The 57,671-nt window shown below is 69.4% G+C and carries 40 protein-coding genes (1 of these 40 running past the window's edge); 20 read left to right on the top strand and 20 right to left on the bottom strand.

Features of this window, described 5'->3' with window-relative positions; genetic code table 11:
• Positions 1-66: 66 nt before the first annotated feature.
• Positions 67-990: an IS110 family RNA-guided transposase gene (locus AC1G9L_RS21235; protein ID WP_481069900.1), complete on the bottom strand. Its 924-nt coding sequence runs from the start codon at positions 988-990 to the stop codon at positions 67-69.
• A 377-nt stretch (positions 991-1,367) separates the two neighbouring features.
• Positions 1,368-2,177, bottom strand: a complete 810-nt coding sequence (locus AC1G9L_RS21230) for a substrate-binding domain-containing protein (protein ID WP_019800341.1) — start codon at positions 2,175-2,177, stop codon at positions 1,368-1,370.
• 245 nt (positions 2,178-2,422) lie between these two features.
• On the opposite strand from AC1G9L_RS21230, the gene AC1G9L_RS21225 reads away from it, so the two are divergent.
• Together AC1G9L_RS21225 and AC1G9L_RS21220 are read left to right on the top strand one after the other, a co-directional pair.
• The gene (locus AC1G9L_RS21225) at positions 2,423-3,193 is read left to right on the top strand and encodes a glutamine amidotransferase (protein ID WP_019800342.1); all 771 of its coding nucleotides are present in this window, start codon (positions 2,423-2,425) and stop codon (positions 3,191-3,193) included.
• 47 nt (positions 3,194-3,240) lie between these two features.
• Positions 3,241-4,134, top strand: coding sequence for a BPSS1780 family membrane protein (locus AC1G9L_RS21220; protein ID WP_019800343.1), 894 nt, complete (start codon positions 3,241-3,243; stop codon positions 4,132-4,134).
• An 11-nt stretch (positions 4,135-4,145) separates the two neighbouring features.
• Here the strand turns inward: AC1G9L_RS21220 and AC1G9L_RS21215 are convergent, their stop codons facing one another.
• From AC1G9L_RS21215 to AC1G9L_RS21190, 6 genes are all read right to left on the bottom strand, one after another.
• A complete protein-coding gene (locus AC1G9L_RS21215; RefSeq protein ID WP_481069899.1) occupies positions 4,146-4,445 on the bottom strand; it encodes a hypothetical protein in 300 nt (99 codons plus the stop codon).
• A gap of 97 nt (positions 4,446-4,542) precedes the next feature.
• Positions 4,543-5,535: a trypsin-like serine peptidase gene (locus tag AC1G9L_RS21210; protein WP_481069898.1), complete on the bottom strand. Its 993-nt coding sequence runs from the start codon at positions 5,533-5,535 to the stop codon at positions 4,543-4,545.
• A gap of 637 nt (positions 5,536-6,172) precedes the next feature.
• Positions 6,173-6,907: a twin-arginine translocase subunit TatC gene (tatC, locus tag AC1G9L_RS21205; RefSeq protein WP_019800347.1), complete on the bottom strand. Its 735-nt coding sequence runs from the start codon at positions 6,905-6,907 to the stop codon at positions 6,173-6,175.
• Positions 6,904-7,446, bottom strand: a complete 543-nt coding sequence (tatB, locus tag AC1G9L_RS21200) for a Sec-independent protein translocase protein TatB (protein WP_481069897.1) — start codon at positions 7,444-7,446, stop codon at positions 6,904-6,906. The genes tatC and tatB overlap by 4 nt, the downstream gene beginning before the upstream one ends.
• Positions 7,447-7,461: 15 nt before the next feature.
• Positions 7,462-7,692: a Sec-independent protein translocase subunit TatA gene (gene tatA, locus AC1G9L_RS21195; RefSeq protein WP_010340619.1), complete on the bottom strand. Its 231-nt coding sequence runs from the start codon at positions 7,690-7,692 to the stop codon at positions 7,462-7,464.
• 125 nt (positions 7,693-7,817) lie between these two features.
• On the bottom strand, positions 7,818-8,714 hold the full coding sequence (locus tag AC1G9L_RS21190) for a lipid-binding SYLF domain-containing protein (protein ID WP_481069896.1): 897 nt from the start codon (positions 8,712-8,714) through the stop codon (positions 7,818-7,820).
• A gap of 167 nt (positions 8,715-8,881) precedes the next feature.
• Here AC1G9L_RS21190 and hemH point away from each other — a divergent pair, with 167 nt between their 5' ends.
• The 3 genes from hemH to AC1G9L_RS21175 all read left to right on the top strand — a co-directional run bounded on the left by hemH (position 8,882) and on the right by AC1G9L_RS21175 (position 13,110).
• Positions 8,882-9,841, top strand: a complete 960-nt coding sequence (gene hemH / locus AC1G9L_RS21185) for a ferrochelatase (protein WP_481069895.1) — start codon at positions 8,882-8,884, stop codon at positions 9,839-9,841.
• Positions 9,838-10,680 (top strand): alpha/beta fold hydrolase, encoded by an 843-nt coding sequence (locus AC1G9L_RS21180; protein ID WP_481069894.1) that lies wholly within the window; start codon positions 9,838-9,840, stop codon positions 10,678-10,680. Before hemH ends, AC1G9L_RS21180 begins: the two co-directional genes overlap by 4 nt.
• 234 nt (positions 10,681-10,914) lie before the next feature.
• The gene (locus tag AC1G9L_RS21175; protein WP_019801632.1) at positions 10,915-13,110 is read left to right on the top strand and encodes a methyl-accepting chemotaxis protein; all 2,196 of its coding nucleotides are present in this window, start codon (positions 10,915-10,917) and stop codon (positions 13,108-13,110) included.
• A 718-nt stretch (positions 13,111-13,828) separates the two neighbouring features.
• Here the strand turns inward: AC1G9L_RS21175 and AC1G9L_RS21170 are convergent.
• From AC1G9L_RS21170 to AC1G9L_RS21150, 5 genes are all read right to left on the bottom strand, one after another.
• On the bottom strand, positions 13,829-14,620 hold the full coding sequence (locus AC1G9L_RS21170; protein WP_481069893.1) for a YgjP family zinc-dependent metalloprotease: 792 nt from the start codon (positions 14,618-14,620) through the stop codon (positions 13,829-13,831).
• Between the two features lie 67 nt (positions 14,621-14,687).
• Positions 14,688-15,593, bottom strand: coding sequence for a recombination-associated protein RdgC (locus tag AC1G9L_RS21165; protein WP_010340613.1), 906 nt, complete (start codon positions 15,591-15,593; stop codon positions 14,688-14,690).
• Between the two features lie 112 nt (positions 15,594-15,705).
• Positions 15,706-16,581 carry a tRNA 2-thiocytidine(32) synthetase TtcA gene (gene ttcA / locus AC1G9L_RS21160; RefSeq protein ID WP_019799310.1) on the bottom strand — a complete coding sequence of 292 codons (876 nt, stop codon included), beginning with the start codon at positions 16,579-16,581 and terminating at the stop codon, positions 15,706-15,708.
• Positions 16,582-16,636: 55 nt separating this feature from the next.
• Entirely contained in the window at positions 16,637-16,909 is a 273-nt protein-coding gene (locus AC1G9L_RS21155) for a hypothetical protein (protein ID WP_481069892.1), read from the bottom strand.
• A 278-nt stretch (positions 16,910-17,187) separates the two neighbouring features.
• The gene (locus AC1G9L_RS21150; RefSeq protein WP_019799312.1) at positions 17,188-17,709 is read right to left on the bottom strand and encodes a DUF2199 domain-containing protein; all 522 of its coding nucleotides are present in this window, start codon (positions 17,707-17,709) and stop codon (positions 17,188-17,190) included.
• Between the two features lie 198 nt (positions 17,710-17,907).
• Between AC1G9L_RS21150 and AC1G9L_RS21145 the strand changes: the two genes are divergently transcribed.
• Genes AC1G9L_RS21145 through AC1G9L_RS21135 form a run of 3 tightly spaced genes read left to right on the top strand, consistent with a single transcriptional unit; the run spans position 17,908 to position 20,027 of the window.
• Complete coding sequence (locus AC1G9L_RS21145; RefSeq protein WP_019799313.1) at positions 17,908-18,231, top strand: hypothetical protein; 324 nt, start codon at positions 17,908-17,910, stop codon at positions 18,229-18,231.
• A 34-nt stretch (positions 18,232-18,265) separates the two neighbouring features.
• Positions 18,266-18,424 (top strand): DUF2256 domain-containing protein, encoded by a 159-nt coding sequence (locus tag AC1G9L_RS21140; RefSeq protein ID WP_017912123.1) that lies wholly within the window; start codon positions 18,266-18,268, stop codon positions 18,422-18,424.
• Positions 18,425-18,476: 52 nt separating this feature from the next.
• Positions 18,477-20,027, top strand: coding sequence for a cryptochrome/photolyase family protein (locus AC1G9L_RS21135; RefSeq protein WP_019799314.1), 1,551 nt, complete (start codon positions 18,477-18,479; stop codon positions 20,025-20,027).
• Positions 20,028-20,306: 279 nt separating this feature from the next.
• Here the strand turns inward: AC1G9L_RS21135 and AC1G9L_RS21130 are convergent, their stop codons facing one another.
• Complete coding sequence (locus tag AC1G9L_RS21130; protein ID WP_019799315.1) at positions 20,307-20,933, bottom strand: hypothetical protein; 627 nt, start codon at positions 20,931-20,933, stop codon at positions 20,307-20,309.
• 234 nt (positions 20,934-21,167) lie between these two features.
• Here AC1G9L_RS21130 and AC1G9L_RS21125 point away from each other — a divergent pair, with 234 nt between their 5' ends.
• The 3 genes from AC1G9L_RS21125 (at position 21,168) to AC1G9L_RS21115 (ending at position 23,855) form a co-directional block, all read left to right on the top strand.
• On the top strand, positions 21,168-21,731 hold the full coding sequence (locus tag AC1G9L_RS21125; RefSeq protein WP_019799316.1) for a DUF6891 domain-containing protein: 564 nt from the start codon (positions 21,168-21,170) through the stop codon (positions 21,729-21,731).
• A gap of 271 nt (positions 21,732-22,002) precedes the next feature.
• Positions 22,003-22,476: a hypothetical protein gene (locus tag AC1G9L_RS21120; protein ID WP_481069891.1), complete on the top strand. Its 474-nt coding sequence runs from the start codon at positions 22,003-22,005 to the stop codon at positions 22,474-22,476.
• Positions 22,477-22,487: 11 nt separating this feature from the next.
• Positions 22,488-23,855 (top strand): XVIPCD domain-containing protein, encoded by a 1,368-nt coding sequence (locus tag AC1G9L_RS21115; RefSeq protein ID WP_481069890.1) that lies wholly within the window; start codon positions 22,488-22,490, stop codon positions 23,853-23,855.
• 133 nt (positions 23,856-23,988) lie between these two features.
• Here AC1G9L_RS21115 and bamE read toward each other — a convergent pair whose 3' ends face one another.
• The gene (gene bamE / locus AC1G9L_RS21110; RefSeq protein ID WP_019801246.1) at positions 23,989-24,567 is read right to left on the bottom strand and encodes an outer membrane protein assembly factor BamE domain-containing protein; all 579 of its coding nucleotides are present in this window, start codon (positions 24,565-24,567) and stop codon (positions 23,989-23,991) included.
• A 165-nt stretch (positions 24,568-24,732) separates the two neighbouring features.
• On the opposite strand from bamE, the gene AC1G9L_RS21105 reads away from it, so the two are divergent.
• Both AC1G9L_RS21105 and AC1G9L_RS21100 read left to right on the top strand, forming a co-directional pair.
• Positions 24,733-24,936, top strand: coding sequence for a YdcH family protein (locus AC1G9L_RS21105; RefSeq protein ID WP_010342388.1), 204 nt, complete (start codon positions 24,733-24,735; stop codon positions 24,934-24,936).
• Positions 24,933-25,511, top strand: coding sequence for a DUF488 family protein (locus AC1G9L_RS21100; RefSeq protein WP_019801247.1), 579 nt, complete (start codon positions 24,933-24,935; stop codon positions 25,509-25,511). The genes AC1G9L_RS21105 and AC1G9L_RS21100 overlap by 4 nt, the downstream gene beginning before the upstream one ends.
• 67 nt (positions 25,512-25,578) lie before the next feature.
• On the opposite strand, the gene AC1G9L_RS21095 is transcribed toward AC1G9L_RS21100, so the two are convergent.
• The 3 genes from AC1G9L_RS21095 to AC1G9L_RS21085 all read right to left on the bottom strand — a co-directional run bounded on the left by AC1G9L_RS21095 (position 25,579) and on the right by AC1G9L_RS21085 (position 30,298).
• Positions 25,579-26,421, bottom strand: a complete 843-nt coding sequence (locus AC1G9L_RS21095; protein WP_019801248.1) for a DUF2884 family protein — start codon at positions 26,419-26,421, stop codon at positions 25,579-25,581.
• A gap of 266 nt (positions 26,422-26,687) precedes the next feature.
• On the bottom strand, positions 26,688-29,360 hold the full coding sequence (gene plsB, locus AC1G9L_RS21090) for a glycerol-3-phosphate 1-O-acyltransferase PlsB (protein WP_481069889.1): 2,673 nt from the start codon (positions 29,358-29,360) through the stop codon (positions 26,688-26,690).
• Positions 29,360-30,298 (bottom strand): hypothetical protein, encoded by a 939-nt coding sequence (locus AC1G9L_RS21085; protein ID WP_481069888.1) that lies wholly within the window; start codon positions 30,296-30,298, stop codon positions 29,360-29,362. Before AC1G9L_RS21085 ends, plsB begins: the two co-directional genes overlap by 1 nt.
• A gap of 378 nt (positions 30,299-30,676) precedes the next feature.
• On the opposite strand from AC1G9L_RS21085, the gene AC1G9L_RS21080 reads away from it, so the two are divergent.
• The 4 genes from AC1G9L_RS21080 to AC1G9L_RS21065 all read left to right on the top strand — a co-directional run bounded on the left by AC1G9L_RS21080 (position 30,677) and on the right by AC1G9L_RS21065 (position 39,556).
• Positions 30,677-33,742: a galactose-binding domain-containing protein gene (locus AC1G9L_RS21080; protein WP_481069887.1), complete on the top strand. Its 3,066-nt coding sequence runs from the start codon at positions 30,677-30,679 to the stop codon at positions 33,740-33,742.
• A 14-nt stretch (positions 33,743-33,756) separates the two neighbouring features.
• On the top strand, positions 33,757-34,800 hold the full coding sequence (locus AC1G9L_RS21075) for a substrate-binding domain-containing protein (RefSeq protein WP_019799189.1): 1,044 nt from the start codon (positions 33,757-33,759) through the stop codon (positions 34,798-34,800).
• 90 nt (positions 34,801-34,890) lie between these two features.
• Positions 34,891-37,920: a TonB-dependent receptor domain-containing protein gene (locus tag AC1G9L_RS21070; RefSeq protein WP_019799188.1), complete on the top strand. Its 3,030-nt coding sequence runs from the start codon at positions 34,891-34,893 to the stop codon at positions 37,918-37,920.
• A gap of 118 nt (positions 37,921-38,038) precedes the next feature.
• Positions 38,039-39,556: a tryptophan 7-halogenase gene (locus tag AC1G9L_RS21065; protein ID WP_019799187.1), complete on the top strand. Its 1,518-nt coding sequence runs from the start codon at positions 38,039-38,041 to the stop codon at positions 39,554-39,556.
• A 178-nt stretch (positions 39,557-39,734) separates the two neighbouring features.
• Here AC1G9L_RS21065 and pyrF read toward each other — a convergent pair whose 3' ends face one another.
• Positions 39,735-40,469, bottom strand: coding sequence for an orotidine-5'-phosphate decarboxylase (pyrF, locus tag AC1G9L_RS21060; RefSeq protein WP_481069886.1), 735 nt, complete (start codon positions 40,467-40,469; stop codon positions 39,735-39,737).
• Positions 40,466-41,362 carry a 5'-nucleotidase, lipoprotein e(P4) family gene (locus AC1G9L_RS21055; protein WP_481069885.1) on the bottom strand — a complete coding sequence of 299 codons (897 nt, stop codon included), beginning with the start codon at positions 41,360-41,362 and terminating at the stop codon, positions 40,466-40,468. The genes pyrF and AC1G9L_RS21055 overlap by 4 nt, the downstream gene beginning before the upstream one ends.
• A 341-nt stretch (positions 41,363-41,703) precedes the next feature.
• On the opposite strand from AC1G9L_RS21055, the gene AC1G9L_RS21050 reads away from it, so the two are divergent.
• The 3 genes from AC1G9L_RS21050 to AC1G9L_RS21040 form a co-directional block, all read left to right on the top strand.
• On the top strand, positions 41,704-43,437 hold the full coding sequence (locus AC1G9L_RS21050) for a ShlB/FhaC/HecB family hemolysin secretion/activation protein (protein ID WP_481069884.1): 1,734 nt from the start codon (positions 41,704-41,706) through the stop codon (positions 43,435-43,437).
• A 79-nt stretch (positions 43,438-43,516) separates the two neighbouring features.
• On the top strand, positions 43,517-57,637 hold the full coding sequence (locus tag AC1G9L_RS21045) for a hemagglutinin repeat-containing protein (RefSeq protein ID WP_481069883.1): 14,121 nt from the start codon (positions 43,517-43,519) through the stop codon (positions 57,635-57,637).
• Between the two features lies 1 nt (position 57,638).
• A protein-coding gene (locus tag AC1G9L_RS21040) for a contact-dependent growth inhibition system immunity protein (protein WP_481069882.1) crosses the window boundary here: on the top strand, positions 57,639-57,671 show its 5' end (the start). Its footprint extends 498 nt past the window's final position; only the first 33 of its 531 coding nucleotides appear in the window; the start codon lies at positions 57,639-57,641; its stop codon lies off the right edge, out of view.

The raw sequence follows: 57,671 nt of genomic DNA, 5'->3' as shown, positions 1-57,671 counted from the left end.
CCGATCCCAGCGCTCCCATCCGGGCTCCATCATCGCGATCGCTGGCGCACTGGTAGGAGTCAACTGTCATGCACCTGCGATGACAGGAGGAGCGTACGGGGCCTGATCGCGCGCGATGGCATTGAGCCAGCGCAGGAACTTGTGCATGCAGGCGACGATGGCGACCTTGGCCGGCTTGCCCGCTGCGCGCAGACGTGCGTAGGTGTTGGCCAAGGGGGATTTGGCGCGGATGCTGGCCCAGGTGGCCATGTACAGCACGCGCCGCACGTCGGCACGTCCGCCTTTGATGCGGCGCTGGCCTTTCCAGCAGCCGCTGTCGTGATTGAACGGGGCCAGCCCGACCAGGGCAGCGAGCTTGCGTGGCGGCAGCGTGCCCAGCTCTGGCAGCCGCGCGGCCAGAACCGCGCGCAGGATCGTGCCGAGCCCAGGCACCTTGGGTAGGCTCGAGCAGGTCTTGCCCTGCTGCCCGATCTCCTGCGTCAACGTCTGGATCTGCTGGTTCAGCAGGGCGATCACCTCTCGGCAGCGGTGTTGCACCTTGGCGCTGGTGATGTGCTCCAGGCGCCGCCGATGGGCATCACGCTGGCTCACCAGGGTGGCACGCAGGTCCAGCAGTTCGCGAAGAGACTGCTGGTGCTCAGGTACCACGGGCGTGGGCATGGTCGGGATGTGCTGGGCGGCGATGGCCAGCAGGCGCGCGTCCAGGGCATCGGTCTTGGCATGCAGGCCCAAGGCCTGGGCGAGCTTGCGCGGACGATCGGCGGCCATCCGCACTGCCGGCAGGTTTGCCTCTCGGAGCACCTGCAGCACGGCATGTTCGTAGCCGCCACTGGCTTCCAGCACGATCCGCTCGCAGCCCAGCTCCGCCAGGCGTTGGGCCAGCGCGCGTTGCCCCTGTGGCGTATTGGGTTGGGTCCAGGCCTGCTCGTCCGGCAGGACATGAATGACCAGTTCGGCCTTGGATACATCGATCCCGACATGGCGCCGCATAGACGTTCTCCGCAGTAGACTCAGGGACGAGAGCGCTCCTGCCGATGCCCATGCTTGTGGAGTTCGAGCTCGTCACTCGGGCAACTGTTCGGGCTTATCAGGCAGGAGAACCGGAGTGCGGCGGCGCTGACTCCTACTCGTGCTTGCTGGCACTGCGGCTAAACGGCCTGCCGCACTCCGCTCTCACCTGCAACGATAGACCCTTATTTGACACAAGCGGCTTCAGCCGCGACCAGGCGTTCCCGGGAACGTCCCGTCGCGGCTGAAGCCGCTCCTACGTGGCCACGGCGCGTCCCGCCAGGCCGCACCACGGCACTGACGCGCGCCGCCTCGCGTCGGACGAGGATGCCGGTCGCGGCGCCATGATACGTGCCGGGCTAGTTCTTCCCGGCGAGCGGCGTGAGGCCGCTATCGGCGATCGCCTTGGCGGCGGCCGGGGACGCCAGGTAATCCAGCAGCGCTTGCGCCGCCTGCGGCTGGGTGCTGGCGGTGGCGACGGCGCCGGAATACAGCGTCATCTGCTGTGCCTGCTGCGGGATCAGGCCGACGATGGCGATGCCCCGGACCGGCTTGAGTTCGCTCAGCTGCTGGAAGCCGAGTTGCGCCTCGCCGCGCGCCACCACCGCGCCGACCGGCTCGGCGGGAATCATCCGCGCCTTGGCGGCGAAACCGTCGCCGAGCCGCATCCGCGGGAACAGCGTGCGCGACAGATAGACGCCGCTGGCGCTATCCGAATAGGCCACCGAGCGGCTATCCAGCAAGGTCTTGCGGAAGGCGTCCATGGTGGAGATGTCCGGCTTGGGCGCGCCCTGCTTGACCGCCATGGCGATGTAGGACTCGCCCAGGTCCACGCGGCTGGCGGGGCGCGCCTGGCCGCTGGCAACGAGCTTGTCGAGCGCCGCGCCGACCATCAGCAGCGCGTCCGCCGGCTCGTGGCGGGCGAGGCGATTGGGGATCGCCTGCGGGGTGTCGCCCATCGACGGCGCCGCTTCGATGTGCAGCCTTACCCCCGTGGCCCGCTCGTAGTCGGGCGCGACGGCGCGGATCGCGCCCATGATGCCGCCGGAACTGAGGACGGTCAGCGTCGTGGGCTGGGCGCGAGGGCTGGTCGGCAGCGGCGCCGCGTCCGAGGATACGGACGCGAGCAGCAGCGCGGCCAGGGTCAGTGGAATCAGGGAACGGCGCATCGCACACCTGCAGGGGGGAAAGAGCGACAGCCTGCGCGCTCGGCGCTGAAGCGTATGGGAAGCCGCCGCCGGCGTGCCGGAACCTGGTCGCATGCCGTGCCAGATCGCCCGCGCGTCACTGCGGTGGCGCCATCCCGCGGGCTTTAGGCACCGCGGCCGCATCCCCTTGCTCGCAGTTATATGCTTATGCCATCCGCAGCACCGGCGCTTGGAAAAAGCCGCGCGCTGCCGTCTAGAATCCCACCATGCCGTTCGCTTCTCCCGTCCGTCGCCGTGCTGCGCCCTTCCTGATCCTCGAAACCGGCGAACCGGTGGCGACGATGCGGCGCTACGGACGCTTCCCGCACTGGATCCGCGTCGCTGCCGGCCTGGCCGAGCACGACACGGTGGTGGCCAATGTCGCCGCCGGGGAGTCGTTGCCGGCGCGGGACGACTTCGCCGGGGTGATCGTCACCGGCTCGGCGGCGTTCGTCACCGACCGCGCCGACTGGAGCGAGCGCTCGGCCGACTGGTTGCGCGCGGCCGCCGAGGACGGCACGCCGCTGCTGGGCATCTGCTACGGCCACCAGCTGCTGGCGCAGGCGCTGGGCGGGGAGGTGGCCTACAACCCGGCCGGGCGCGAATCGGGCACGGTGCATATCGAACTGTATCCGCCGGCGGCCGAAGATCCGCTGTTCGCCGGTTTGCCGGCGCGCTTCCCCGCGCATGCCACGCATCTGCAGACGGTGCTGCGCGCACCGGCCGGCGCCACGGTGCTGGCCCGCTCGGCGCAGGACCAGTGCCACGCGTTCCGCTGGGGCGAGGCGACCTGGGGCCTGCAGTTCCATCCGGAGTTCGCCACCCACCACATGCGCGGCTACGTGCAGGCGCGCGCGGACTGTCTACGCAGCGCCGGACGCTGCGCCCGTACCATCGCCCGCGAGGTCAGCGCCGCACCGCTGGCACGCAAACTGTTGCGGCGCTTCGTTCAGCACGCACGCGGGCAGCACAGCAGCGGCCAGGCAAAACCGCGATAATCTGTGCAGTCGCCGCGCTGTACGGCGTCCCCCACTTCGGATTGGCAATGATCGAGATTCGCAAGCTGCCGGCCTCGGCTGGCGCGGAATGGCTGTTGGGCGGCGTGGCCCTGCTGCGACGGGCGCCGTGGGCGCTGGGCCGGCTGGGGGTGATCTGGGGCCTGGCGACACTGCTTGCGGTGTTCCTCAGCGCGCTCCATCCGACCCTGGGCATGCTGGCGCAACTGCTGATGGGCCTGGCTGGGCCGTTGCTGTTCGGCGGGCTGGTGTGGGCCGCGCGCGAGGTCGACCAGGGCCGCAGTGCCGAGCCGGCGCACCTGTTGCAGGGCCTGCATGGCAATCGCGCGCCGAACCTGCTGGTGGCGCTGCTGCCGCAGGTGGCGGTCGGGTTGGCGCTGGCGCTCCTGGCCGTGGTGGTGATCGGCCCAAGCGGACTGCAGCAGCTGAACACGGTGATCGACAAGTTCAACGAAATAGGCCAGTCCGGCGTGCAACCGGATCCACAGCAGGTGGAGCAACTCGTGGCCACCTTGCCGGCGCTGCGCATCCTGCTGTGGCTGATGCTGGTGGCGGTCGGCGTCGTGGCGGTGGCGCTGACCCTGTTCCTGTTCGCCCCCCAGGTGATGTTCGACGGTCGCAACGGCATCGTCGCGATCGGCCTGGGTCTGCGCGCCTGCCTGCACAATCTGCCGGCGCTGCTGGTGTTCTTCGTGCTCGCCTTCCTGGCCATGTTCGCGTTCTACTTCGCACTGACCGTGGTGATGCTGGTGCTGCAGCTGCTGGTCGGCACCACGATGGCGGCGCTGATCGCGCAGGTGCTGCTGATGGCGGTACTGCCCCCAGCGATCGCCGGCATCGTGTACGTGGCCTGGAAACAGATGTTCGTGCACGCCGGCGATGCCGCAGCCGTCGCGCCGCCAGCGAATGTCATCGAAGCCTGATCGCGGCTGACTCAGCGGCGGCCGCTGCCGTCGCTGGGCGTGCCCTGGGCCGCCCGCGGCATCGCCTGCAGTTCGTCGATCACCCGCCTGGGTGCGCGCAGGCGGATCTGCACGGGGAACGATTCGTACACCACGACGCCCTCCACCACGCCTTGTTCCTTCAGTTCCATGACCCGGGCCAGCACCGGGTCCGGGGATTGCGCGCTGCCGATGATCAGCGCGGATTCCAGCGGCTCGCGATTGGCGGCCGGCCCACTGCCCAGGCTGCAGCCCGCCAGCAGTAGCAGCGTCGCGGCAGGCACTCGTCTCATCTCCACCTCCTTCTGCTCGCGGGTTCGGCCAACACCGTGGTGCGCAGTCGCCCGCTGCACCACGGCGGTATCACGCAGGATCGTCACCGTGCGCGCGTCACGGGTTGTCGGCGATCCAGTTCTGCAGCGTGTTGAAGACGGTACTGGTCAGCCGCGTCCCGCAGTTCTGGCTCGACGAGCCGGTGGTGTGGACGCCGCGGACGACGTAGCCGCTGTCGTAGATGCCGCTCCCGCTGTTGCCGCCGCTGGTGTCGATGGTGTAGCAGAGCCGGTAGGAGCCGCTGGTGGAGACGCCCCCGGACGCACTCCACATCGTTCCGAACGGCTTGTCGCCCGGATATCCGGTGATGGTATGGGTGCCTCCCGAGTAGGTGCCCCAGCCCGCATTGCCGCCATGGGGCGCCGTGCTCAGGACAATCAGCGCGTAGTCGTAGTTGCTGTCGCCGTTGTTGAGCCACGCCGTCGTGGTGATGGCACGCGCCCACGTCGCCGTTCCCCACGGCTGGTAGCTGCCGTTCTGGGCCACGGTGAAGTCGAGGCTGGAGTACCAATTGCCGGCGCCGTCGGACACGCAGTGGCCGGCGGTCAGGACGTGCTTGGGTCCGATCAGCGTTCCGGTGCAGCCGATGCCGATGCGCCCGATGTGCCAGTACGGCGCGACGGTGGTGGTTGTCACCTGCACCCGCTCGTCGGTGCCGATCACCACGTTGGGGACGGCGCGGCCGTCACCGTGGTCGGTGGGACGCAGCGGCGGCGTGCCGGGCACGGAGTCCGGCAGGCGGCCGAGCAGTTCCATCGCCTTGATCGCCTCTTCGAACAGTGCCACGTCCTCCGCGCTTGCCGGCGACGCGTACTGGTCGCCATTGCGGGTGACCATCACCGCGCTCAGGCCGGCGGCCTTCCGTTGCGGGCTCTGCAGGCGCGTGTCCGTCGGGGGTGCGGTTTCCGCGGACACGCCGGTCACCAGATTGTCGCCGTTGATGAACTTCGCTTTCCCGCTCAGTTTCTGGAACGATGGCGTAGCCGCGACCGCCGCGGTCGCCGCTGTCGATACCAGCAAGGTAAATCCCAGTGCAGCCAGACGTTTCATGACGTGCTCCTTGGTCATTGGGATACTGCTTCATTGCGAGAGAAGCCGGGTCGACGCGACCTCCTGCGCGCGCCCGGCCTGCCCGTCCGCCAGGGACCGGGGGATGGCGGCGTGGACGTACGCACCGCCACGAATACGGTCTTCCATGACCGTGTCGGCAGGGCCGGGATGCGGCCTGGTGCCGATGCTCCTGTAATCCGATGTGGCTCCGACGCCGTGTACGCGGATCGCGCGATCCGGCGTCGGCCACAAGCCGACAACACACTTTGCTCTGACTCAGCTGCAGCGTTGGCGAAATGTCAGGGAGTGGCGCACCGCAACGAGGTCAGCGCCGCGCCGTGGAAGCGCATCGCACCGCTGAATCCGCAGATCACGTCGTCGCGCAAGCGACAGCACTCGCGCATGGGCGATCAGCATGCGCGCAAGGGAATGGTCTTGGTCGTGTGTCCCGGCAGTCAGTCGCACGCGTCACCTTCCTTGGCGTATTCGCGGCCCCCAGGGGGCATCCGTTGCGGTGTGTCCGGAACGACGGCGTTCAGTCGACCGTGGGAACTTTTATACGTCACGCGCCGGGGCGTTGCCGTAATTCGCATCCCAGATCACCGCAAGCGATCGCGCGGTCTACCGCCGCATTCGCTTACTGCGTCCGCGCCTGACTCGACACCAGCCAGCTCGACGCCAGAATGCCCAACTCGTACAGCAGGCACATCGGGATCGCCAGCATCAGTTGCGAGACCACGTCCGGCGGGGTCAGCACCGCGGCCAGCACGAAGATGCCGACCACCGCGTAGCCGCGGCCCTCGCGCAGTTGCTGCGGGGTCACCCAGCCGAGCAGGGCCAGGATCACCAGGGCGACCGGCAACTCGAAGCTGGCGCCGAAGGCGAAGAAGATCGCCAGGACGAAGTCCAGGTAGGCGCCGGCATCGGGGGTGAGCTGGATCACGTCCGGCTTGAACGTGGTCAGGAAGTGGAACACCGTCGGCAACACCAGGAAGTAGGCGAAGCCGCAGCCGAGGTAGAACAGCACCACCGCCGAGGCCAGCAGCGGCAGCGCCAGGCGCTTCTCGCGCTGGTACAGGCCGGGGGCGACGAAGGCCCAGGCCTGGTACAGCAGCCACGGTGCGGACACGAACAGCGCCAGGAAGAACGCCAGCTTCAGCGGGGCGACGACCGCGCCGGCCGGGTGCGTGGCGATCACGCTCTGGCCCACCGGCAACTGCGCCAGCATCGGCTCGGCCAGCCAGGAGTACAAGCGCTTGGAGAAGGGCAGCAGCGCCACCACCACCACGCCCAGGCCGATCAGCGCGCGCATCAGCCGCGCGCGCAGTTCGATCAGGTGTTCGATCAGGCTGCTTTCGGCTTCGACGTTCATCGCGGCGCCTCCGGGTCATCGGAGAGCGGCTGGCCGGGCTGCGCGGTCGCGGCCGTGGGCGTCGGATGCGGTGCGGCCGCACCGCGCGCGGCGGCTGGCACGGCGGACGCGGCGGGCGCGACCGCGGGTGGCGGCGTCGGCAGGGAGGTGGCCGTGTCGGCAGTGTGCGGCATCGAGAGATCGGCGGTGTCGGCGGCGGCTGCCGGCGCGACCGTCGACGCGGCGTCGGCAGGCGCCACCGGAGGATTCGGATCGATCTCGCGGCGCAGCGCCTCGGTCTGCCGCTGCAGCTCCTGGCCGCTGTCGCGCAGTTCGGTTTCGGCCTGGCGCAGGGAACTCTGCACATCGTGCAGGCTGCGCTTGAGTTCCTCGGCTTCCAGTTCGCGTTCCAGTTCGTGCTTCACCGAGTCCCATTGCGCGCGGGCGCGGCGCACCCACAACCCGGCGAAGCGCGCCGCCTTGGGCAGGCGTTCGGGCCCCAGCACCACCAGGGCCACCACCGCGATCACCAGCAGTTCGCTGAATCCGATATCGAACACGCCGGCGGGGTCCCGTCAGTGCGCGTCGCGGTCGCGTTCGGCCTGGGTCTGGCGGGACGGCTCGCTGCTGCTGCGCGTCTCGTCGCCGAGCTGGCCGGCGGGCTTGTCGTCGTCGCGCATGCCTTTCTTGAATTCCTTGACCGCGTTGCCCAGATCCTTGGCGCCGCTCGTCAGCCGCTTGGTGCCGAACACCAGCAGCACGATCACCAGCACGACCAGCCAGTGCCAGATGCTAAGACTGCCCATGATCCGCTCGCAGAAAAGTCGTAAGGAACCCGCAGGATAACGCACCGCGCCGCGCCGCGTTACCTTTCCCTGCCATGCAGGCGTGCCTGCACGGCCGAATGGACAGGTGGCGTTGGGAACGGCGCTCAGCGATCGCCGTCGAGCTTCTCGGTGCGGATCTCGCCGTCGGACACCGGCTGGAAGCCCTGCTGCGCCGGCTGCGTCTGGCCCTGCAGGGGCACGGTGCTGGCGGCGGCGTCGGGCGCGGCGGTCGGTTCCGGTGCGGCCTGCGGCGCCGGCATGGCCGGTGCCGGGGCGGCGACCGGATTGCCGCTGCCATCGGTGCCACGGCTCTGCCGCGCGGCGTAGGTGGCTTCCTCAAGCTTGTCGCGGAAGGCGACGATGTCGTTGGACGGGCGGTTGCTGGTGCGGCCCTCGAAGATCATGCGCGGGGTGGTGTTGCTGCCGTAGGCGTTGAGGTCGGCGGCATCGTCGATCTGCAGCGCCGCGCCATCCAGGGCGACGCCGGCGAACAGGCCACGGGCGCGCGACCACGACCAGATCTCGGCCTTGAGCTGGCCGTCGGTGGCGGCGGCGGCGTTGCGCCCGACCGGACCGGCGGCGACGCCGGCATCGGCGCCGAGGGTGAACTTGCCGTTGACGATGTTGTCCAGGCTGCGGTCGTTGCGGAACACCAGCACCACATCGGAGGACTGCACGCCGACCTGGAAGCCGATGCTGCCGCCGGTGAGCTTGACGAACACCGGGTTGGACCAGGTGCCGTCGGGGCGCTTGACCGACATCAGGCCGTGGCCGCGACGCCCGCCGATCACCAGCCCGGCCTTGAGCGTGTCCGGGATCACCACGATGGCGCGGCCCTCGTCGAGCAGCTTGTCGGGGATGGACTGTTCGGGGATCCGCTGGATGTCGGTCAGCACGCGCAGCGCGTTGCGGGCGCGCTCGTCCTCTTCCGGTCCGGCCACGGCGTGGCCAGCGAACAACACGGTGCTCAACAACAGGGCGAGGCGCGGCAGGAGGGGCATGGCGGGCTCCGAAATAGGTCCGCAGCAAGATACTGCAAGTCCTTGAACTTAGTCACAGGGCAATGAATCGGCAATGAGTGCCGCCGCCGCCAGGTGCAGGCGCCGTCGATCGCCGCGATCGAACGAATCGACACGCCGTGGCGCGTGCGCTCTGCCACAATGCGCGCATGTCCGACGCACCCGAGACCGCCATCCTGGTGGTGAATCTAGGCACGCCCGAGGCGCCCACCGCGCCTGCGGTCGCCCGTTACCTGGCCGAGTTCCTCGGCGACAAGCGCGTGGTCGCGATCCCGCGCCTGTTCTGGTGGCCCCTGCTGCACTGGGTGATCCTGCCGCGGCGCTCGCCCAAGTCGGCCGAGAAGTACGCGCAGGTCTGGCTGGCCGACGGCTCGCCGCTGGCGGTGTACACCCGGCGCCTGGCCGAAGGCATGCAGCGCGAACTGCCCGGGCACCGCGTGGCCTGGGCGATGCGCTACGGCGCACCGGCGCTGGCGCCGGCCCTGGACGCGCTGCGCGAGGCCGGCGTGCGCCGGATCGTGGTGCTGCCGCTGTACCCGCAGTATTCGACCACCACCACCGCCTCGATCGAGGACGTGGTGCAGGCCTGGCAGGCGCGCCATCCGCAACTGCCGGTGCATCTGATCGAGGACTACCCGACCGACCCGGCCTGGGTCGCTGCGGTCGCCGACAGCGTGCGCGCGCACTGGGCGCAGCACGGCCGCGGCGAGCGCCTGTTCTTCTCCTTCCACGGCCTGCCGCAGCGCGTGGCCAACAACGGCGACCCCTACCCGCAGCGCTGCGAAGCCAGCGCGCAGGCGATCGCCACGGCGCTGGGCCTGGAGGCCGGGCAGTGGGAGCTCGGCTACCAGTCGCGCTTCGGCGCCGAGCGCTGGCTGCGCCCGTATGCCGAGCCGCGGCTGTGGGAACTGGCGGCGCAGGGGGTCAAGCAGGTGGACGTACTCTGTCCCGGCTTCGCCACCGACTGCCTGGAAACCCTGGAAGAAGTGGCGATGGGCTTCGTCGAGACCTGCGCCGAACGCGGCATGCAGGTGCGCTACATCCCCTGCCTCAACGACGCCCCGGCGCACGCGCGCGCGCTGGCGCAACTGGCGGCCCGCGCCGCATGAGCCTGCGTCCCTTCGCCTGCCCGTCGCGGGTGGGCGCGCTGGCCGGATTGCGCAGCGGCGATCCGCAGGGGCCGAAGGCGCTGGCCCTGCACGGCTGGCTCGACAACGCCGCCAGCTTCGTGCCGCTGAGCCGACACCTGCCGCAGTGGGATCTGGTGATGCTGGACCTGCCCGGCCACGGCCACAGCAGCGACCTGCCCGATGGCGCCGAGTACCTGCTGGCCAGCGCCCTGCACCCGGTGCTGGACGCGGCCGATGCACTGGGCTGGGAGCGCTTCGTGCTGATCGGCCACTCGATGGGCGCGGCCATCGCCAGCCTGCTCGCAGCCGCAGCGCCGCAGCGCATCGAGAAGTTCGTGGCGATCGAGATGCTGGGCGGCCTGGCCGAGAGCGAGGCGGGCGCGGTGGAACGGCTGCGCAACAGCGTCGCCAGCACGCGCCGCGCCAATGCCACGCCGTTGCGCGTGTTCCCCGACCTGGCCGCGCCGGTACGGGCGCGGATGCTGGCCAACCAGCTCAGCGAACCGGCGGCGCGGCTGCTGGTGGAGCGTGGCGTGCGCGCGGTGGACGGCGGCTACGTGTGGCGCAGCGACCGCCGCCTGACCCTGCCGACGGCGATCCGCGCGACCGAGCCGCAGATGCAGGCGCTGCTGCGCGGCATCGAATGCCCGACCGCGGTGGTGTTCGCCGACCCGGCCCAGGACATGTTGCCCGAGCCGCTGCGCCTGCAGCGCGCCGCGTGCCTGCGCGACGGCCGTGTGCACACGCTGCCCGGTACCCACCACCTGCACATGGAACAACCGGCGGCAGTGGCCGCGTTGCTGCACGACTTCCTCTGAGGCGGCCGCGGCCGGCGCGGCGGTCGCCGCACCGCAGTGCGCGCCTGCGGCGCCATCGCTCCGTCGCGCACCCCGCACGCGGACTGCGACGCACGCATCACCTGCGCTGTGCAGCCCGCCACGCTCGTGCGCTTTCCAGCGTCACAGTTCGGCATGTTGTCGCCGTGCCGTCGCGGTTCGGAAAACTTCCGCGCACAGCGTAGCGCGCACCTTCCGCCCTACGCCGCACTTCCCATGATCCACCTCCTTCGCCGCTACCGGGTCGGCCCACGCCTGACCTTCGCCTTCGCTGCCCTGCTGTTGATCTGCGGCGCCCTGATCGTGGCCAGCCTGGCGTCGATGGCGCTGGCGCGGCAGCAGCTCGACGACATCGCCCTGGACAAGATGGAGAAGATCCGCCTGTCCAACGCCATGGTCGCGGCGCAGGCGCGGCTGGAGATCGGCCTGCTCAACGATGTGATCCTGACCAACCCCGACGAGAAGCAGGCGGTGGTGCGCGCCATCGGCGACGCCCAGCGCGACTACACGCAGGCGCGGCGCAAGCTGTTCGCGCTGCACCTGGACCCGGCCGACCGCACCGGCGCGCAACGCCGCGCGGCGATCGACAAGGCCTACGCGCAGGTGCAGCCGTTCCAGTCGCAGGTGCTGGCGCTGGCCGCCGACAACCAGAACCTGGATGCGCAGACCCTGCATCTGTACACGCTGCAGCCGCTGCTGGCGCAGTGGCAGCAGGCGATCCAGCGCAATGCCGCGCACCTGCGCACGCTCAGCGATGGCGCGTATGCCCAGGCGGTGACCACCATGGCCCGCGCGCGCTGGTTGCTGCTGCTCGGCGGCGGCCTGTTGCTGGCGGTCAGCGCCTGGTTGGGCTGGTGCATCACCCAGAGCCTGGTGCGGCCGCTGCGCGAAGGCACCCGCGTCGCCGCGGCGATCGCCGCCGGCCAGCTCGATGCCGTGGTACCGGCACACGGCAACGACGAGGCCGCCGACCTCCTGCGCAGCATGCAGACCATGCAGACCCAGCTGCGCGCGGTGCTGGCCGAGCAGCGGCGGATGGCGCAACGGCATGCCGACGGCGCCATCGCCTGCCGCGGCGATGCGGCGGCATTCCCGGGCGACTACGGCCAGTTGCTGCGCGACGCCAATGCGCTGGTCGACCTGCACGTGGGCACCGCGCAGTCGATGGTGGCGCTGATGCGGCGCTACGCCATCGGCGATCTCAGCGAGGACATGCCGCGCCTGCCCGGCGAGCAGGCCGCGATCTCCGAAGCGATGGATGCGATCAAGGCCAACCTGGGCACGCTCAGCCGCGACATCTGGCACCTGGCCGAGGCCGCCGCCGCGGGCGACTTCAGCGCCCGCGCCGACCTGGGTGCGCACCAGCACGATTTCCGCATCATGCTCGAGAGCCTCAACCAGCTGATGGCGACGGTGGACGGCAACCTCGGCCAGTTGTCCGGCTTGCTGCGCGCCATCGCCAGCGGCGACCTGGGCGTGCGCATGCACGGTGACTTCCGCGGCGTGTTCGCCGCCATGCGCGACGACGCCAACGCCAGCGCTGACCAGCTGGCGTCGATCGTGGCCGGCATCCAGCACGCGGCCGCGGCGATCGACGCCGAGGCCGGCGCCATCGCTGGCGGCCACCAGGACCTGTCGCAGCGCAGCGCCGAACAGGCCGGCACGCTGGAGCGCACCGCGCGTGCGGCGGCGCGCCTGACCGAGACCGTGCGCCAGAACGCCACGCATGCACACCACGCCAACGCACTGGCCGACGCAGCGGCGACCGTGGCCGGCCACGGTGGTGCCTCGATCGACGCGGCGGTTGGTGCGATGCAGGGCGTGGAAGCGGCATCGCGCAAGATCGGCGAGATCATCGGGGTGATCGACGGTATCGCCTTCCAGACCAACATCCTCGCGCTCAATGCAGCGGTGGAAGCCGCACGCGCCGGCGACCAGGGCCGCGGCTTCGCGGTGGTCGCCAGCGAGGTGCGCGCGCTGGCGCAGCGCTCGGCCGATGCGGCCAGGGAGATCAAGCGCCTGATCGAGGCGTCGGTGGACCAGGTCGCGGTGGCCTCGGCGCAGGTGCACGACGCCGGCCGCACCATGGGCCGCGTGCTGGCCTCGGTGAACGAGGTCAATGCGTTGATGACGGGGATTGCGGCGGCCTCGCAGGAGCAGGCCGCCGGCATCGACGAAGTGGGCCAGGCGATGGCGCAGATGGATCGCAGCACCCAGCAGAACCTGGCGCTGGTGGAACAGGCCACTGCGGCGTCGCATGCGTTGGAGCAGCAGGCCGGCAGCCTGAGCGAGGCGGTGGCGGTGTTCCGGCTGACCGGTACGGCACCGCTGGCGCTGCGTGCGGAGGAGGAGCCGCCGGAACTGGCAATCCAGCCTGCGCCGGTCGGCTTCGATTACGCGCGCAGCGCCTGATGCGAAGGCGTCAGCGGGAAGTCGGGCGCAGCGCAGGCAGCGACCCGTAGCCGTCCATCGTCACCTCGAATCCGCGGGCGTCAGGGGCCTGCGGACAGCGCTGTCGGGGTGCGCCCTACACACTGAACGTGAAGCTTGTGTGTAAAAGAATTTTCGCTTAAGTTGCGCCCGCGCCTGCCGTCAACAGGCGTAGACGCGATACGTCCTGTGTTCGCGGCTCGATCCCGGCGTCCTGACATGCCGGCGTAGCGCCGCTCGGACCGTACCGCCTCGCTGGCGCCGGAGGTCGCGCCTGATTTGCGGTAGGCGGGAGGAGAGGGGGCCTACCGGGCGCTGCATGGAGTTCTGCTTCCGCAGCGCTGGGCCAACCCACCGCGATGCGCCCGCAGCGGCGCACCTGCCCACAGTCGTTATCCCTCTTGTTCGCATCCCCGTCGCGCCATCTCGTGCCGCAGCGCAGCATGCTTGTCCGATTCGCTACCCAACCGCATCCTCGCCGCTGACGCCGCGCGCGCCGCGATGTTCGGTGTTCAGCCGCGGTCCGGTGCACCACCGCCGCGAGGTCGTCCGGGCGCTTCGAAGAGCGTGCTCGGCCAAGCCTGTCATGTGCAGCGTGTTTTGTAGGAGCGGCTTCAGCCGCGACAGGCTTTCCCGGTGATGCCCGTCGCGGCTGAAGCCGCTCCTACGGAGCTTTTCCCACCGTTCGCGGATGTGTCCTTCAATCGCGCTCGGGCCGCAGCAGCCAGCGCAGATGCGCCTTGAGTTGGCGGCCGTGCTGATGGAACCAGGTGCGCTCGGCGCGCCAGTCGGGGAAGCGCGCTTCCACTTCGTGCCAGAACGCTGGCGAGTGGTTGGCCTGGATCAGGTGGCAGAGCTCGTGCACCAGCACGTACTCGAACGCCGAGGGCCGCCCCAGCACCAGCGCCAGGTCCAGCGCCATGCTGCCGTCGGGCGCCAGCGATCCCCACTGCGAGGACATGACCTTGTAGCGCACCGCGCGCGGGGCGCGCGGCAGCGACGGCAGGTAGCGCGGCAGCCAGCGGCCGACGTCGGCGCGGGCCTGGGCCTCGTAGAAATCGCGCAGCGCGCGGCGCAGCGCCGCATCGCCGCCGCGCGGCGGCAGGTGCACCTGGGCCACGCCATCGACGAGCGCGATGCGCGCGTAGCGGGCATCGTGCCAGGCCACCGGCAGCGACTGCCCGCGCAGCGGCAGTGCGCCGGCCTCGCCCGGGCGCAGCGGCGCCAGCGTCTCGGCGGCGACATAGCGCGACAGTTGCTGCGCCAGCCACTGCCGGTTCTCCAGCAGGAAGCGCTCGCCGGCGACCAGGCTGGCGCGCAGCGGCAGGGTCAGGCGCGCGCCGCGTTCGTCCACGCTGAGCTTGATGCGGCGCGCGCGCGGGTCGCGCACGCGCAACACCTCGACATCGCGCTCGTCCAGGCGGAAGCGGACGAGGTCGCGTTCGACGGCCGCCGGGGGCGGCGCGATCAGGCGACGGAGCAGATCGGGCATGGGCACAGCATACCGCCGGCGCGGGCGCGCACGGTGACAGCCGCGTGCGGCCGCCTGCGCCGCGGCATCAGTCGGCCTTGCTCAGCTTCAGCGCCGCTTCCAGCAGCAGGAACAGGCGCCGCACCTCGGCGCTCATCAGCGCGAAGCGCGCGTCCAGCTCGGCGCGCACGCCGTCCTGGTCGGCATGCTCGAGCTGGTCCAGCGCGCCGTCGAGGAACTTCAGCTTGCGGATCACCAGGTCGTCGCCGAGCACGAAGGACACGTGGTCGTCGAGCACCAGTGCCAGCTTGGTCACCTGCTTGCCGGCTTCCAGGTGCTTGTCGATCTCGTCGCAGCGCAGTTCCTGGTGCTGGCACTTGACCACCGCGCCGCCTTCGATCGGATCCTTCATCTCGCACTCTTCGCCCAGGCTCAGGCCTTCGGGCAGCGGCTCGCCGGCGATCCAGCCGGTGAGGATCGAGCGCGGCGCCACCTCGGCGTTCAGCGGCAGCGCCGGGAAGCTGCCGAGCAGGCCGCGGATCTCCGACATCACGTTCTCGCCGGTCTTGCGGCTGGAGGTGTCCACGGCGACGTAGCCGTGCTGGAGGTCGAGCATGGCGTCGGTGCGCGAGGACTTGACGAAGGCACGCGGCAGCAGCTCATGGATCAGGTCGTCCTTGAGCCGCTTGCGCGCACGGCCGCCGGGGCGCCGGCCTTCCTTCTCCTCGATCTCGGCGACCTTGCGCGCGAGCAGGTCGTTGACCACCGAGCCGGGCAGGATCTTGTCCTCGCCGCCGACGGTCAGCCACAGGAAATCGGCGATGCGGTGCGACAGCGCCTCCTGCTCGTCGCGGCCGAACGGGGAGATGAAGCCGCGCGAGCTCATTTCCAGCGGGCCGACCGACTTGAGCAGGGCCTCCGGCAGGAGCTTTTCGACCTCGGAGAAATCGAGCGTGGTAGGGAAGCGGAACAGGGTCAGATTGCGAAAGAACATCGAGCATCCAGCGGAAGGAAACGGAACGGTCCGGCGGTGTGCGCCGGGGAGCGGTGGCCATTGTCGCATCGTGCCCGCCCGGCTACCGCATCGGGCGGTTCAGCGAGGTGGGTCAGCCCGGCGCGTCGTCCGCCCAGGCGCCAACCGGCGCCATGGCGGCGCCGCCGAGCGCGGCGAAGTCGAACAGCGCGCGGTCGGCCAGTTGCGCCGGATGCACGTTGCCCAGGGCCCGGGCGATCTGCTCCACCCGCCCCGGATGTTCCCGGTCCCACTGCTGCAGCAGTTGCCCGACCTGGCGGCGCTGCAGCGTCTCCTGGCTGCCGCACAGCGTGCAGGGGATCAGCGGGAAAGCCTGCGCCTGCGCGTAGGCGGCGATGTCGTCCTCACGCACGTAGGCCAGCGGCCGGATCACCACGTGGCGGCCATCGTCGCTGCGCAGCACCGGCGCCATCGCCGCCAGCTTGGCGTGGAAGAACAGGTTCATGAAGAACGTGGCGACGATGTCGTCGCGGTGGTGCCCCAGCGCGATCTTGGTGAAGCCGTTCTCCGCGGCGTAGCGGTACAGCGCGCCACGGCGCAGCCGCGAGCACAGCGAACACAGGGTCTTGCCTTCCGGCACCACCCGGGTGACCACCGAATAGGTGTCCTGCTCGATCACATGCCAGGGCACGCCGCGCTGGCGCAGGTAGGTCGGCAGCACGTCGGCGGGAAACCCCGGCTGCTTCTGGTCCAGGTTCACCGCCACCAGCTCGAACGGCACCGGCGCCTTGCGCTGCAGCTGCAGCAGGATGTCCAGCAGGGTGTAGCTGTCCTTGCCGCCGGACAGGCACACCATGACCTTGTCGCCGGCGCCGATCATGCTGAAATCGGCGATGGCCTGGCCGACCTGCCGGCACAGGCGCTTGCCCAGCGCCACGGCGTTGCGGGCGGCAGGCGGTGCGGGATCGGCGAGCGGGTGCAGCGGCGGCAGGGGCAGGGACGAGGTCATCGGCGGTAGTGTAGTCGGCGCGGCTGGCGCCGCACCGCGCGGGCGGCGTTGCCGGTCATTCCAGTTCCGCCACCTCGACCGTCCCGAACGTGCTGGTCAGGCGGGCGATGACGGTGCCGAGGCAGCGCAGTCCCTCGCGGGTGTTCGCGCAAAAGGACAGGCCGTCCGCGGTGCAGCAGATCACCGCGTCCGGCATCGGTCGTGCCAGCGCGGCGGCGGCGCCGGCATCGCGCGCGTCTGCATCTTCCACGCCCGGTAGCTGGCCGATGGCTTGCCGTGTCTTTGCTGGATCGGCGCCGGCAAACCTCAGGCGATACTCATATCCCATGTGCTGCTCCGATTCGGGGCGGTGCCTATGCGGCGTGCGACGTCACCGCTTCGCGGGTGCGATGCTCTCGCAGAGCCTACACGCCAGTTTCGTAGTGCTGATGCCCGGTCGGAATGGGCCTTCGTACACCGCCGAGTCTTACGCGCCGACGCCGACCGGGTTTTGGGTCAGCGTACCGCTGCGGCGCCGCGCGGCTCCACGCCTCCGCTGCACCGGACGGAAACGCGGCCCGCGGCCCACAAACATCCACACCTACGACAGCGTTATGGCGTCGTCCCCTAGTCCGTCGCAACGGAGATGGATGTGTGCGTCATCAGCGCATACAGTTCGGCCACCCGCTGCTCGGAGATCCCTTCACGCTGTTCGACCGCGAGCGGGTGCGCGGTTGGCTCCAGTTCGATCCATGGGCGAATGCCGTCGTTGCGCAGATGGACCTGCGTCTTGAGGTCGGCGGTCTCCGGATACGGCGACAGGCGTATGTTCAGCCAGCCGAAGAACGGCCCCACATGCGCGCGCTGCGGCTGGTCGAAGCAGCGGACCCACTGCAGGTAGCTGGCTTCGCTGAGCGAGACCCACACGCCCCAGGAAAACGGCTCGGCGTGGCCATGCACGGGGATCTCGATGCAGCCGCGGACGAAGAAGTGAGCGTCGTCGATCACGCAATCGTCCGAGCCCAGCTCGCAGCGGGTGGCGCGCTGCGCCTCCGGAATCAGCGCATAGCTCTGCGGCGCCGCAACGCTGAAGCCGGGCATGCCTTCGTGGACCTGATCGCAGGCGCTGCAGGTGAAGCGGAACGTCATGGCTGGGGTCGAGGCGACAAGAAGGCTGACCAGTGTAGCCGCCTGCGGCATCGCCAGCCTCCGCGCGCGGCAGGCATCCGGCGACCCTGTTTTTGTCGTCATGCCGCGCCGGGACCGGCCCGCTACACTCGCCACTGGTCACCGACGCAAGGTCGCCCCATGTTCAAGAACCTCATCCCCAAGATCTTCTAGGCGCGCATGCAGGACGGGCTGGACTTCTTCGTCGACGGCCTGGGATTCCAGGTGCTGTACCAGGACGCCACGATGGCGGTGATCGCACGCGACGGCGCCAAGGCCTATCTGGTGGAGAACGCCGAGTGGGCGGCGAAGGACCGGCCGGAACTGGGCATCGAAACCGACAGCATCGACACGATCTATACCGAGTTGTCGGCACGTGCGCCGCAGTGGCTGCATCCGAATTGCCGTACCGTCGCGCTCAAGCCATGGGGCGCACGCGAGTTCGCGATGCTGGACCCCACCACGGTCTGCGTGGTGTTCCGCGAGTGGCCGGCGCAGCCGTAAGCGACAGCGACCCTGAGCGAACTGCGGATCGCGCATGCGCAAGAAACAGGATCTGCCGGAAAAGCCCTGCCTGCACTGCGGCCGGCCGTTCCGCTGGCGCAAGAAATGGGAGAAGGTCTGGGACGAGGTGAAATATTGTTCCGATCGCTGCCGTGGCGAGCGCAAGCGCGTGCGCGCGCCGGAGGCGCCGTGAGCCGCCGGGCCGTGCGCTGGCGCACCGCATGCCAGCAGGCGTGCCGCCCTGCGTGAGTCCCCTGCTCTCCACCGCCCACACCCTGCGCCTGGTGCTCGGCGACCAGCTCGATCCCGAGCACGCCTGGTTCGACGTGCGCGATCCAGGCGTGGTGTATGTGCTGATGGAAGTGCGGCAGGAGACCGACTACGTCCTGCACCATGCGCAGAAGATCCTGGCGGTGTTCGCCGCGATGCGCGACTTCGCCCGGCACCTGCGCAGCGCCGGCCACCGCGTGCGCTACGTGGCGATCGACGACGCCAGCAATCGCCAGTCCATCCCCGCCAATCTCGATGCGCTGATGGCGCACTACGGTGCGCAGCGCCTGCAGTACCAGGATCCGGACGAATGGCGCCTGGACCAGCAACTGCGGCAGTGGCGCGCGGCGCAGGCCTTCGTTGTCGAGGCGGTGGACAGCACGCACTTCTACACGCGCCGCGGCGAGCTGGCGGATTTTTTCCGGGGGCGTCCGCAATGGTTGATGGAGCACTTCTACCGGCACATGCGCAAGCGCCACCGCATCCTGCTGGCGGCGGACGGCACGCCCGAGGGCGGGCAGTGGAACTACGACCACGACAATCGCCAGCCCTGGCACGGCGATCCACCGCCGCCGCCGGATACGCGCCCGACCCACGATCACCGCGCGCTGTGGGCCAGCATCCAGGCCGCCGGCGTGGACAGTTTCGGTCAGCCGCAGGCAGAGGCGGTGCGCTGGCCGCTGAACCGCGCCGAGGCGCTGGCCTGCCTCGATCGCTTCATCGTCGACGCCCTGCCGCATTTCGGCCGCTACGAAGATGCGATGAGCACGCGCAGTCCGCGCCTGTTCCATTCGCAGCTTTCCTTCGCCCTGAACACCAAGATGCTGCGGCCGCAGGAAGTGGTGCAGTGCGCGCTGGCGGCCTATGGCGTCGGCGCCGCGCCGCTGGCGGCGGTGGAAGGTTTCGTACGGCAGATCCTCGGCTGGCGCGAGTACGTGCGCGGCATCTACTGGGCACACATGCCGGGCTATGAAGCGCGCAACGGGCTCGGCCACGACACGCCGCTGCCGGCCTGGTTCTGGACTGGCGAGACGCACATGCGCTGCCTGCAGCACGCCATTGGCCAATCGCTGCAGGATGCGTACGCGCACCATATCCAGCGGCTGATGGTCATCGGCAATTTCGCCCTGCTCGCCGGCCTGGACCCGGCCGCGGTGCATCGCTGGTACCTGGGCGTCTACGTCGATGCGTTCGAATGGGTCGAACTGCCCAACACCGTGGGCATGAGCCAGTTCGCCGACGGCGGCCTGCTCGCGACCAAGCCCTACGCCAGCAGCGCGGCCTACATCGACCGCATGAGCGACTACTGCCAGGGCTGCCATTACGATCGCAAGCAGAAGACCGGTGCGCGTGCCTGTCCCTACAACGCGCTGTACTGGGACTTCTTCGCCCGGCACAAGGACACGCTGGGGCGCAATCGCCGCCTGGACGTGGTCTACCGCCAGCTCGGCAAGTTGCCGGCCACGCAACTGCAGGCCCTGCGCGAGCAGGCGCAGCAGTTGCGCGAACGCCTGGACACGCTGTAGCGCGGGTGGGGCGTAGCGAACGCGAGCACTGCAAGTGGAAGCATTGCGCGAACGTTCCCTACCACCCAACCAACCGTGCCGCACGCCGCGCATCGGCACGCGGCAGTCTGCGATGTGTTGCGTAAGTGCGACGGAGACTTTACGCGCGGATGTGTAGACACACTGGTATATGAGTAACGCATGCTGCATGCGCTGCCCAAGTGGCGATGCGTGGAGCTAGCGTCGCTAGCGGATAGCGCGTAGAGCCTGGGCCTGCCAGCATCTTTTCCATTAGCGGTTCTAAGTAAACATCCGGTACCGATAAGGGATGCCGTTCTGATCCAGGTACTGCTTGCTGAGGAATACGAAAGTCTTGTTCCCCGTCGTTCGAATGCCGGCAAGGTGTTTCAGCGTCGGATCCAGCAGCGTTTCCTTGGTTTGTTCCGATAGCATCCTGCGGCGCAGGCCTGGGAGGTCGAAATGCGATGTGCTGAACACGTGATCGATCAATGGAATGGTTTCGATCACCAGCATGTCGTGAAGTTTTTCCGGCGCGCCTCTTGGGGTCACGCGCGCATAGCACATGTATCTTGGCAGCAAGGCGGGAATACCGTTGCGGATACTACGGAGCGAAGAGTGCAATTTGTTGAGTTCGGTAATGGAAAAGTCGCCTCCGACAGAGTCCCGCAACGTGATCGAAATATCCATTTTTAGGATATGTTGGTCGCAGAACATCAGGCGGCTCGCCGCGGCGAACAACGACCCGTCTGACTCATAGCGGATCAGAAGATCCGACGAGGCAGACTGGTCGAGTGCCTTGGCGATCTCGGAGCCGGCCTGGGCTTCGTCCTCGATGCTGTAGATGGAAACGCCCAACATGCTCTGCAGTTCGCTTTTGACAAGCGAGCTAAAGGTGTCGATGGACATTAGGGATGAGGTGGCAAAATTTTCGTTCATCTTCAAATTTGGTGCGGCGTCATGCGCGAAGAGGTGAGACGATAATCGCAGTATCCGCGGATGTCCCCGTAGACGATCGAGCTGCACATGTTGTCTTTCGCCTAAACGGTCGACACCTCAGTCTCTTGAAATGGCCGGGTGTATGAAGCGATACGATGCCTGCGGCGGATGTTCGGTGACTTTTTGGTAATCACAGGAGCGACCGTGAACGAATCCGATGCCTACGTGTACGACGAGATCCGCAAATGGGTCTGGTCCGGCTTCTATTCCCAGGACGAGATCCAGGAGATGATCGAGGACATCCTCGAGGAGGACTGCGACGAGGCCATGCTGCGCGCCTCGGTCGCCAGCCAGTGGCAGGCCAAGCAGCAGGCGGAGCAGACCTGGCCGGCGCAGACCGATTGCGATCGGCTCGAGGCGCTGTTCGAGCGGCTGCACGAGGCCGGCATCTGCGCGCTGGCCAATGCCGGCTACACCATGTCCGACGGTCACGTCGAAGTGAACCAGGCGGTAGCCGACGTGCCGGACCGGCGCTACCACGGCTATTGCTTCTATCACGGCCAGGACATGGAGCGTGCCATCGATGGTGGCGGGCTGATGCTGGCGTTCGGCGATCTCGAAGGGCGCGAGGAGGCGGATCAGGCGGTCGGCCAGCAGGTCGCCGCGGCGTTGCGTGCGGCGGGCTTCACCGTGGACTGGGACGGCACGCCGCGCAAGCGTATCGATCTGCCCGGCTTCGTCTGGCAGCGCCGCGCCGACTGGGACTGACGCGCCGGCGCAGCGGCGGGCTGCGCGGCCCTGGTGCGCTGGCTACAATCGCACACCCAAGCCTGGCCGCGCTGCGGTGCGCGGCAGGCGCTCGACGGAGAGGCGTTTCATGGAGCGGATGTTTCATCGCAATGGCCGCCGGTCGCGGCGCGCAGCCGGCATGCGCCCGGCGCCGCGCGCGGCCCTGTTGCTGGCCACCGCGCTGCTGGCAGCCTGTGCCGGCGCGCATTCCTCTTCCCCCTCGATCACCCCTGCACACACGGAGCGGACCATGTCGGAGATGACGCCAGAGCAGCTGGCACAAGGCGTAGTACGGTTGATCCTGGCGATCGGCGGCAGGCAGGATCTGGTCGCCGCGCAGGTCGCGGCGCAGACCGGTCTGCAGGTCGAGGACGAAGGCGGGCATGCGTTCAGCGCGTCCGGCACGCTCGCCGGCGGTGGCGGCTACACGCTGGAATCGGTCGCCGATGCCGACGCTGCCCCGCCGTCGCGGCTGGACCTGCGCTTCACCCCCGCGCCGGGCGCGGCGCCGGCGCAATGCACGCAATCGTTGGCCGCGTATCGCCAGGCACTGGTCGCAGCCGGCTTCGTCCCGCGCTGGATCGCGCCGCCGCGTCAGGGCAGCGCCGGCCGCTGGCATTTCGAACGCGGCGCGGTCGCCGTGTACGCCTTTGTCGGTAAGGACGCCGGCGAACACGATGCGCAGGCGTGCGTGGAGATGCTGCAGATCCTGGTCGACGCGTAAGGAGAGCGGAGATGGCACACGACGACGAACGCCTGAAGGGCATGGTCGATACGTTCGCACAGGCGCATCCGAAGGAAGGCCAGGCGCTGCGGCAGATGCTGGACAACACGCCGGAGCTGCGCTCGCGGGTGGAGCAGGCGATCGGGCAACAGCAGCTGTCGGGCTTCGCGCCCAGTCCCGAGGCGGGCACCGGCGCGTACAGCCCGCGCACTGGGCAGATCGAGTTGCCGATGGACGTGCTGGCCACGGCCAGGATGAACGCACCGCGCGACGATTCGGCCAACACCGCCCGCATCGTGCTGGGCCACGAGATCGGCCATGCCATCAACAAGGCCGCCATCGACCGCAGCGATGCCGCATTCGCCGCCAAGGTCGACGGCATCGCCGCCTCGCCCTCGCCGCACGACTACACCGCCACGCTCAAGGCCTACGGGCAGGAACAGCGCACCCGCGAAGCCAAGGACGAGATCGCCGGGGTCAACACGCTGGCCGACTACGTCACCCGCAACAACCCCAAGGCCACGCTCAAGGACCTGTACAACGCCAGCAGCGAGATGGCGAGCTACATCGACAAGCAGGGCGTGGGCAGCAAGGCCACCTACACCGCCAAGGACGGGCTGAGCTTCGGCAAGGATCTGAAGATCGACGCCGACAATCCTCGCAACGTGGAGGCGATGGGCAAGCTGTTCTACGACGCGCGCGGCTACCCGCAGAACTATGGCGAGCGCGCGCTGGCGCAGATCGCCGATGCCGAGGACCGGGCGCACGCGCAACACCCTGAGCGCACGCCGCCGGTGGTGCATGCCGACCTGAAGGCGCTCGGCATCGACGCCGCGCAGGTGCCGCGCGATGTGCTGCCGGCGGGATTCCGCGACGGTTCCGCGCCGGCGCCGACACCCGAACCGCCTGCGCCGCGCGCCAGCGAGCCGGCCGCCGCGCCGGGTGCCGCAGACCGCGCCCTGCACGAGCGGGTCCGCAACGGCGTGGCCCAGGCCGAACAGGCGATCGGCAAGGGCTGGGACGACAACAGCGAGCGCATGACTGCCAGCCTGACCCTGTTGGCGAAGCAGAACGGCTTCAGCGAGCGCGACCAGCTGGCGGTCGGCTTCAACCGACCGACCGCGTCCTATCAGGGCGGCGAATTGGCGTTCGTGTACCGCAGCGGCGGCGATGTCTCGCCCGATCCCTACGCCAACCGCGCGCACATGCCGACCAGCGAGGCGATCGCGCGGCCGGCGCAGGAGACCTACCAGCAACTGCAGCAGCTGGGGGCGCAGCAGGGGCAGGCGCAGCGCCAGGCACAGGAGCAGGAACAGGCGCTGCAGGCATCGCAACAAGGCCCGACGCGGAGCGATCCGCCGCAGGTGCTGAGCCGCTGAGCGCAGCAGGGCGGCAGCGCGCGCGCGGTACTGCCGCCTCGGTGGGCCATGGTCGCGGCAGGCCGCGGCCAAGGCGCGCCGCTCGCGCCGCCTCCCATCGCGTCGGGAGCGCGGCGCCAGGGACACGCTGGGCTTACGGCTGCCAGACCAGGTTCTGGGTCTTCGGGTCGGCGGTGACCTTCTCGACCTTGCCGGTGCCGTCGAAGGACACCTGGAACTCGTTGAAGCTGTCGAGCCAGTAGCGCCACAGCGGCGCATCCAGGCTCGGGTTCTCGCTGGTGATCGGATAGCCCAGCGCCATCAGCACCTGTTCGCGGGTCATGCCCTTGGTCACGCGGTTGGCGGCGATCGCCTCGCGGATCTTCGGCGGGTAGGCCGCCAGCTTCGCCTTGGGATCCTGCGCGACCACGTAGCGCTGGGCGAAGGCCTCGTTGCCCAGGTCGCGGCTGTAGTCGTTGCCGATCGACTGCTTCTTGCCGTCGATCAACACATTGACCCGGTAGCGACCGTAACCGGCCACCTGCACCGGCGTGCCGGCCGCAATCACCTGCTTGCCGTCTTCGGCATAGTTGCTGTCGCTGATCCAGCTGCCGTCGCTGCGCATGTTGCAGCACAGAAAGCCGGAGAACTTGGCATCGGCCGCCGCGGCCAGGTGCGGCAGGGCTGCCGCCAGGGCGAGGGCGAGAACGAACGGGGAACGGAACGAACGCATGGCTGACTCCTTTCGGCGCGGCGATCCTGCCGCGGGTGGCACGAGGGTGGGAGGGCGCTGCCTCCGCCGCGGCGCCCGCGCGCATTGTGCCGGCTGGCCCGCGCCCCGGATAGCGGCGCGTTGCACGGTGACGGCGGACCGCTGGCCTGTGTATGCTCGAACCTCGTGGACACCCTGACGCCCGCCGAGATCTCCCTGCGCATCGACGCCCTGCGTCGCGAGCACCGCGCGCTCGACGAACAGCTGCAGCGCATCCCGGCCAATCTGGACGACGAGCTGGAAGCCAAGCGGCTGAAGAAGCGCAAGCTGCAACTGAAGGACTGCATCATGCGCCTGGAGCATCTGCTGATCCCCGACGAACCGGCGTGAGCGCAGCGACCTTCTTCAGCGTCGGCCATTCCACGCGCAGCCTGGAGACTTTCCTGCAGATCCTGCAGGGCGCCGGCGTCACCCGCCTGGCCGATGTGCGCGCGTTTCCGTCTTCGCGGCGGTTCCCGCAGTTCGACGGCAGCGCACTGGCGCCGGCACTGGCCGCTGCGGGCATCGCCTACCGGCATTTCCGTGCCCTGGGCGGGCGCCGCGGCAGGCAGCCGGGCGTCGATCCGCAGCGCAACGGCCACTGGCGCAGCGTCGGCTTCCACAACTATGCCGACTATGCGTTGGGCAGCGAATTCGCCGAGGCGCTGAACGAGTTGCACGCCTTCGGCGACGACGGCGCATGCGCGGTGATGTGCGCCGAGGCCTACTGGCGCCAGTGCCACCGCCAGATCATCTGCGACCATCTGCTGCACCATGGCCACCCGGTGGTGCACCTGATCGACGTCGCCCGCCAGGAACCGGCCACGCTGAACTCGGCCGCGCGCAGCGACGCGCAGGGGCAACTGGTCTATCCGCCGGATGCGGCGGATGCCGGACCGCGCACCGGGGACCTGTTCGACGCCTGAGCGGTGCTGCCGTCGCCGCAGGCCGCCAGCGCGGCGGGTGCGTCGCCACGCGCCAGCGTCGTCAGGCTCAATGCGTTGGGACCGACGGCACCGCGATCGCATTGCTCCGCGGCGTATCGTCGGTGCCGACGAGGGCGGCGGTGCTCTGCCCAGGCGTACCGTCCTCGGAGGTGGCGAGCAGGCGCAGGGGCTGGCCGCGGTAGCGGTACTCCAGCGCCTGTTGCAGCTGATCCAGCCGCACCACCCGCGCGCACAGCGCCTGCGCCTTGGTTTCGATTCCCTTGCTGCGCGCATCCAGCCGCGCCTCCAAGGCGGCGTCCATGCGGTCGGCGCGGTCGGCGACGGCGTCCCCACGGCCCGTCATGACTTGCCAGAGCACGTGACGGGTGATGCTGCCCACGAAGCTTTCCGCCTGCGTCTCGACGTAGTCTTCGAACCGGTCGTCGAAAACCTCCTGGTCCCAGCGCCCCTTGCCGAGCGTGCCGTCGACGTAGGCGTTGGCGTGCGTGCGCAGCCGTTCGATCTTGCGCGCGTTGCCGGCGCTGCCGGTCAGCATCTCCACGACCGAGCCGAGCACGTCGTAGCTGAGATCGACCACCTCGTGCGAGAGGTCGGCCACCTGCGGCATCAGCGCGCGGGTTTCGCGTTCCATCTCCAATAGCCGTTGCGCATCGGCGTCGCCGATCTGCTGCACCTGACGATCCACGCTCAGTTCGCCGGCATGGAAGAAGATCTCGCGCGGCCCATCGCCATGGCTGCGGGTCAGCCAGATGCCGCCCGTGTCGGCGAGCACGTTGAACGGCGTGCTCAGGCCGCACTGGCGCGAGGACACCTGCGGCCGATGGTCGTGCTTGTCAGCGTCGTCGTCCTGGTCGGCCCACGCGAGGCCGCTGGAGGCGGCAAGCAGCAACAGAGCGAAGAGAGGAGCTGTACGCATCGCCGGAACCCGCAGCAGGGAGTTTCAAGCATGCTCGGGCCCGTACCGGCCCACGGTCGCGTGTCGGAAGTCACTATGCCGCGGCGTCACCCGCCGCGCCGCAGGGGCGGCGGGGCGACCTGATGTCCGGCGCGTCGCCACGCGCCGCGCCGCAGTGATAACAGGGCGCCTTTATGCATGGCGCGTCGCCACGCGTCAGAATGCCACCGCGTCACGCCTGGAGCGCGGCAACTGCCGCCTCAATCCTGCGGAACCGGCGGCTCCTCGACCTTGGCCGCTTCCGGGCTGACCCGCTCGATCGTGTGGCGCAACTCGCGGCCAAGGATGAACTTGGCATCCTTCGCCCACGCATCCAGCCGTTCGTCGAACACCAGCTTGCTGTTCGCGTCCGGCCACACCAGCTTCAGTTCGCGCAGTTTCTGGATGAAGCCGCGGAACAGGGTCTTGTCGAAGAACTCCGGCGCAGCCGGCGCGTACAGCAGGCTCAGGCGTTGCGCGGCCTGCTGGCACAGGCTTTCCAGTTCGCCGGCACCGAGCTTGCCCGGGCCGTTCTTCACCAGCACCGAGATGGCGATGTAATAGCGCTCGAACGCCTGTTGCAGCGAGTGGCCGATGGCGCGCAGGCGGAACACCTCGTCGGTCTGCCCGGTGTTGCGCGCCAGCACGCTGCCGTCGTCCTCGTTGAGCTGCAGCAGCAGGCCTTCGCGCACGAATACCTCGATGGTGCGTTCGATGCGCTCGGCGAACTGGTCCTCGCTCCACGGCAGGAACAGTTCCGCCTGCAGGAACGGGTACACGGTGCGGCCCAGCCGCAGCAGGCCGGTGCGGCTCATGCGGCGGTTGTTCTGGAAGCAGCAGGCCACCCACGAGGACGCGGTGAACAGGTGCAGCACGTTGTTGCGGAAGTAGCTCAGCAGCACCGCGTTGTCGCCGTTGACGCTGAGCACGTCGCCGAGCGGATGCGGCGTGCGGGTCAGCACGTTGATCTCCTCGGCGTGGGCGATGATGCGCTCGGGCGAGTGCGGGGTCACCGTGACCCGGTCCGAGTACGGCAGTTCCGCCAGCAGCTTCTTGCACAGTTCGATCTGCGCGATCAGGTCGGCCTCGCCCATGGCGTGCTTGGGCGTGGACAGCAACGCCAGCGCCAGCAGGTTGACCGGATTGACGTCGGCGGCGGCGTTGATGTGCACCTGGATCTGCTGCGCCAGCGCATCGACGGTGCCGTTCAACCAGGCCGGCTTCTCGTCCTCGCCCAGCGGCTGGCCGTCCCATTCCGGCGCGCGCTGCGCCAGCACCTGGCTCAGCGGGATCGGCTCGCCGAAGTTCACCACCACCTGGCCGTAGTTCTGCTTGAGCACCTTGGGGATGCCCCATAGCAGCGCCCAGATCGATTCCTTCTCCTTGGGCCGGCCGCTGAGTTCGTCGAGGTAGCTGTTGCCTTCCATCAGCTTCTCGTAGCCGACGTAGATCGGCTGGAACAGCACCGGCTTGCGCGGCTGGCGCAGGAACGCGCGCAGGGTCATCGCGATCATGCCGCCCTTGGGCTGCAGCAGGCGGCCGGTGCGCGAGCGTCCGCCTTCGACGAAGTACTCGATCGAGTAGCCGCCGGCCACCAGTTGCGCCACGTACTCGCTGAGCACCGCCGAGTACAGCGCGTTGCCCTTGATCGAGCGGCGGATGAAGAACGCGCCGCCCTTGCGCAGCAGGGTGCCGACCACCGGCAGGTTGAGGTTGATGCCGGCCACGATGTGTGGCGGCACGATGCCGCGTTCGTACAGCAGGTAGGACAGCAGCAGGTAGTCCATGTGGCTGCGGTGGCTGGGCACGTAGATCACTTCGTGCCCGGGCGCGGCGTCCTTGAGCTTGTCCAGGTGGTGGACCAGCACGCCGGCGTAGATGCGGTTCCACACGTGGGTCAGCAGGAAGCTGGCCGAACGCACCACCGGGCTGGAATAGTCGGCGGCGATCTCCCAGGCATAGGCATGCGCCTTGCGCCAGGCGTCCACCGGCTTGCTGTTGTCGCGCTTGGCCTGCGCGGCGATCGCCTCGCGGACCGGCTCGGCCGCCAGCACCTGGTCCACCAGCAGGCGCCGGGTCGACAGGTCGGGGCCGATCACCGCCTCGCGGATGCGCCGGAAATGGGTGCGCAGCACGCGCTGCAGCTTGCGCACGGTACGCTCGGGCGGCAGCCCTTCCTCCACCGTCTGCCGCATCGACACCGGCGGGGCGAAACGGACGATGGTGCTGCGGCCGTTGAGCAGCACGCCGAGCAGGCGCCGGAAGCTGCCCACCAGCGCCCAGTTTTCCGAGAACAGCACGGCGAACCAGCCGCTCTGCTTGTCCGGGGCACGGCCGACGAAGATCGACACCGGCACCAGGTGGATGTCCAGCTCCGGACGCTCGCGGTGCGCCTGCAGCAGCTTGGCCAGCGAATCGGAGTGGGTCTTGGCGCCGCGCTGTTCCGGCAGCAGCGCGTGGTTGCTGCTGCGCCGGGACAGCGCCAGGTAGGCGCGCTTGCGCCCCAGCGGGTCGCCGGGCAGCGGCACCAGCGGCGAGGGCAGGCCGGATTCGCGGCAGGCCTTGTCCAGGATCAGCGCGTTGGACAGGCCGTAGTCCTCCAGCACGTACACCACCGGGCGGCCGTCGTTGTACTGGCCGGGCTCGGCCGGTTCGATCTTCAGGCCCAGCCAGGGATCGGCCAGGCGGCCGAGCAGGCGCGCCCATAGCGGCCCCTTGCCCTGGCGCGCGGCGGTCACGGCCACGGGCAGGGTGGAGGGCACGACGGTCGAAGAGGGCGCGGTGCCGGAGTCGGCGGGGGACGCATCGGCGGGCGCACGGGCCGCGTCGGCCGCGCGTGCGGCCGCGGCGTCGTCGGGGAAGGGGAGGGGATTTTGTTCTGGCATCGGGGCCATTATCGCTTAGCCGGCGGGGCGGGGTCGGCGGCGGGTGCCGCGGCCGCGGCGGCGGTGCCGGCGCTGGCCGCCAGCAGCGCATCCACCTCGCTGAGGGTGTCGCGCAGGTACCAGTGTCCGTCGCGGCGCACCAGCACCGCGGTGGTGTCGATCTGTTCGCCGTCCAGCGGGTACTGGATGCGCACCACCGCCTGGTCGCCCTGCTGATTCACCAGGCCGGTGCGCAGCGCGCCGGCGCTGGCGTCCAGGTCCAGGCCGTAGTCGGCCAGCACCGCCTTGAGGTCGGCCAGGAACGGGCCCAGCCGGCGCAGGCTCTCGTCCATGCCCAGGGTGCGCAGGTCGGCATCGCTGCGCACGCCGGTGCGGCGCGCGCCCGCGCACAGCCGCGCGAGCGCCGCCTGCGCGCGCTTGCGCTCGGACAGCGGCGCGCGTGCGGCCCAGGCGCTCAGCGCCTGCACCAGTTGCACGTAATGGCCGCGCTGCTCGGGCGTGTAGTGGCCCTGATTGCGCAGGAACTGCACGCCGAACAGGCCCAGCGAGTGCGCCGCCTGCTTCAGGCTCGCCGCCTGGCCGCCGAACTGCGCGTCGAAGGCGCGCTGCAGTTGGCGCTCGGCGTCCGGCGCGGCAAGGGTGTCCAGGACCTCGGGCAGGCGTTCGGCCAGCGGCAGTTCGGTCAGCGGCCAGCGGCTGCGGTCCTCGCTCCAGGCCTGCTGCAGGCGCTGGTACTGGGCCGGCGGCACCGCGGCCTGGGCGTAGCCGAGCAGGTCGTTGCGCTGCAGCGCGCGCGCCAGCGTGCGCACCGCGGCGGCCGGCTCGGCGCTGGCGCCGGGCAGTTCGGCGGGCGTGCGCTTGCATCCGCCCGCGGACAGGGCGAGCATCGCCAACAGCAGGACGCACAGCGCGCGCGAGGAGATGACCCGGGTCGGGCAGGACGGCATACGGTGCGGGCTCGTTCCCCAAAACGTCCCGCATCTTGCTGGGCGCGGGCGATTCCGGCAAGCCGGGCGGGGGTGTGGCGCGGGGAGCACCGGCAGGCATCCAGGGGGCTGGGCTTGTCGCGGCAGGACATTTCATGACCCGGCTTGGGACCGTCGGGACAGGCATGTCGGCGTATGACCAGACGTGCCAGGGGATTGCACATGTTGCAATGCATCATGTAACCGCTTGCAGTTGCTGCTAACGTCCGCCCACCTCGATTGAGGCGGTGCTGGCCGGGGGACCCAGTGCGATATTCGTCAGAGATCATCCGAGTGCTCGGTCACGGTGGCGCGCGCCGCTGCGCCTGGGTGTTGTCTGCAGTCCTGTGCGGACTTGCGATGACGGCCCCGGTGCAGGCGCAGGACGGCCGCCTGCCGCCGCGTGCGCAATGGCAGGCGTCCAGTTCCTCCAATCAGGTCAAGGCGCAGGCGATCGGCTATCTGATCGACGGCGACGCCAGCACCCGCACTGCCGGCGCCTTCAGTCCCGGCCACTGGTTCCAGATCGATCTGGGCCGCGCCGCGCAGGTCGGCGGCGTGCGCCTGCAGTGGGACACCTCCAATCCGGAAGGCTTCCTGCTGCAGACCTCGCGCGATGGCCAGCGCTGGGACACGGTCTACACGATGGCCGATTCGCTGGGCGGCACCGAGACGGTGTTCTTCGCGCCGCACCTGGCCCGCTACCTGCGCCTGGCCGCGCCCGCGCGCAGCGCCGACTGGGGCGTGTCGATCTACGAGATGCAGCCACTGGGCGCCGACGCTGCGCAATTGCGTGGCGTGTCCGCGGCCGACGCTGCGGCGCTGTGGCAGGGCGGTGCCGCGGTGGCGATGCCGGGCAAGGGCGCGCAGGCGCGGCAACTGGACATCGCCTTCCCGCGCGCATTCGACAGCGCCGGCCTGATCGTCGAGTTCGCCGGCGCGCATGGCGCGGCGCAGTTGCAGGCGCAGGACGCCGCAGGCCGCTGGCGGACGCTGGCCGACGATCCGCAGGCCGGCGACAGCGACAGCGCCTACCTGGCCGGCACGGCGCCGCTGCCGGTGCGGGCGCTGCGCCTGCGCGTCGACGCCGCGCCCGGTGGGGTCGCGCCGACCCTGGCGCGCCTGCGCCTGCTGGGGCCGAAGGCGGTGATGACGCCGATGAAGCGCTACCAGGTCGCCGCGCAGCGCGGCGCCACGCGCGCGCTGTTCCCGGCCTCGCTGCACATGCAGCAGACCTACTGGACCGCGGTCGGCATCCATGCCGGCCGGCAGAAGTCGATCTTCGACGAATACGGCAACCTGGAGGCGTGGAAGGGCGCGCCGCTGGTGCAGCCGCTGTGGCGCGACGTGTCCGGCACCGCTGCCGGGGCCGACGGCCATGCCCTGACCCACGCGCTGCGCGATGGCTGGAAGCCGATGCCGTCGGTGCGCTGGTCGCCGCAGCCGGGGCTGGAACTGCGCAGCGAGACCTTCGCGATCGAACGCGGCGGCCAGCCGGTGACGCTGCTGCGCCATCGCCTGCGCAACATCGGCACCACGCCGGTCAGCGGCACCCTCTCTCTGCTGGTGCGGCCGATGCAGATGAATCCGCCGTGGCAGAACGGCGGCCTGTCGCCGATCCACGATGTCGCCGTCGACGGCGGCACCGTGCAGGTCGACGGCCGCGCGCTGCTGACCTCGCTGAGCACGCCCAGCGGCGGTGGTGCCGAGGCGTTCGGCGCGAACGGCGCCACCGAGATCACCCGCCATGTCGCCGCCGGCACGCTGCCGGCGCAGCAGCAGGCGCACGACGCCGACGGCCTGGCCGCGGCGATGCTGAACTACACGGTGCGCCTGGCGCCGGGTGCGCAACAGGACGTGGTGCTGGCGTTCCCGCTGGGCACTGCCAGCGCCGACGCCCAGGGCCGCCTGCCGCCGGCGCCGCCGCTGGACCGCGACGCCCTGCTCGCCGCCGGCCGTGGCGACGCGGGCCGCAGCTTCGACGCGCTGGCCGAGCAGGTCTCCGCGGACTGGCAGCAGCGCCTGGGCAACGTCGGCCTGCGCCTGCCCGACGCCAGCCTGGTGGACATGCTGCGCGCGCAGGCCGCGTACATGCTGATCAACCAGACCGGCCCGGCGATGCAGCCGGGGCCGCGCAACTACAACCGCTCCTTCATCCGCGACGGCATGGCCACCTCGGCGATCCTGCTGCGCATGGGCCAGGCGCAGGTCGCACGCGACTACCTGCAGTGGTACAGCGACCACGCGGTGCACCCGAACGGGCTGGTCTCGCCGATCCTCAACGACGACGGCAGCGTCAACGACGGTTTCGGCTCGGACCTGGAGTACGACAGCCAGGGCGAGTACATCGCCCTGGTCGCCGACGTGGCGCGGCTGGATGGCGGCCCGGAGCGCGTGCGCGCCTACCTGCCGAAGGTGAAGCTGGCGATGCAGTTCCTGCAGGAGCTGCGCGAGCGCACCCTGGTGCCGGGCTACATGGCCGAGCAGCCCGCGCCGGAACGCTTCCGCGGCATCCTCTCGCCGTCGATCAGCCACGAAGGCTATTCCAGCCCCACCCACAGCTACTGGGACGACTACTGGGCGCTGAAGGGCTGGCACGACGGTGCCTGGCTGGCCGAATCGCTGGGCGATACCGCCACCGCGGCCTGGGCGCGCGAACAGTACGCGGCGCTGCGCAGCTCGCTGGCCGCCTCGATCCGCGCCACCATGGCGTGGAAGGGCGCCGACTACATTCCGGCCGCGGCCGACCTGGGCGACGGCGATCCGACCAGCGTCTCCATCGCCCTGGATCCCACCGGCCAGCAGGACCTGCTGCCGGAGGCGGCGCTGCGCACCACCTTCGCCCGCTACCTGGAAGACGTGCGCCAGCGCAAGCAACCCAATGCGCTATGGGCCTACACCCCGTACGAGATGCGCAACGTGCTGACCTACGTGCATCTGGACCAGCCGCAGGTGGCCGACGAACTGCTGCAGGACCTGCTGCGCGACCGCCGCCCGTTCGAGTGGCAGGTGCTGGCCGAGGTGGTGCAGTCGCGACTGCGCTTCCCGCGCTACCTGGGCGACATGCCGCATACCTGGATCGGCGCCGAGTACGCGCGCACGCTGTTCGGCATGCTCATGCACGAGGGCGACGATGCGCTGGTGCTGCTGCCCGGCGTGCCGCCGGCCTGGCTCGCCGACGATGGCCTGGCCGTGCAGCGCCTGCCCACCGCCTACGGCACGCTCGGCCTGCGCGCGCGCCAGCGCGACGGGCGGTTGCGGGTCGAACTCGACAGCGGCCTGCGTGCCGGTACCGCCGTGCGCGTGGTCTGGCCGACACGCACGCGGCCGACCCAGGTGCGCGTGGACGGCCGCCGGATCGACCAATACGACGCCGGCGGCGTGACCCTGTCCAAGCCGTTCCGGACCCTGGAGGCACGCTGGTGAGCCCGCCCCCCGTCATGGCGCCGGACCAGCGCGCCAACATCACCATCAAGGACGTGGCGCGCCTGGCCAACGTGTCGGTGGCGACCGTGTCGCGCACCATGAACGGTCACCAGCACGTGGCCGAGTCGGTGCGCGCGCGCGTGCTGGAAGCTGCGCGCACCCTGCACTACGTGCCGCACCACGCCGCGCGCAGCCTGAGCAGCCGCCGCACCCACACCATCGGCGTGGTGCTGCCGGATCTGCACGGCGAGTTCTTCTCCGAACTGATCCGCGGCATCGACACGGTGGCGCGCGAGCGTGGCCTGCACCTGCTGGTCTCCAGCTACCACGGCGAACCCGAACAGCAGCGGCTGGCGGTGCGGCGCATGCCAGGGCGCGTGGACGGCTTGCTGATCATGTCGCCGTCGCTGGCCAGCGATGCCGAGGATCCGGCCGACATGCTGCCCGGCACGCTGCCGGCGGTGCTGATGAACTGCGCCGAGCGCATCGGCGAGGCGCAGGTGCTCAACGTGGACAACTACGGCGGCGCGCGCGCCATGACCCGCCACCTGCTGGACGTGGGCCACCGCCGCATCGCCTTCATCGCCGGGCCGGACGACAACTTCGACGCGCGCGAGCGCCTGCGCGGCTACCGCGACGAACTGCGCGAGCGCTGCCCGCAGGTGGCGCCGCTGGTGCTGCCCGGCGCCTTCGACGAGGCATCCGGCTACCGCGCCGGCGAAGCCCTGCTGCAGGGCCAGCGCCCGGACGTGGTGTTCGCCGCCAACGACATGATGGCGCTGGGCTGCCTGTTCGCCTTCACCCATGCCGGGCTGCGCGTGCCCGAGGACATCGCCCTGGCCGGCTTCGACGACGTGCCGATGGCACGCTACGTGCATCCGGCCCTGACGACCATGCGCGTGGACATCGCCGGCTTCGGCGCCCGCGCCATGCAGTTGTTGCTGGCCGCGCTGGAGCCGCACGCCGCTCCGGCGGCGTCGCCGGCAGCGGCCAATGCGATCGCTCCGCAACTCATCGTTCGTGCTTCCAGTGCCCAGCGAGGGACCGCCATGGACTGACACCGACGCATGCAGCACCGATGTCGTTTTTTGCACCACCTAGAAGAACACAACAATGATCCCGTTTACCGCCCTGGGAGGGCTTTTGTCATGAAGAAACCGCGTTCCGCCTCCAACCTGCCCGCACGCAGCCTGCTGTGCTGCGCGCTGGCCACCTGCCTGTTCGCCACGATGCCGGCGATGGCCCAGTCCAGCAGCGCGACCCTGCGCGGCCAGGTCGCCGCCGCCCAGGCCGGCACCGAAGTCACCGTCACCAACGTCGCCACCGGCTCGGTGCGTCGCGCGCCGATCGCCGCCAACGGCAACTACACCGTGGTCGGCCTGCCGCCGGGCACCTACAAGGTCGAGGCCAACGGCGTCACCAAGACGGTGACCCTGCAGGTGGCGTCCTCGTCCACCGTCGATCTCGACGCCGGGACCACGGCCGCCGGCGGCAACGCGACCACCCTGGACACCGTCACCGTCAGCGCGCCGCTGCTGAAGGACGTCAAGACCTCGGAAGTGGGCAACGTGGTGTCGCTGCACCAGATCCAGCAGCTGCCGCAGGCCACCCGCAACTTCCTGGAGTTCGCCGACACCGTGCCGGGCATGGTGTTCCAGATCGACGGCAACGGAAACACCAAGCTGCGCGGCGGTGCGTCCAACGCCAGCGCCGGCAACCTGTACATCGACGGCGTCGGCCAGAAGAGCTACGTCAAGGGCGGCGGCATCGCCGGCCAGAGCGACACCCAGGGCAACCCGTTCCCGCAGCTGGCGATCGGCGAGTACAAGGTCATCACCTCCAACTACAAGGCGGAGTACGGCCAGATCAGCGGCGCGGCGATCACCGCAGCCACCAAGTCCGGCACCAACGAGTTCCACGGCGAGGCCTTCTACCGTTACACCGACCAGGACCTGCGCGACAAGCGTCCGGACGAAGCGAACGGCAAGATCGATTCGCAGACCAAAGAGTACGGCTTCGCCCTCGGTGGCCCGATCATCCAGGACCGCATGCACTTCTTCGTCGCCTACGAAGGCAAGGAGAACGTGGTGCCGAAGAGCGTGCAGGCGGACAACACGGCGCAGCCGTACGTCGGTCTGCTGCCGTCCAACCTGTCCAGCCAGTTCGGCGCGGCCAACATGCCGTTCACCGAGGACCTGTACTTCGGCAAGATCGATTTCGAACCCACCGACCGCGACCGCATCGAGCTGAGCGGTCAGTACCGCGACGAGACCCAGACCGGCAACGTCGGCGGCACCAGCACGCCGGAACACGGCACCAACAAGATCAACAAGGACAAGCGCGCCAACATCCGTTGGCAGCACAGCGCCGACAACTGGTTCAACGAGTTGATCGTCGGTACCGAGGACTCGGAGAACAACCCGAATCCGAAGAGTATCGGCAACGGCATCGTCTACAAGTATCTGGCGCCCCGCGCCGGCTCCACCGACGTGGACGAATACACTTTCCTGGAAACCGGCTCCGCCGGCGGTCTGAACGTGCAGCGCAAGAGCCAGAAGGGCTGGTTCCTGCAGAACGACCTGACCTTCACCAGCTTCCAGTGGCATGGCGAGCACACCATCAAGATGGGCGTCAGCTACAAGGACATCAAGCTGACCTCGCAGGATGCGGCGGCGCTCAACCCGCAGTTCAGCTATGCGGTCAACAACAACGGCGTCGCCGCCACGCCGTACCGCGTGGACTACGTCGCGCCGTACAACACCCCCGGCCAGAAGGCCACGGTGGAGTCGCCGTCCAAGCAGTACGGCATCTACATCCAGGACGACTGGGCGGCGACCGACAAGCTGATGATCAACGTCGGCGTGCGCTGGGACTACGAGGACAGCCCGGCCTACACCGACTTCGTCACCTCGCAGGCCTTCGTCAATGCGCTGTACTCCGACGATCCGGCCAACCCGGGCCAGCCCTGGGCCAACCGCCTGCTGCCCAGCGGCATCAACGCCGCCGACTACATCAGCACCGGCCGCAACCGCAAGAACTTCAAGGATGGCTGGGCGCCGCGCCTGGGCTTCTCCTACGACTTCTTCGGCGACGAGAGCGCGGTGCTGCACGGCGGTGCGGGCCGTTCCTACGATCGCAACCTGTTCGAACAGCTGGCGCTGGAAACCAGCAAGGCCGCGCTGTCGCCGGTCGCGGTGTACTTCCAGAACCCGGCCACCGGCCAGTGCTACCGCAGCGACCGCGTCTGCACCGCGTGGGATCCGCGCTACCTCAATGGCGTGGACCAGTTGAACACCATCCCCGGCGTCAGTGGCAGCGCCGAACTGTTCATGTTCAATAACCACCTGAAGACGCCGTACAGCGACCAGTACAGCATCGGCATCACCAACCAGGTCGGCGACTGGCAGACCGACGTGACCTTCCAGCGCGTGCTCAGCTACGACGGTTTCGCGATGTCGCTGATCAACCGCTACCCGGATGGTTCCTACTTCCAGAACGGCAGCGCCCCCTGGGGCCAGCCGGTGCCGGGCTACCAGAACACAATCATCGGCATGAACGGCCTGGAGCAGCGCAGCAGCCAGGTGTTGCTGTCGGCCGACAAGCCCTACACCAAGGAATCGGGCTGGGGCCTGACCCTGTCCTACACCCACACCAGCGCGCGTCAGAACCGCAACATCGACGAGCCGTACGCGTTCGACAAGGCGACCATCCACGACTATCCGTTCGTGAAGTCCGATGCCGTGTCGGCGCACCGCTTCGTCGCCTCCGGCTCGATCGACGGCCCGTGGGGCCTGACCTTCGGTGCCAAGGTAGTGCTGGCGACGCCGGAGCCGATCAACACCATCGCCTGCTATGGCCATACCGATGCGGACGGCGCGACCTGCCAGCAGGTCGCGGCGGTACCGCCGGGCAGCGGCAAGTTCCTGGTCGGCGGCAAGATCTGGGGCTACCGCACGGTCGACTTCCAGGCGACCAAGGATTTCACCGTGTACAACGACTTCAAGTTGACGGCGCGCGTGAACCTGCTCAATGCCTTCAACTTCAAGAACTACTCGTCGTACTCGTACAACGATTTCGGCTCCGATGGTCGCTTCGATCCCAACATCAGCATCAACAAGACCGGCGACATCATGTACGTGCCGCGCACCGTGACCTTCGAGATCGGCGCCAAGTTCTGATCCACCGCATCACCCACGCGCGTGCCCGACCGGCGCGCGTGGGGTTTCAACGGACGGGGCCGCGTGGCCCCGTCCGCGTTTGCGGTTGCCTCTTTCCTCGGTACAGGACCATGCACGCATGATCGCCGCCCCTCTCCGCAACCTGGTCATCGTCGGTGGCGGCACTGCCGGCTGGATGGCCGCTGCCGCGCTGGCGCGTGTGCTGGGTCCCGACTACCGCATCACCTTGATCGAGTCCGAGCAGATCGGCATCGTCGGCGTCGGCGAGGCCACCGTGCCGCACATCAAGGCCTTCAACAACCTGCTCGGCATCAACGAGGCCGAGTTCGTGCGCCATACCCAGGGCAGCTTCAAGCTCGGCATCGAGTTCGCCGACTGGCAGCGTCCCGGCACGTCCTACGTGCACGGCTTCGGCACCGAGATCGGGCATCCGCTCGGGCTGCTGCCGTTCCAGCAGTACTGGTTCAAGCAGGCGCTGGCCGGCAAGGCGAAGCCGCTGGGCGCCTATACGCTCAACACCGTCGCCGCCAAGCGCGACCGCTTCATGACCTCGGCCACGGATGTGCCGCCGAACTCGCCGCTGGCCAACATCGCCTACGCCTACCATTTCGATGCGGCGTTGTATGCGGGCTTCCTGCGCCGCTACGCCGAACAGCGCGGGGTGACCCGGCGCGAAGGCATCGTCGAGGACGTGCAATTGCATCCGGAATCGGGCGACGTGCTTTCGGTGCGCCTGGCTTCCGGCGAGGCGATCGCCGGCGACCTGTTCATCGATTGCTCCGGTTTCCGCGGCCTGCTGATCGAGCAGGCGCTGCACACCGGCTACCACGATTTCAGCCACTGGCTGCCGTGCGATCGCGCGCTGGCGGTGCCCTGCGCCAAGGTTGGCCCGCCCACGCCGTACACCCGCGCCACCGCGCGCGCGGCCGGCTGGCAGTGGCGCATTCCGCTGCAGCACCGCACCGGCAACGGCTACGTGTACTGCAGCGCGCACATCAGCGACGACGAGGCCGCCGCCACATTGCTGGCCAACCTCGACGGCCCGGCCCTGGCCGATCCGCGCCCGCTGCGCTTCGTCACCGGGCGCCGCAAGCAGGTGTGGAACCGCAACGTGATCGCGCTGGGCCTGGCCAGCGGCTTCATGGAGCCGCTGGAATCGACCAGCATCCACCTGGTCCAGTCCGGCATCTCCAAGCTGCTGGAGCTGTTCCCGCGCGAGGGCATCAGCCCGGTGCTGGTGCGGCGCTACAACGAGCGCATCGCCTTCGAGTTCGACCGCATCCGCGACTTCCTGCTGTTGCACTACCACGCCACCGAGCGCGACGACAGCGCGTTCTGGCGGCACTGCCGCAGCATGGCGATCACCCCGGAACTGGAGGAGACGCTGGCGCTGTTCCGCGACAGCGGCCGCTTCTACCGCAACGGCGATGAGATGTTCGCCGAGATCAGCTGGGTGCAGGTGATGGTCGGGCAGGGCATTCTGCCGCGCGCCTACCACCCGCTGGTGGACCAGGTGCCGCAGGCCGATCTGGAGCGCTTCATGGCCAGCGTCGAGCAGACCATCGGCCATTGCGCCGACGCGATGCCGCCGCACCAGGCCTTCATCGACCGCTACTGCGCGGCCCGGCCCGCCTGAGCGCGACGCGGGCACAAAAAAAGAGGCCACGCGCACCAGGCGCGGGCCTCTTCAAATCCGACCGAAGCCGGAGAACGGTATGGCACATCTCCGGCAGAGCCGGACGCTGGGCATGCTACCGGCACGCCGAAGCTAAAGCAATACTTTACAATTTATCGCCTAAGTCATTGATTTAGAATCAACGCGCAGCGCCGCCAGCCAGTGTTGCCGCGATCTCCCGCTGGATCGCTTCGGCCGCCGCGCGCGGATCGGCGGCCTGGCGGATCGGCCGGCCGACCACGATCGCATCGGCGCCGTCGGCGAAGGCCTGGGCCACGCCCACGGTGCGCTGCTGGTCGTCGCCGACGGGCCCGCCGGGGCGGATGCCGGGGCAGACGATGGAGAAGCCGGCGCCGGTGGCGCGGCGGATCGGCGCCGCTTCCTGGCCGGAGGCGATCACGCCGTCGATGCCGGCCGCCTGCGCGGCCAGCGCGCGCTCCACCACCACGTCTTGCGGTGCGCGGTCGATGCCCATCGACGCCAGGTCGGCGCGGCCCATCGAGGTCAGCACGGTCACCGCCAGCAGGCGCATGTCGCTGCCGTTGGCCTCGGCCGCGGCCTGCATCATTGCCGGGTGCCAGCCGTGGATGGTGCAGTAGTCCACCGGCCACTGCGACAGCCGTCGGATCACCCCGCCCACCGTGGCCGGGATGTCGAAGAACTTCAGGTCCACGAACACGCGCTTGCCGCGCCCGGCCAGCGTGTCCAGCACGTCGAAGTATTCGCCCGAGGCCAGCAGTTCCATGCCGATCTTGTAGAACGCCACCGCATCGCCGAGCCGCTCGATCCACTCCAGCGCCTCGCTGCGCCCGGGCACGTCGAGGGCGAAGATCAGGCGCTCGTGCGGCGCCAGCGCCAGCGGCGCGCGGCTCATTGCGCCAGCTCCAGCGCCTGCACCTTGGCCTGGTGGCGCGCGGCGCGCGACTGGGTGAAGTCGTTGTTGAACAGCGCCGGCTCCCAGGACCCGTAGCTGGGGTTGGGCAGCATCCACCAGCGCTCGCCGAACCAGTCGTGGTACTGCTGCAGCAACTGCGCGCGGCCTTCCGGGGTGTTGGCCACCACCTGCGCAAAGTCGCCGAGCTGGTCGCCGAACTGCATCAGCACGCGGTACTGCTGGCCGACCAGCTTGCGCCGGCAGTTCTTCTCCGAGCCGTTCTGCTCGCAATCCTTGACCACCGTGCCCAGGCCCAGCAGCACGCTGTTGTCGGCCACCGGCAGGCCGGCGCTGCGCAGGTTGGCCAGGGTCGCGTCGGTCAGGTGCACGGCGCGGTTGGTCACGTACAGCACGGTGATGCCCTTGGCGGTGGCGGCCTTGGCGAAATCGACCACGCCGGGGATCGGCTTGGCCTTCTTCTCGGCGACCCACTGGTCCCAGGTGACCTCGTCGTATTCCTTGCCGTTGCGGATCAAGCGCGCCTGGTAGGGCGAGTTGTCCAGCACCGTTTCGTCCACGTCCATCACCACCGCCGGCTTCAACCCGGCGGCGGCGTTGCCGCGTTCCTCCGGCACCAGCGCGTCCCAGTTCGGTTCCTTCAGCGCCGCATCCAGGCGGTCGGCGGCGGCGCGGTAGGTCTGCTCGGCCACGGCCTGGTACTCGGCCGAGCGCTGCATCCACAGCACCGCGTTGAGATTGTCGTCGCCGGGCACCGCGGCGTCGGCGGTCCTGGCGGCGGGCGGCGCCGCGGCCTCGGTGGCCGGCGCCTGCGGCTTGCAGGCGGACAGGGCGAGCACGGCGCAGGCCAGTGCGGTGCGGGCGGTCGGGGTCATCGGGCGTGGAAACCTGGGCGGGGAATCGGCCGATTTTAGCGGGTTGTGGCCGCTGTCGCGGGGGGCGACATGTTCCGTGCGGCGTTCGGGCCAACGCATCCACGTCCGCCGCGGGTGTACACGAGCGTAGACAAGTGCGGCACAGGGCGACGAGGTTCCGAATCGAACGCGGTCTACGTCACGCAACGCGTCGGGCGTTGGGGGATCTCCCGACGTCGTGTCAGGAGGATCCTGATTCTCCAGCCTTGTGGTGTGCACCACAGTGCGACCCGCATGCACGCTAGGTGCAGTATCAGTCGGAAGGATGTGATCGACGCCCTGCGCAGGCAGGGAGACGCCGGATGCGTAGTTCAGGGGAAATCACTGTGGTGTCGTTGAGAAAGGGAACTGTCCTTGCCGTTTTGGCGGTAGGCGCCTGCGCAGGCCGCGCGTTGCCCGCGCAGGCCCAGGAACCGCCGACCACGCTCGACCGCCAGGAACAACTGCGCCAGGCCGAGCAGGTGCAGCGGCAGCAGGAGCAGGATCGGCAGGCGCCGTTCGTGGGCCCGCGCGAGGCCGAAGCGCCGGCGGACATGCGCAGCACCAGCCTGCCGACCGAAGCCTTGTGCTTCCCGATCCAGCGCGTCCGCCTCAACGGCGGCGGCCCGGACGCGGCGCGTTTTTCCTGGCTGTGGCAGTCGCTGCGTCGCTACGAGGGCCGCTGCATCGGCACGGCCGGCATCGACCTGATCCGCCGCCGCGCGCTGGACCAACTGGTCGCGCGCGGCTTCGTCACCACCCGCATCGGCGTTCCGGCGCAGGACCTGTCCCGCGGTGAGCTGCGCTTCGAACTGCTGCCCGGGCGCCTGCGCCAGGTGCGCGTGCAGTCGGCGGACGGCCGTGTGTTCTGGCGCGGCGCGCTGCCGCTGCGGCCGGGCGACGTGCTCGACCTGCGCGCGATCGAGCAGGGCGTGGAGCAGTTCAAGCGGGTGCCGTCGCAGGACGCCAAGATCGATATCGCGCCGGGCGAGCAGCCGGGCGAGTCGGACCTGCTGATCACTGTGCAGCGCAGCAAGCGCTGGCGCGCGGTGCTCAACGCCGACGATTCGGGCGTGCAGGCGACCGGCCGCTACCAGGGTGGGGTCGATTTCGCCCTGGATGCGCCGCTGGGCATCAACGACCTGCTCTCGATCGGCTACAACCACGACCTGGTGGACGACGGCGCCGCGCGCGGCACCCGCGGCAACAGCCTGTCCTACAGCGTGCCCTGGGGCTGGTGGACGTTCTCGCTGTCGCTGTCGTCGTATCGCTACCACCAGCAGGTGGACGGTTTCCGCCAGAGCTTCCAGTCCAGTGGCAGCTCCGACAGCGCGCAACTGGATCTGCAGCGGGTGATCCACCGCACCGGCACCAGCAAGACCACGCTGGGCATGGTGGTGGCCAAGCGGGCGGCACGCAGCTACCTGGACGGCGTGGAGATCGGCATCCAGCGCCGCCACACCACCAGCGCCGAGCTCTACCTCAGCCATCGCCATTACCTGGGCAAGCTGCAGCTGGATACCCGCCTGGGCCACCGCCGCGGCACGCCCTGGTTCGACGGGCAGTGGACCGGCTACGACCCGGCGGTGGGCTTCCCCGGCTACCGCTACGGCGTCACGACGCTGGATGTCAGCGCCGGCCTGCCGTTCGCGCTGGGCCCGGTGGCGATGAGCTGGGACAGCAGCCTGCATGCGCAGACGTCCTCGCAACTGCTGCTGGGTTCGGAATTCATCACCCTGGGCGGGCGCTACAGCGTGCGCGGCTTCGACGGCGAACGCACCCTCGGCGCCGAGCGCGGCGCGTACTGGCGCAACAGCCTCAACCTGCCGGTGCAGCGCCTGGGCATCACCCCGTACCTGGGCGTGGATGCCGGCCGCATCGCCGGGCCCAGCGCCGCCGGCCTGGCCGGGCGCAGCCTGGTCGGTGGCTTCGTCGGCGTGCGCGGCGCGCACGGCGGGCTCAGTTGGGATGGCTTTGCCGGCTGGGACCTGCACGCGCCGCGCGACTTCCACAGCGCGCAGCCGGCCTACGGCGTGCGCCTGATCTACCAGTTCTGACACGTCCTGCCGCCGGCCGGCGGCAGGCAACGCGATGGGTTTTGCCGCGGTGCGCGGCACGAGAGAGACGACGATGCACATGGACCGTACCGACGACCGCCGCCACCGCCTGCTTGAGCCGCTCAAGCGCGGCCTCGCCGCGCTGCTGTGCTGCACCGTCACCTGGACCTCGCTGCCGCTGTACGCGCAGGTCGCACCGGTCGCCAATCCGGACGGGCGCCAGCCCGGCCAGCAGGCCGCCGCCAACGGCGTGCCGGTGGTCGACATCGTCGCTCCCAACGCACGCGGCGTCTCGCACAACCGCTATTCGCGCTTCGACGTCGGCAGCAACGGCCTGATCCTCAACAACAGCGCGCAGATCTCCAAGACCGAGCTGGGCGGCTATATCGCCGGCAACGACAACCTGAAGAACAGCGGCGCGGCCACGCTGATCCTCAACGAAGTCACTTCCACCACCAGCCGCCTGCAGGGCTATACCGAAATCGCCGGGGCCAAGGCGCAACTGGTGATCGCCAACCCCAACGGCATCGTCTGCGACGGCTGCGGCTTCCTCAACACCTCACGCGTCACCCTGGCCACCGGCACTCCGCTGCTCGGCGCCGACGGCGCCTTGAACGGCTTCTCCATCACCGGCGGCGCGCTGAGCATCGGCAGCAACGGTCTGGACGCCTACAACGTCGACCGTCTGGACCTGCTGTCGCGGCAGCTGAGCGTGAATGGCGCGGTGTGGGCCAAGGACCTGCTGGCCAGCGCTGGTGCGCAGCGGATCGGCTACGACGGCATGCTGCTGGACGTGCTGCCGGGCAGCGATGGCGCACCGCCGGCGATCGGCATCGACGTGGCGTACCTGGGCGGCATGTATGCCGACCGCATCCGCCTGATCGCCACCGAAGCCGGCGTGGGCGTGGTCAGCCGCGGCACCCTGTCCGCGCAGAGCGGCAGCCTGCAGATCGACAGCGCCGGCCAGCTCAGCCTGGCCGGCACAGCGGTGGCCCGCGACGACGTCGACCTGCGCGCGGCCGGCGCGCTGAGCCAGCAGGGCGTGCTCGGCTCGCAGCAGGCCGGCGTGCGCCTGCGCGCCGCGCAACTGGCGCTGAGCGGCGACACCATCGCCCACGGCCTGCTCGACGCCGCCGCCAGCGGCGCGCTGGCGCACAGCGGGCGCAGCAGCGCCGGCGCCATCAGTTTGTTCGGCTCGGAGCTGGATGCCGGCGGCAGTCTCTACAGCGGCGGCGATCTGGCGCTGAGTGCCAGCGGCGAGTTGCGCAGCAGCGGCAGCGCCTACGCCGGTGGCGCGGCGCAGCTGCAGGCCGGAGCGGCCTGGCTGCAGCAAGGCGGCACCGTGCAGAGCGCCGGCAGTCTGGCGGTGCAGGCGGCGCGGATCGATGCGGCCGGCGTGCTCGACGCCGGCGCCGGCCTGCGCCTGCGCAGCGACGCAGACATGCGCCTGTCCGGCCTCGCCCAATCCTGGCAGGACGCCAGCGTGCAGGCCGGTGGACGCCTGGACACGCTCGGCCAGCTCAGCGCCGGTGGGCGCCTGGACCTGGGCGCGGCGGCGATCGGCAATGCGGCCGGGGCGGTGGTCTCGGCCGGCGGCGACATCGCGCTGGCGACGCCGGGCGCGCTCGACAACGCCGGCACCCTGTATGCCGGACGCGACCTGCGCATCGACGCGGCCAGCGTCGGCAACAGCGGCGGCAGCTACGCCGGGCGCAACGCCACGCTCGCCAGCACTGCGGCGCTGGACAACAGCGGAAGCCTGGTGGCCGGCGCGGCGCTGAGCGTGGACGCGGCGCAACTGCACAGCAGCGGCGAACTCGGCAGCCAGGGCGGCGACGTCGCCCTGCGCAGCCGCGGCGACCTGGCCCTGGCCGGACAGGTGGCGGCGAAGGGCGCGCTGACCGCGCAGGCCGGCGGCGCCTTGCTGCAATCGGGCACCCTGGGCGCGGGCAGCGCGCAACTGCAGGCGGCCGGCGACGCCACGCTGGACGGTGTGGTCCGCACCGATGGCGACCTGCAGTTGAGCGCCGACGGCCAGTTGCGCAGCAGCGCCACCCTGGCGGCCGGCGGCAACGCCACGCTGCATGCGCAAGGCGCGTTGCTGCAGAGCGGGCAGGTGCAGAGCGGTGGCGCACTGGCGCTGGACGGCGCCAGCATCGCCCAGGCCGGCGTTCTCGATGCCGGCACGACCCTGGCGCTGCGCAGCGCCGGCGACCTGTCGCTGGCCGGCACCGTGCAATCGCGTGGCGACCTCGCGCTGAGCAGCGCCGGGGTGCTGCAGAACCAGGCCCAGGTCGTGGCCGGCGGCGCGCTCAGCGCCAACGCCAGCAGCGTCAGCAACGCCGCTGGCGCCAACCTGTCGGCCCTGGGCGATGCCAGCCTGAGCAGCGCGACCGTGCTGTCCAACGACGGCCAGCTGTACGCCGGTGGTGCGCTCGGCCTGCGCGCCGGCAGCCTCGCGCAGACCGGCTCGGCCAATGCCGGCACGACACTGACGCTGACCGTCGATGGCGCCGTCGCCAACCAGGGCGATCTGGTCGGCGGCAGCGATGTGCAGATCGATGCCGGCAGTCTCGCCAGCAGCGGCCAGCTCGGCAGCCAGCGCGGCCAGGTCGTGCTGAACAGCCGCGGCGACCTGCAACTCGACGGCGTGGTCGTGGCCGCCGGCGCCTTGAACGCGCAGGCGCTCGGCGATCTGCAGCAGCGCGGCAGCCTGCGTGCGGCCGGCGTGCAGCTCGCCGCTGCGGGCGACCTGGGCGTGGCCGGCACCGTGCAGAGCACCGACACCCTGCAACTGCAGGCGCAACGTGCGCTGCGCGTGGACGGCCAGGCCAGTGCGAGCGGCGCCGTCGGCGTCAACGCCGCCAGCGTCGCACTGGGCAGCGGCGCCATCCTGCAGAGCGCGACTGCCCTGCAGGTGGACACCGCCGCGCTGGACAGCCAGGGCACGCTGGACGCGGGCACCGATCTGCGCCTGCACAGCACGGGCGACATGCAGCTGGCCGGCCTCGCACAGGCCGGGCGCGACGTCGCGGTGCTGGCCGACGGCACCCTCGACAACCAGGCCAAGGTGTTCGCCGGGCGCGCGCTGCAGCTCACCGCCGCCAGCGCCAGCAACCAGGCGCAAGGCCAGTGGCTCGCGCAGACGACGCTCGACGCCAGCGTACAGGGCAACTTCGACAACGCCGGTCTGGTACAGGCCGGCCAGGCCGCGACCTTGAACGTCGGCAGCCTGCAACAGAGCGGCCGCACCTATGCCGGCGGTACGTTGACCGTGCAGGCGGCCACCGCACTGACCAACAGCGGTGACCTGATCGGCAAGCACGATGTGGCGATCAGCGCCGGCAGCGTGGCCAGCAGCGGCCAGCTCGGCAGCCAGGATGGACAGCTCGGCGTCGTCAGCGCCGGCGATCTGCAACTGACCGGCACCCAGATCGCCGGCACCGCATTGCGCCTGCAGGCGGCGGCCGATCTGCTGCACGGCGGCACCAGCAAGGCGCAGTCCGTGCAGCTGGAGGCGGGGCGCGATTTGAGCATGGCCGGCACGGTGCAAAGTGCGTCGACCCTGCAGGCGCAGGCGCAACGCGCGCTGCAGCTGGACGGGCAGGCGCTGGCCGGCGGCAGCGTGCAGCTGCGCGGCGCCAGCGTCGGCACCGGCAGCGCCGCGGTGCTGCAGAGCACCGCGGATATCGCTGTTGACGGTGGCAGCATCGACAGCCAGGGTGCGCTCGACGCCGGCACCGACCTGACCCTGCACAGCCAGGACGCGTTGCGCCTGGCCGGCATCGCCCAGGGCGGCAACGACCTGCGGCTGACCGCCGCCGGTGCGTTCGATAACAGCGCCCGCGTGGTGGCCGGGCGCGATCTGCAGGTGCAGGCGGGCAGCGCGGTCAACCGCGCCGCCGGCACGCTGGCCGCCGGCCGCGGGCTGGATCTGCACGTCGATGGATTGCTCGACAACGCCGGCCTGCTGCGCGGCGAGCAGGCGCTGACGTTGCAGACCGGCAGCCTGCAGCACAGCGGCACGCTGTCCACCGGCCAGGCGCTGACGCTGCGCAGCAGCGGCGCGGTGGACAACCGCGGCAACGTGATCGCCGGTGGCGACCTGCTGGTGGACGTGGGCAGCCTCAGCAACAGCGGCCAGCTAGGCAGCCAGAACGGACAGGTCACGCTCACCAGCCAGGGCGACCTGCAACTGGGCGGCAGCGTGATCGCCGCGCAGGCATTGAACGCCACCGCGCTGGGCGACCTGCGCCTGGATGGCGTGGCCAAGGCGCGTTCCATCGCATTGAGCGGTCGCGATGTCGGCGTTGCCGGTGCGCTGCAGAGCGCGACCAACGCCACGCTGCAGGCGCAGCGCGCGCTGCGCATCGATGGCCAGGCCCTGACCACCGGCGACCTGCAGTTGCAAGGTGCCAGCGTCGCCACCGGCAACGCGGCGGTGCTGCAGAGCGCGGCCAGCGCCATCACCCTGCAAGGCGGCAGCCTCGACAGCCGCGGCACGCTCGACGCGGCCACCGATCTGGCGCTGCGCAGCGATGGCGCCCTGGCCGTGGCCGGCGTCGTTCAGGCCGGGCGCGACGTCGCGCTCACCGCGGGCACCCAACTGACCAATGCCGCGCAGGTGCTGGCCGGCCGCGATCTCACCGTGACGGCCGCCGGCATCGCCAATGCACAGGGCGGCAGCCTCGCCGCGAAGGGCGCACTGGCCCTGACCACCGCCGGCACCCTCGCCAACGCCGGCACCTTGCAGTCCGGCCAGGCCATGACCTTGCAGGTCGGCGATCTGCAGCACAGCGGCCAGGCCTACGCCGGCGACACGCTGAGCCTGCATGCCAGCGGCGCCATCGACAGCCAGGGCGAACTGATCGCCAAGCGCGACCTGCAACTCGATGCCGCGCGCATCGCCAGCACCGGCCAGCTCGGCAGCCAGAGCGGACAGGTCGCGCTGACCAGCCAGGGTGATCTGCAATTGGGCGGCACCGTCGCCGCCGCCAGCGCACTCAGCGCGCAGGCGCAGGGCGATCTGCTGCAGACCGGCACGCTCAGCGCACAGGCGCTGGACCTGCGCGCAGGGCGCGACCTGTCGCTTGGCGGCCAACTCGCCACCACGCAGGGATTGCAGGCGCAGGCGCAGCGCGACCTGCAAGTAAACGGCAGCGTCAGCGCCGGCCAGGACGCCGCCCTGCAAGCCGGTGGCACCCTGCGCAGCGGCAACCAGAGCGTGCTGCACAGTGCCGGCGCGCTGCAGTTGAACGGCGCGGCGATCGACAGCCAGGGCACCGTCGACGCCGGCACCACGCTGGCGATGACCAGCACCGGCGCTCTCGCGCTCGGCGGCCTGGTGCAGGCCGCATCGACCATCGACCTGCGCGCCACCGGCGCGCTCGACAACGCCGCCCAGGTGGTCGCCGGCAGCGACCTGAGCCTGACCGCCGCCAGTGCCACCAACAGCAGCAGCGGCCTGCTCGCCGCCCTGGGTAACGGCACCTTCACCGTGAGCGGCCTGCTCAGCAACGCCGGCGCGCTGCGTGCGCGCCAGCGCCTGCAACTGGATGTCGGTTCGCTGCAGCAGACCGGGCGCAGCTACGGCGTGCAGCGCCTGGCGCTGACCGCCAATGGGGCGGTCGACAACCGCGGCGACCTGATCGCCGGCAGCGCCCTGCGCGTGCAGGCAGCCAGCGTCGCCAGCAGCGGCCAGCTCGGCAGCGAAACCGGCGACGTGGCCCTGGTCAGCCAGGGCGATCTGAACCTGGGCGGCACCCTGGCCTCGGCCGGCGCGTTCAGCGCACAGGCCGGCGGCGCACTCAACCAGAGCGGCGCCTTGAGCGCGGCGACCACGCTGCATCTGCAATCGCACGGCGATCTGACCGTGGCCGGTACCCTCAACGCCAACCAGGTCCTGCTCGGCAGCGACGCCAGCGTGATGCAGCACGGCACCGTCAGCGGTGCGGACGTCGCGCTGCAGGGCCAGCGCATCGACAACGCCGGGCAGACCCTGTCCAGCGGCAACCTGCGCCTGAGCGGCGGCCACGTCGCCATCGGCGGCGTGGCGGCGGCGGGCGTGCGCGCCGATGGCAGCCTCGGCAACAGCGGCGCGCTGATCCTGCATGCCGATGGCACGCTCAGCGCCAGCGGCCGTCTGATCGCCGCCGGCACCCTCGCCGCCGATGCCGCGCAACTGTCGCTGGCCGGCAGCACCGCCCGCGTCGGCGGCGACGTCGCCCTCACCGCCAGCGGCGACGTGGACCACCGCGGCGCCGACCTGCTCGCCGGCGGCCTGCTCACCGTGCGCGCCGGTGGCGCGCTGGACAACAGCGCGCTCAACGGCGTCGGCGGCACGCTGCAGGCGGCGGGCCTGGACCTGGGCGCGGCGACGCTGCGCAACGGCAGCGGCAGCCTGGTGCAGAGCGGCAGCGGTATCACCCGCATCGCCCTCACGGGTGCGTTCGACAACGGCGGCGGCCGCCTGGTCAGCAACGGCAGTGACCTTCAACTGGGCGCGGCGTCGATCAACAACGCGCAAGGGCGCATCGAACACGCCGGCAGCGGCACGCTCACGGTCAGCAGCAGCGGCGCCCTCGGCAATGCCGGCGGTCGCATCCTGACCCAGGGCCAGCTGCAGCTCAGCACCGGCAACACGCTCGACAACCAGGGCGGCGCCATCGCCGCGGCCGGCGATGCCAGCGTCACCGCGGCCGGCCTGGGCAACATCGGCGGCAGCGTGTCCGCACGCGGCTTGAATGTGCAACTGGGCAGCGGCGCGCTCGACAACCGTCTCGGCGTGGTGCAGGCCACCGGCGGCAGCCTGGTGCTGCGCGCCGACAGTCTCGAAAACCGCGGCGGCACGCTGCAGGCGGTGAACGTCAACGGTGCCGGTGGCGATCTGCGCGCCGACCTGGCGCATGCGCTGACCAACGATGGCGGCCTGCTTGGCGCCAGCACCGACCTCACCCTCGGTGCGGAGAACGTGAGCAACAGCGCCGGCACCGTGCAGGCCGGGCGCGACCTGGCGCTGACCGCGCGCGGCCAACTCGACAACCACCAGAGCGGCCGCATCGGTGCCGCGCGCGATCTCAGCGTCGCGGTCACCGGCGCGTTGCTCAACAGCGGCGGCCAGCTCGACAGCGGCAACGCCATGACCCTGTCCGGCGGCCGCATCGACAACAGCCAGGGCAGCATCGTCAACAACGGCGGCGGCCTGACCCGGCTCACCACCGGCGGCGAGTTGCGCAACGTCGGCGGCAGCCTGGGCGGGCGCGGCAGCGTCGCGCTCGACGCCGCCAGCATCGCCAACGGCAGCGGGCAACTGGTGGCCGGCGGCGACCTGGTCGCCAACACCAATGCGCTCGACAACCAGGGCGGCAGCGTCTACGCCGGCGCCAGCATGCTGTTGCAGCGGAGCGGCGCCACGCTCGACAACCGCAACGGCAGGATCAAGGCCGAACAGGCGGTGCGCCTGAATCTGCAGAGCCTGAGCAATAGCGGCGGGCAGATCGGCGCCGGCAGCAGCGCCGGCGGTGCGGGCGACGTGGTCATCGACACCGTCGGCTTCGACGGCGGCGGCAGCATCCTCGGCCAGAACCTGCTCGACCTGACCATCCGCAGCGATTACACCCACCGCGCCGGTGCCGACATCACCAGCAACGGCGACTTCCGCCTGGCGGTAGGCGGCAACTTCGTCAACGCCTCCACAATGCAGGCCGGGCGCAGCCTGGGCATCAACGCCAGCAACATCAGCAATCTCGCCGGCGCCAGCATGCGCTCGGGCAACGTGCAGGTGAACACCGGCGGCAGCGTCACCAACGCCGGCGACCTCTCCGCCAGCGGCAACCTGCAGGTCACGGCCGGGTCGGTGTCCAACACCGGCAGCGTGGTCGGCGGCAACGTGCTGGTGGACACCGGCACCCTGGTCAACGGCGCCGATCTGGGCGGCGCTACCGACAACGCCGCCTATGGCAGTGCGCTGATCGGTGCCACCAGCGGCATGACCCTGCTGGTGCGCGACCAACTGGTCAACCGCGACGCGAAGATCTTCAGCCTTGGCAACATCGCCATCGGTGCCGCGCGCGACGGCAACGGCACCCTCACCGCGCGCACCGGCACGCTGGACAACGTCTCCGGCAGCATCGAGGCCGATGGCAGCATCCTGATCGCGGCCAATCAGATCAACAACCGGCGGCGGGTGCTGAGCACGCAGACCGGCCCGCTGTCGGCACAGGAACAGGCCAGCGCCAACGCGGGCATGCCCGATGAACAGTTGACGCACACCAAGATTCGCAACGCGGATGGAGCGTCTGCGCAGCAGCCGTACACAGGAAAGTCGCCGGGTGTGTGGCGGAGCTACAACGTGATCGAGCAGGAGCGGCTGCTGGCGGCCAGCGCCGAGGGCAGAATCGCCGCTGGCGGCAACATTTTCCTGTCGGGCAGCGTTTCCAACAACGTTTCCACGATCGCGGCAGCGGGCGTATTGGGTGTCAACCAACGCAGTGTGGGCGGTCTCTCGGACGGGATGATTGTCGGCAACGAGTCCGTGCTTAATCAGGCACTCGCGTTGAACCGCAAGGTCGAGCAAAAGGACTACGAACACATCGTCACGGCCATCACCAACGACTGCATGCACCCGGCCGGCAAGAAGGTGATTTGCTACTACGAAGAGTCGAGCGAAGACAAGGGATCATCCACCAGCACAACCAGCTACATCGCCCTCGCCGCCAACATGACCGGCGGCCAGGGTGTGTCCATCAGCGGCGCCACCATCAGCAACGGCGCCGTCGGCAGCGACGGCCGCAGCATCGGGGGCGCGTCCTTCAACGCCACCCAGGGCGGTGCCCTGAACCGGTACGGCACGATGAGCGCCGACGGCGCCGGTGGTATCGCCGTGCAGGCGCAGACCGCTGCGACGCCGACCAAGGCCAACGTCGGCAACCACATCGCCACCGCCAGCCTGGGTGCCATCCGCATCGACGATGGCCAGGCCACCCTGGTCGGCGGCAGCAACACCAATGCGTCCCAGGTCCAGGCCAGCGGCGTGCAGGCCCAGCTCGGCGGCGCCGGCAGCGGCGGCCGCAGCCAGGTCCAGGCCGGCACCGCGCAGGCGGTGCTGACCGCCGGCAGCGTGCCAGGCCAGTACCAGCGGATCGATCCGGGCACCGGCCAGGTGCCGCAGGTGGTCGGCGGCGTCGGCGCGCCGCTGGGCAACATCGTGCTGCCGATGGGCGGGCTGTACCGCCTGGTCGGCAGCAACGGCGCCAGCGTCAACGCGCTGGGTCGCGCCGCCAACGGCCTGGGCGGGGTCAAGGCCAACACCAGCGCGCCCGGCCGCCGCTACCTGATCGAGACCGATCCGCGCTTCGTCGACTACAACAACTTCATCAGCAGCGACTACCTGCTGGACAAGCTCGGCGTGGATCCGCAGTGGACCCAGACCCGCCTGGGCGATGGCTTCTACGAGCAGCGCCTGGTGCTGGACCAGATCACCCAGCTCACCGGACGCCGCTACCTGGGCAACTACGCCGACGGCGTGGCCCAGTACCGCGCGCTGCTCGACGGCGGCGTGGCCGAGGCCGGCACGCTGCACCTGAGCGTGGGCGTGGCGCTGACCGCCGATCAGGTCGCCGCGCTGACCCACGACATCGTGTGGATGGTGGAACAGGAGTACCAAGGCCAGAAGGTGCTGGTGCCGGTGGTATACCTGTCGTCGAAGACCGCGCTGACCCTGCGCAGCGACGGCGCATTGCTGGCCAGCGATAGCGGCGACGTCTCGCTCAACGCCACGGCCGGCCTGAGCAACACCGGCACCATCAGCGGCGCCAATGTCAGCGCCAACGTCGGCAACCTGCTCAACCAGGGCCGCATCGTGTCCAGCGGCACCGTGGCGCTGCAGGCCAATCAGGACCTGCTCAACCTCGGCGGCCAGATCGCCGGCCGCGACGTGCTGCTCAGCGCCGGTCGCGACCTCACCAGCACCACCCGCGACGCCCTCGCCGGTGGCGACCTGCGTTCGGGCATCACTGCCGGCAACAACCTGCTGCTGCAGGCCGGCCGCGACCTCAGCCTGACCGGCACCACCGTGCAGGCCGGCAACAGCGCCGCGCTGCTGGCGGGCAACAACCTGGTCCTGCAGCCGACCGCCCTGCGCAATGACGGCGGCCTGATGCGCGGTGGCGACGGCACCAGCCTGACCGTCGGCAACAACCTGTTCCTGCAGGCCGGCAACGACCTGCAACTGCACGGCGTAGCGATCGCCGCCGGCGGCGACGCCGCCCTGCAGGCCGGGCACGACCTGTCGCTGACCCCGGTCACCGACGCCAACGGCAAGGCCACGGTGCGCACCAGCATCGCCACCGGCGGCAGCCTGCAATTGGCCGCCGGCAACGACCTCACCATCCGCCAGGCCCAAGTGAAGGCCGATGGCAATCTGATCGCCGCGGCCGGGCACGATCTCAACGTGACCTCGGTGCTCGGCGACAGCCGCACCGTCACCGACCAGACCCGCCAGGGCAAGACCAGGGTCGTCACCACCACGACCACCCAGGACATCGACCAGCAGGCGCTCACCGCCGGCGGCAACCTGGTGCTCAGCGCCGGCCATGACGTCAACCTGACCGCCGCCAAGCTCGACGCCGGCAACGGCCTGGCCGTGGTCGCCGGCAACGATCTCAACAGCACCACGCTGACCACGGTCGACAGCAGCACCACCCTGGAGACGCGCAAGCGCTTCAAGCAGACCACCAGCACCCGCGACGAGACCGTCCACGGCAGCGAGTTCACCGCCGGCGGCGACATCGCCCTGCAGTCCGGCCACGACGTGAACCTGACCGCGGCCAAGGCGTTCACCGAGACCGGTGCGCTGGCCGTGTCCGCCGGCAACGACGTCAACCTGCTTGCCGAGCAGGAGCAGCACGACGCCGTGCAGGACATGCAGAAAAAGAAAAAGGGCTTCCTGTCCAGCAAGACCACCACCACGCATGACGAGTGGCACGACAGCACAGCCGTGGCGACCACGCTCAGCGGCGACACCGTGCAGATCGCGGCCGGCCACGACCTGCTCTCGCAAGGCGCGCAGGTCGCTGGCACTGGCAACGTAATGGTGGCAGCCGGCAACGACCTGACGCTGGAGACGGCGCAGAACACGCACAGCGAGGAGCACGACAAGAAGGTCAAGAAGACCGGTCTTTACAGCGGCGGCGGCTTCAGCGTCACCCTGGGTGCGAGCAAGCAGACCAACACGCTCGACACCACCGAGGTGAGCCAGAGCGGCAGCTTGGTCGGCAGTACCGATGGCTCCGTCACCCTCACCGCCGGCAATGCCGTGGCGATCACCGGCAGCGACGTGCTGAGCAAGACCGGCACCGCCATCGTCGGCAAGGACGTGACAATCGCCGCGGTCGAGAACCGTGTGGATACGGTGCAGACGTCCAAGCAGCAGAGTGCGGGGATCACCCTTGGATTGACCGGTGGCTTGGTCGATGCGGCGCAAACCGCGTATGGGGCGGTCAAGCGTGGCTCGGATGTAGACGACGATCGCCTCAAGGCGCTCTACGCGGCGAAGGCCGGTTACGCGATCGGCGATGCGGCTGGTCTGGCCAGCAACGGCCTGAAGGGTTACAACGGCGAAGCAGTTGCCGGCAACATGACGAAAACCGGTGAGGCGTCAGCCGATGGTGCCCAGGGAGCGGCCAATGCCACCGGCGTGAGCCTGCGCATCGGCATCGGTGCCAGCAGCTCGTCCAGCAAGACGACGACCCACGAAGAGACCACCGGCGGCAGCCGCATCCTCAGCGACGGCAATGTGACCATCGCGGCCACGGGTGGCGATCTCAACGTCATCGGCAGCAAGATCGCCGGCGACAACGTCGCATTGGCGGCGGCGAACAACCTCAACCTGCTGAGTCAGCAGGAAACCAACACGACCAAGTCGGAAAACAAGAACGCCGGCGGCGAGATCGGTGTCAGCGTCGGCGCAACGACCGGCTACTACCTGACCGTGTCGGCCGGCAAGGGCAACGCCAAGGGCAACAGCAATCTCCACACCGAAAGCGTGGTCACGGCCAACGACACGCTGACCTTGGCCAGCGGCAACGACACCACGATCAAGGGCGCGCAAGCGATCGGCGACACCGTGCTGGCCAAGGTCGGTGGCGACCTGCTGATCCAGAGCGAGCAGGACACTAACGACTACAAGAGCAAGCAGCAGCAGGCCAGCCTGACCCTGGCGACCGGCTCCGGGAGTGGTGGAAGCTACAGCCAGCAGAAGGTCAACAGCAGCTACACCAGCGTCAAGGAGCAGAGCGGCATCCAGGCCGGCAACGGTGGATTCGATATCACCGTCGGCGGCGACACCCATCTCATTGGCGCCGCCATCGCCAGTACCGCCGACGCTGACAAGAACCGTCTGTCCACCAACGGTTTGACGGTGGAGGACCTGCAGAACAAGGCCGAGTACAAGAGCAGTGGCGTGTCGGTCGGCGGTGGGACCGGAAGCAGCATGGTCAGTGTTGCTGCGCGTACCGGGCTGAGCATGCTGGGTAACAGCAGCGACAGCAGCAGTAGCACCACCAAGAGCGACATCGCCGCTGGCACAGTGGAGGTGCGCAACGGCGACACCGCGGCGCTGTCGGGCCTGGACCGCAAGACCACCGAGTTGCAGCAGTCGGGCCTGAAGGAAATCTTCGACGAGAAGAAGATCGCCGAGCAGAAGGAGTTGGCCGCGGTGGCTGGCGAAGTCGGGTTCCGTGTAGCGGGCGATGTTGCCTCGGCGATGCAACTTAAAGCACAGCAGGACTTGATTAATGCCCCGGACGAGGAGACTCGAAAAGCAGCACAAGCCCGTCTTGAGTCGTGGAGCGATGGGGGAGCGAACAAGGTACTGCTGCATGGCTTGACAGGCGCCGCCGTGGCCGCACTGGGCGGTGACGGCGCGTTGCAAGGTGCTGCAGCCGCTGCTGGCGCTGAAGCTGCCAAGAGCGCGATGTCGGACTATCTGGTCGCCCACGGGGTGACGGACAAGGAAACGTACAACGCTCTGATGGAGTTGGGCAGCGCGGCGATCGGCGGTGTGTTGGGCGGACAGGACGGAGCCAACACGGCGCTATCGGGTGATCGATTCAACCGGCAGTTGCATCCGGAAGAGGTGACCTGGATCCGTCAGAACGCCGCGACATTCGCTTTGCAGGAAGGAATTAGCGAAGAGGAAGCAACACGTCGCCTGACCGTGGAAGCAGCAGCGCGCGTGGATGCAAAGATCAATGGACTTATTGGGAACACTAAAGTTGATGAGAGTGCGCAAGCATTCCTCAGTACCAATACCAACGATTATGCTGGGGAGCGTGCGTTCCAGGCGACCGACGCGGAATACAACAACTTCCATCTGTATGGGAACGAACTGGCGTCCAGTCCTGACAATTTCCTCACTGTTTACAACAGCCTCTATCAGGCGGGTATTCACAAGTATACCCTGCAGGCGAACTACAGCCCGGAATTGCTGACGTTTGCGGATACGCAGATCGGTTCCTCTGGTCGGGGTGTGCTGGCGGTACCTGCCGCAGGCCTTGTACTTGGTGGTGGAGCTGCAGTCGGCGTCGTCGCGACCCCGGCTGTTATAACTGCATGCCTCAGTAACCCATATGCCTGCAACTTGGTGGGTATCGGTGCCGTTGAGATAGCTTCAGGTGGCGCAACAGGGGGCCATAGCCTCACTCCGGCTCTTCCATCTGGCGGCGTAGCGACCGTTGTTGAAGAAGGCATTGGAAGGACAATTGGTAGTACGCTGAGCCGCGCGGAGACTGGGATCGAGTGGGGTAAAGGAATTAAAGGGCAAGGTATGCCTTGGGAAAATTATCTCGCGACTCAGCTGCCTGCAGAATCACGGCTCCCTCAGAACTTCAAGACATTTGACTTCTTTGACGATGTAACCGGGCTTGCTGTGAGTGCCAAAACGCTAGATACGACAACAGCTGCGAAGGTCGCGAATCCAGCACAGGTTTATTCTTCTCTTAAGTCAAACATTGATGCAATCAAGGATTTTAGTAAATATGGGCTAAGTGGGGTTTCGCTGAAATCGAGCCAAATAGCGACTCGCGAATTGCAAGTGGCCATACCTTCCAATACAACTGCGGAGCAGTGGGCTGAAATAAGCAGAGCTATTGAATATGGGAAAAACAATGGTGTAATAGTGAAAATATTTGAGGTAAAGTAAAATGAGTGATGTTAAGATAACATTTAGAGCAAAT

Source organism: Xanthomonas sp. NCPPB 1132 (assembly GCF_056629235.1).
Note: the sequence above shows the minus strand (reverse complement) of the source record. Positions and strands in the feature narration are given on the sequence as shown.

What these genes read in the sequence shown, in the direction of transcription:
- AC1G9L_RS21235 (WP_481069900.1), bottom strand. Translation starts at nt 990, where the DNA reads ATGCGGCGCCATGTCGGGATCGATGTATCCAAGGCCGAACTGGTCATT.
- AC1G9L_RS21230 (WP_019800341.1), bottom strand. Translation starts at nt 2,177, where the DNA reads ATGCGCCGTTCCCTGATTCCACTGACCCTGGCCGCGCTGCTGCTCGCG.
- AC1G9L_RS21225 (WP_019800342.1), top strand. Translation starts at nt 2,423, where the DNA reads ATGCCGTTCGCTTCTCCCGTCCGTCGCCGTGCTGCGCCCTTCCTGATC.
- AC1G9L_RS21220 (WP_019800343.1), top strand. Translation starts at nt 3,241, where the DNA reads ATGATCGAGATTCGCAAGCTGCCGGCCTCGGCTGGCGCGGAATGGCTG.
- AC1G9L_RS21215 (WP_481069899.1), bottom strand. Translation starts at nt 4,445, where the DNA reads ATGAGACGAGTGCCTGCCGCGACGCTGCTACTGCTGGCGGGCTGCAGC.
- AC1G9L_RS21210 (WP_481069898.1), bottom strand. Translation starts at nt 5,535, where the DNA reads ATGAAACGTCTGGCTGCACTGGGATTTACCTTGCTGGTATCGACAGCG.
- tatC (WP_019800347.1), bottom strand. Translation starts at nt 6,907, where the DNA reads ATGAACGTCGAAGCCGAAAGCAGCCTGATCGAACACCTGATCGAACTG.
- tatA (WP_010340619.1), bottom strand. Translation starts at nt 7,692, where the DNA reads ATGGGCAGTCTTAGCATCTGGCACTGGCTGGTCGTGCTGGTGATCGTG.
- AC1G9L_RS21190 (WP_481069896.1), bottom strand. Translation starts at nt 8,714, where the DNA reads ATGCCCCTCCTGCCGCGCCTCGCCCTGTTGTTGAGCACCGTGTTGTTC.
- hemH (WP_481069895.1), top strand. Translation starts at nt 8,882, where the DNA reads ATGTCCGACGCACCCGAGACCGCCATCCTGGTGGTGAATCTAGGCACG.
- AC1G9L_RS21180 (WP_481069894.1), top strand. Translation starts at nt 9,838, where the DNA reads ATGAGCCTGCGTCCCTTCGCCTGCCCGTCGCGGGTGGGCGCGCTGGCC.
- AC1G9L_RS21175 (WP_019801632.1), top strand. Translation starts at nt 10,915, where the DNA reads ATGATCCACCTCCTTCGCCGCTACCGGGTCGGCCCACGCCTGACCTTC.
- AC1G9L_RS21170 (WP_481069893.1), bottom strand. Translation starts at nt 14,620, where the DNA reads ATGCCCGATCTGCTCCGTCGCCTGATCGCGCCGCCCCCGGCGGCCGTC.
- AC1G9L_RS21165 (WP_010340613.1), bottom strand. Translation starts at nt 15,593, where the DNA reads ATGTTCTTTCGCAATCTGACCCTGTTCCGCTTCCCTACCACGCTCGAT.
- ttcA (WP_019799310.1), bottom strand. Translation starts at nt 16,581, where the DNA reads ATGACCTCGTCCCTGCCCCTGCCGCCGCTGCACCCGCTCGCCGATCCC.
- AC1G9L_RS21155 (WP_481069892.1), bottom strand. Translation starts at nt 16,909, where the DNA reads ATGGGATATGAGTATCGCCTGAGGTTTGCCGGCGCCGATCCAGCAAAG.
- AC1G9L_RS21150 (WP_019799312.1), bottom strand. Translation starts at nt 17,709, where the DNA reads ATGACGTTCCGCTTCACCTGCAGCGCCTGCGATCAGGTCCACGAAGGC.
- AC1G9L_RS21145 (WP_019799313.1), top strand. Translation starts at nt 17,908, where the DNA reads ATGCAGGACGGGCTGGACTTCTTCGTCGACGGCCTGGGATTCCAGGTG.
- AC1G9L_RS21140 (WP_017912123.1), top strand. Translation starts at nt 18,266, where the DNA reads ATGCGCAAGAAACAGGATCTGCCGGAAAAGCCCTGCCTGCACTGCGGC.
- AC1G9L_RS21130 (WP_019799315.1), bottom strand. Translation starts at nt 20,933, where the DNA reads ATGTCCATCGACACCTTTAGCTCGCTTGTCAAAAGCGAACTGCAGAGC.
- AC1G9L_RS21120 (WP_481069891.1), top strand. Translation starts at nt 22,003, where the DNA reads ATGTCGGAGATGACGCCAGAGCAGCTGGCACAAGGCGTAGTACGGTTG.
- AC1G9L_RS21115 (WP_481069890.1), top strand. Translation starts at nt 22,488, where the DNA reads ATGGCACACGACGACGAACGCCTGAAGGGCATGGTCGATACGTTCGCA.
- bamE (WP_019801246.1), bottom strand. Translation starts at nt 24,567, where the DNA reads ATGCGTTCGTTCCGTTCCCCGTTCGTTCTCGCCCTCGCCCTGGCGGCA.
- plsB (WP_481069889.1), bottom strand. Translation starts at nt 29,360, where the DNA reads ATGGCCCCGATGCCAGAACAAAATCCCCTCCCCTTCCCCGACGACGCC.
- AC1G9L_RS21085 (WP_481069888.1), bottom strand. Translation starts at nt 30,298, where the DNA reads ATGCCGTCCTGCCCGACCCGGGTCATCTCCTCGCGCGCGCTGTGCGTC.
- AC1G9L_RS21080 (WP_481069887.1), top strand. Translation starts at nt 30,677, where the DNA reads ATGACGGCCCCGGTGCAGGCGCAGGACGGCCGCCTGCCGCCGCGTGCG.
- AC1G9L_RS21075 (WP_019799189.1), top strand. Translation starts at nt 33,757, where the DNA reads ATGGCGCCGGACCAGCGCGCCAACATCACCATCAAGGACGTGGCGCGC.
- AC1G9L_RS21070 (WP_019799188.1), top strand. Translation starts at nt 34,891, where the DNA reads ATGAAGAAACCGCGTTCCGCCTCCAACCTGCCCGCACGCAGCCTGCTG.
- AC1G9L_RS21065 (WP_019799187.1), top strand. Translation starts at nt 38,039, where the DNA reads ATGATCGCCGCCCCTCTCCGCAACCTGGTCATCGTCGGTGGCGGCACT.
- pyrF (WP_481069886.1), bottom strand. Translation starts at nt 40,469, where the DNA reads ATGAGCCGCGCGCCGCTGGCGCTGGCGCCGCACGAGCGCCTGATCTTC.
- AC1G9L_RS21055 (WP_481069885.1), bottom strand. Translation starts at nt 41,362, where the DNA reads ATGACCCCGACCGCCCGCACCGCACTGGCCTGCGCCGTGCTCGCCCTG.
- AC1G9L_RS21050 (WP_481069884.1), top strand. Translation starts at nt 41,704, where the DNA reads ATGCGTAGTTCAGGGGAAATCACTGTGGTGTCGTTGAGAAAGGGAACT.
- AC1G9L_RS21045 (WP_481069883.1), top strand. Translation starts at nt 43,517, where the DNA reads ATGGACCGTACCGACGACCGCCGCCACCGCCTGCTTGAGCCGCTCAAG.